This window comes from Bacillus sp. DJP31 (assembly GCF_049310945.1).
Lineage (GTDB): Bacteria > Bacillota > Bacilli > Bacillales > SA4 > Bacillus_BS.
The window spans coordinates 1-57,671 of record NZ_JBMERO010000011.1; the positions used below are offsets into that span (position 1 = coordinate 1).

Below are 57,671 nucleotides of genomic sequence, written 5' to 3' on the forward strand. Positions count from 1 at the left end.
GTTATATTTTTCTAGTGCGAAACTAGATTCTTCTAACATTTGATAAAGGATGAGACTTTTCTCCATTGAGCAAGTATGCTCCAATCTTAAACGATTAACTATTATTATTGTATCTCATCAAGTTTCATTCGAAGTATGTTTATAAATATTTCAGTGTCGCTATCGTTAGTAAATAGCAATAGTGTACTGTAAAAAGAAATTGCCCCATTAATTAGTGCTTGAAGAAATTCAATTTTTGGTAAAATGTATTCTTTTATAGTTCCTATTTTTAACAAAACACTAGAATTATCAACAGGGAGAATCTGTATTTCTAACTCATAGTCGGGAAATTCAGCAGCACTCTCTCCATTAATTATATAGTCTACTACTAGACCATAATACATCGACCAAAGATTTTCGAGACTACCGTATTCATTATATCCTAAAATACTAGAACCATTGAACAAAACATTAACAAAACCATACATTCTACTATCGTTATTAATTATTTTTTTTATATAAACTTCACTTTTTTCTGAATCAAAAGGGAAAAATTGTTCTTTAAAGTAATTTTCCCTAAACCACTTACCATCCTTACTCACATAAGATAGAACTTCAAACATAAAATATCCTCCCTTTCACTATTAAGGTATCCAAGGAGCATAGTAAGTAGTTTTAGGATAGAGTTGTGTAATATTTTTAGTCGATAAATCAACTCCTACTCTATATACTACCCCACCATATGAATGATCTAAGGTTAACCAGCTGCTTCTTTTACCTTGTAGGAATAGAGTTCTAGCATTACTAATCATTGCAAGTTTACTTGGTTTTTGAGATATCAGACGAAATAAATTTATGTCGTCCGATATCTATAGTGTTGTTTAACACAATTCTCACCATTTACTAAAAAAATGATTTAAAATAATACCTTGCTAGATGGTTTCTACTTGCAATCTAGTATTATAAAGTTTTAAAAGAAACTCAATTGTTAATTCGTTAAATCTTTCAGGCTGATCAACATTGCAGACATGACCACTGTCTTCAATCACCATTAAGGTGGCGTGCTTTGTTTTCTTTACGACATCTTCTACTGGAAGAAGAAACATGTAATCCTCTCTACCCATTACATATAGTGTTGGAATGTCAATCGTATTTTCTTCAAAATGAACCAATAATGGAGCTACATTTGTCGTTAACTTGAACCATTTAATAAACTCTTTTTGACATAACTTTTTGGCTTGATTTACAAATAGTAAGCGAGATTCTTCGTGTCTTTTCTTTGGCATCAAACACCAGGCGAAGAATTTGTAAAGCCACATATAAGGTATTAGTTTTTTACCTAGATTCCCCAGTATCATTAAGGTTTTAACACGGGTGTTTAAACGTATTACCGCACCCCCTAGGACCATCGATTTAATTCTGGCAGGTTCCATTTCAGCGATGTTCCGAATCAATATTGTCCCGAGAGAAATTCCTATAAAATGAGCGGACCTGATTCTCAAATAATTTAATACTTCTATAATATCCAAGCTGACTTCATGAAATGAATATTTTTTCTTCAATACCTTTTCATTCTTTGACTTTCCATGCCCTCTTAGATCAATAAGCAATATATTAAAATGTTTCTTGTATTCTCGTATTTGTTTATACCAAATAGACGAGCTGCCCCCTGCTCCGTGGATAAATACGGTCCAGTCGTGACTGGGATCTAAGATGTATGTTTTAAAATGTAACATTTTTACCTCCCGAATAACGTACTCAACTATTCATTTACAATCTCAAAACGCCTTAAATTGTAAGGACGGACTGCACTACCAGCAACCTTACTTATAGGTTCTTCGTTATTTTCTTCTACAGTTACAAATGAGTGCCAGGTCTACTCACTGAATGTCCCTGATCAATTTTAAGAGTAGATGTTTTATGATTAGGCAAAAATCCTTCTAAATATAGCAGTGTTGCTAATACCCCATTTGCTGAAGCCGTATCAGGACCTAAGGAATACCCATGTAAGGTGCGAAATCTCTAGTATTTAAATCATACTCATCGTTTTACTTTTAATACTTCATAAGCAGGTTCTTTATTATGTTTTCCTAAATCAATTAACTATGGAACTTCTAAATCTATTACTTTTTACAGATACAAGTAAATGCCAATTCCGTATATTAGACACTTTATAAGAAAATGTGGAATCTATTTGATTATAAGAAGCACCAATTAATCTACTTATATTGAGTATATCAATATCTATTTCTTTTGTCTTTGGTGCTAATTGGGCCATTTCTACAAACTTAATGAAGTTTCCTTCTCTATTCTATTCTACATGAACTAGACCAATATTGGTTCAAATAAAATAGATTCTTATTGGATGCTTAATCGTACTCCATAGCCAATAGCCATGGTAAGACAAAACTGTTGCGTGTTTTTCAATATCCAATAAGTAAAAGTTAAGAATTCGCAAGGTGTTTTTATAAGAACAAACTTGTGGTATTGAAATGAATTCTTTTGTAGTAAAAAGCTAGGTTTTTTGAACCGCATTTTGCAGCAAATCAAAATGAATCTCAGGATTTAACTATTTAAAGTAGTAGTGTATAATGGAAGAATAAAGGAAGTGATTCAAAATGGCTAAATCTAAAGCCAAAAAACTTCGTGAAAAGTTAGAGCGTGAAGGCAATCGTAACCCAGAAAACGGTAGAAGTCCATTTGCAGAACTAAATCTGTACACAAGGAAAACTAAAACCAAAAAAGACATCTTATATCGTTGCAAAAATAAGAACCACTCTTTCCAAGAAGGAAATGATGGTTCTTTTATTTTTGCTATGGTTTAAGTATAACTTTGATACATTCGTCCTCATGTTTATTAAAAATCTTATATGCATGACTTGCTTCATCAAGATTATAGGTGTGTGAAATAATATCTTTAGGATCAAACTCTTTAGTGACAATTTTGTCAAAGAGCTCAGGCATAAAGTGAATTACTGGGGCTTGTCCCATTTTTAGAGTGATGTTTCTCTCGAAAAATGGACCTAATGGGAAGTTATTGTAGTTGCTCCCATACATACCAGTAATTTGAACCGTTCCAAACTTTCGAACAGCCTTTGTGGCGATTTGTATAGGTCCGAGTGTTCCTCCTTGGAGTTTTAGCTTTTGTTCAATGAATTCAAGTGGTGACTTCTTTCCATCCATACCCACGCAGTCAATCACAACGTCAGCTCCACCATGGGTAATTTCCTTTAGATTCTCACCCATATCTGGATACTGTGTAAAATCGAACACCTCAACGTTGTTCATTTTCTTGGCATGATTCAATCGGTAGTCTGTATAATCAATAGCAATTACTCGTTTTGCACCCTTCATCCATGCAAATTTCTGTGCCATTAAACCAACAGGCCCACAACCTAATACGATAACAGTGTCCCCTTCTTTTACACCACCATTGATAACACTCCAGTAAGCGGTTGGCAATACATCACTTAAAAATAATAACGATTCGTCTTCCAATTCACATGACTCTGGTACTAAAAAGGGAGTAAAATTACCAAAAGGAACTCGTAAGTACTCAGCCTGTCCACCTGGATAATCCCCGTATTTCTCTGAAAACCCAAAATATCCTCCTGAATCAAAGTGAGGATTTGAATTATCACATTGGCTTTCCATTTCATGCTGACAATAATGGCATTGACCACATGCTATGTTGAAAGGAACGACAACACGATCTCCTTTTTTAACCTTTGTCACGTCCGGCCCAACCTCTTCTACAATCCCCATCGGTTCATGACCAATAACATATCCATGCGGTAATGGTACATTTCCTTGGTAAAGATGTAAGTCTGACCCGCAAATTGCCGTAGATGTAATTTTAACAATAACATCATCATTCTTTTGTAGCTTTGCATCCACAACCTGGCTTACTTCTACTTGATTCGGTCCGCGGTAAGTTACAGCTCTCATGTTCAAACACTCCTATCATCCTTTTATAAGAATTAGTTTCTTCATTTGTCATTCATTTACTCTTTAATTAATTCATACAAAAAATGGATATCTGAAAACAAATTGACGTCCATTTCTTCCTTTCTTATACTTGTTAGAGTTGAAAATAAAAACAAGGTGTGTATGAGATGGATTTTGAAATTAAGTTTTTATCTTTTTATTTAGTTACAGTTGAGGGAAAAGGTGAACAATCTCAAAAAAACTATAAGCATTTTCAAACACTAGATGAGACAAAATATGAGCAAAGTGCTTTAAAGGAATTTTTAGATGGGGAACTCACGAAGATCGTAAAGCGTAAGGTTTAACGTCATCCCAAGACAGATCAGGCTCCCACAAAGCTAGGCTACTTTGTGACAGCAGAAGGTCATGAATTAGGATCCAATCCAAACTATAATCTCTTTACAAGAGTAAGATTTGCCGATACTTTGGAGAAATTTAAAGACGAAAACGAGAAATTCGTTCGTGCTTATATTGAAACAAGTGCTGTTCGTGAAGGAGTTTTTATTGTTGCAACCGCAAAATTAAGTAAGTACTTTGATGATCCATTTGTGTTTATTATGAAATGTGATTTTGAGCCAAAGGTTTCCTCCATTTCAGACGAGTCAACAATGATACGAAATGTAGAAATGGCGATCACGACAAAGAATATGAAATCCATTCAATACCCTTACATGCCTGAAGAAGGAATGATTGAAGAACGTGAAGTGAAATTGCATCAGTCCTCACATGCGCGCTACTTTGAGGATTTTTTGAAATACGTAGAATATGGCGAGTCTATGCCTGAAATAGTGAAATCCCAAGTACTTGAGATGGTCCAACAGCACATTGAAGAAACCTATACACCAGAAAGTGAATACCGAGAAAAGTTTGAAACAGCCATGGAGGCTTGGGCAACGAGCCCAAAAAGAGAATTGCAGGAACGACTTACAACTAATCAAGTGATGGAAGCTGCTTCTCAAATAAGTGAACACTCTCCTGAGGTGGAATTAAGCTTTAAGATTGATCACCTACATATAAAAGGTATGCTTGCCGATTTTGGGGAATCCATTCACATAGCCAAAATTAACGGAAGATATGTCGTTCTTCTCGAGGGGGATTTTATCTCTTTTGAAAAAGGCCACAGTCCATTAGAGCTACTAAAGCCCGATGATATGCATGAAGTGATTCAAAAAATGGAAGCAAAGCATAAAAAGAATGTATAAGAAAAACACTTGGATCAACTTCCGAGTCTGCTGAAAAAGTCCTTTTTTTAAAAAAATGTGCTAAAATACCTGTTGATTGTAACGAGAGGATGCACCATTCCCCGGGGTGGGCGGTGAGCCTCCTCGGCGTAAACGCCATGCATGAGTCTCACCTGTCCCACGCATCCCAGCAGGTGCCCGAGCACATCCGTTCCAATCAACATATACTCCCTAAAATAGCTCATTTTTCGATAGTAACTACTATTTCAGTGGCCTCCAACTTCCAAGTGTTTTTTTAGGTTTTATATTTTATGTTATTTAAAAAAGTCGTCCACAAGATTTTGATATGTATGAAAATAAGCTGGGATTCTCTCCTCCTCTGTGTTTTCAAATAGTGCAGAGGCCACTCCTTTAAAATACCACCGCTGCTCTTGCTTTCCTCTTTTAAATTGAGCCCAAATATCACGATTGTTATCCACTTTGGCTTCTGAGACAAAGCTTCTCAAATTATCAAGCTTGTCTGCGACAACAAGACACTTAACTTCAAAACTCGCAGCTTTCAATTCTTCGATTGTATGAGACTTACGCTCCTCCCACGATTTGGTCTTATCTTCGGTATTTCCACCTACAATTTCTGCCACCTTTTCTCCGAACAGCTCGTGTATATCCTGTATTGTTGCAGATGTGTCCTCAACGGTATCATGTAAATACCCGGCTGCAATTAATTCACGAGATAGTCCTGCCTCTCTCAAAATAGTTGCTACACCTTCTGCATGTACAAAATACGGCTCGTCGGAAAGCTTTCTTGTTTGACCTTGATGGGCAGCTTTAGCGAATTCTTTAGCTTTTTCAATTAAGTGCACATTAAAGCCCCTCACTTTCTATAGTGTAAAGTATGCTAAATTCCCTTATAGTAATGCGTCATTAATTCACTAGCCCACTTCGGCTGTTTGACCACTCCAATTGGGCCAAACTCGTTCATATAGGGTTTAATATCTAGGATAGGTGTTCCAACAATTGCATCCAATGCTATTACAGTAATTTTATAGCCTTCGACTTTTACAATCTGACAACGCGACAAGCCTAATTGATTTGGTCTTGCTTTTGGTCGTTGTGCAAAAATTCCTACCTTTGGCCATTCAATATTGTTTATCGGATGACGAGCATTTGTTTCAATTTTACTCGGGTCAACTTTATGCATATAGAAAATAACCTCTAAATGAGAAAAATCACTTAAACCCATCAAAACCTAAGCTGAGTATAATCTTGAATCGATCTCTATTACCGCTTCTTGATTTCCCCAAAAGTCATCCTGAAGCGTTTCACGTCCTGATATAATCTGCCCTATTGGTGTGATCGTAATTGATTCCATCATAAACACCTTCCTAATATAACTTTTGGGTGTAGCTTTCTATTAAAGACTCATCAATCTCTTCTAATGCTGTATCAAGTGAAGCGTGGACCTTTAATACTTCTGCCATAGTGGGAAGCTTTTCTCTTTGTGGCCAGGTAGCCTGATCCCATAATCCTGAACGGATAAAGGCTTTTGCACAATGTATAAAGATTTCTTCTACTTCTACAACAATTCCGACTAAAGGAAGCCTATCATTGACAGCCATCTTTTCTAGCCATTCTTGATCTCGAATGATGAATGCTTTTCCATTGATTCTTAATGTCTCTTGCATCCCAGGAATAAAGAACAATAAGCCTACATGAGGATTAGCCATCACATTTCGTAAAGAATCAATTCGTTTGTTTCCAGGTCTTTCAGGAATAAGAATATGCTTTTCATCAATTATATGAACAAATCCAGGAGCATCTCCCCTTGGAGATGCATCACATGTTCCGTTCAGATTTGATGTTGAAAGCACTAAAAATGGAGAATGCTTAATCATAGTCTCACAAAGGGTATCTATTTTTGTAATGAGCTTATCTTGTGCCCTTTTGCTTGGCTCTCCTAGTAAACTACGAAGCTCTTCTTCTGATGAAAGTATATTCTTAAAAACATGATTCATGTGGGCTCATCCCTTTGCCATTTTAATTCTATCTTACCATATATTCCTAATTCGATAGAAGTGAAAAGAAAAAGAATACTTCACCAAAAATAGGTAAGAAGTATTCATGTAACGGTCTTTTATCTCCTTATTCTATACTTTAAACCTTGAAATCATTTCCTGTAGGTTATCAGCTAAAGATGCTAATGAATTTGCGCTAGCTGTAACCTCCTCCATTGTTGCAAGTTGTTCTTCAGTTGCAGTTGTACTCTCTTGATTCGCAGCCATAATCTTCTCTGATATTTCCGTAACACGTTCAATGGAACGAACAATTTCTGAACTTACTTCTCTCATTTGTCCAATGGCTGTCGTCACAGTTTCTACTATACTAGAAACATCACTTGAAGAATCTTCAATATCTGAAAATGCTCGTTTCACTTCATTAGAAATTTGAATTCCACTCATAACTTTGTTACTTCCAATTTCCATTGAAAGAATAGTAGTTTGCACTTCTTCTTGTATGGCATGAACAATTTCACCAATACTACCTGAGGCCTTTTTGGATTCTTCGGCTAGTTTTCTTCAACTGTGTTCATTCAGCGGAACAAGAATTGTAGGTTAATCCTTTACCTGTTTCTTTGTATACATCATTAAATTGTGCTAGAAACTGATTAAAAATGAAGCGACTGAATCCGATCGTCTTAGCAATCAGAGTCTCTTGTTCTTTAGTTGGGTAGAAACGAAACTTATACGCTTTTTTAACTATTATTCATTTCATCTCAATCTCCAGAAGGAACATTTGTTCTCACTATAACATAGTGAGTGCAATTTTGGCTAACGCCAACCGACACTCATCTCACCAGCTACTCATTGGGCTTTGCCCTTCACATTCCTTGAGGTGGGAATCTTCTGTCGGAAAATGATAAATGAATCGACAGATTAAGGTGTGACATAATGAATATTAAAAGAGTACTTCTATATATTAGCCTTCTAACCGATGTTGTGTTATCGATATTTCTCGCAACAATGATCGAAGATTTTTGTATTTCTATATTTTTATTAGCTATAGTCTTACTGTTTGGTGGTACATTGGTGCTTTACTTTATTTTATCTAGGATTCAAAAAAGGTAATTTACTTTCCATTAATCATTTAGAAATTGCTTTCCTCTATGGGTAGACCAATTCCATTCAGACCAATACTCAATTCCATTATTCACAATATCTTTTCGAGATGCAAAATATTCTTATGTTTGTAATGATTCTTCTCTCTCAAGCTCCAGAATGTAGGGAATGACATCATCCGAAAGCATTTCCATATAAACCAAGTCCAGCTTACCTGTCTTTTCGAAACGATCAATATTTTGCTCCTTAATGATGACATCTATATTCTGGCCATTAACTTAACAGAGTGGGGCCTATTGTAGTTACCATCTAATAACAAAAAGAAAGATGTCTCAAAATATAACTTTTGAGACACCTTCATTTATTAATTTGATGTTTGTTTTTTCTTAACAACACTTGGTAGCACAATTAGGGCTGGTACAAGCATTGGTAACAGGATAAAGCAAAGTACGATTAGGCCAGTGATGACGGCAACAGCCAACTCGATCAGAAGTACAAGTCCTGAAGGAATTAAGGTTGCGAATGTTCCGCCCAGAATAATCATCGCTGAAATAATGACGCCTCCGATATGCTTTGATGATTCAACCAGTGCTTTGGCAGGGTCAATATCGTTATATTCCTTGTACCTCATCATGAAGAAGATGCTGTAATCGACTCCAACGGCTACAATAATAATGAACGAGAAGAACGGTACAAAGGATGATACCCCGTCTGCTCCAAGAATTTGATAGGTTACAAGGTTCGTTGCTGCCATTGCAACAAAATAGGCTGCTATTAGTGAAATTATAATATAGACAGCTGGCAAAAATGAACGAATAACAAACAACAGGACAAGAAATACACCTATTATGACAATAATTGCTGTACCGGTAAAGGACTCCAATTGAACTTTGTTTGTGTCATAGGTAGTAGAGCTAGGTCCAGCTGCACCATAAGTGGCATCCTCTAACAGTGTTCCTTGTAATCCATTTTCCAACACTTTATTTATGTTTTCAATGGTCTCCATAGCATCCATTGAATAAGGATCATCACTGAGTATCACGATAAATTTAATGATTTTACGATCTTCTGACATAAAGCTGTCAAGGACTTGACTGAAATCAGCACTTTCTAAGGCTTCCCTTGGAATAAAAAAGGTCTTAGCTGATTTGAACTGCCCTAGGAAATCACTTGTTTTACCTAAACCATCTGATATATCCTGTAATCCATTTCCACTCCTATTGAGCCCGTCCTTTAAAGCGCCCAGTCCGGTTGAAAATTGAGAAAGTCCATCATTTAACTGCTGCTGTCCATTTTTAACCTCAGAAAGAGCATTATTCAGTTTTCTCATATTCGCTGTGATTTCATCTGAACCCGCAGCTCCATTTTGTAAGCCGCTAGTTAATTGTTCAGCTCCGGCCTCTAGTTCCTGTAATCCACTTATGATAACAGCTTGTGCCTCATTTATTTGATCTAAACCCATATTAGTATTGTTAAAGGCTGTGTTAAGGGAATCAAAGTTTTGATTCATCCCCTGTATTCCGCCTGAAAATTGTGAAATTCCTGATTGTAGTTCGGAACCTTGTTTCTTTAAGGCAAGATAGGTTTCATCTTCCTTCAATTCAATATGTGATTCGCCAAGCTGTGTGATGAGACCATTCAGGTTCACCATACCTGTTTGAATTGTCGGCAATTGTTGTTGCTCTAATCCCAGATAACCTTGAGACAAGCTAGTATATTGTACTTGGAGTTCACTTAGACCTTCTGCTATATTTTTTGTGTTGGTTGCTATGCCTATTAGACCTGTCCGTATATCATTGATACCTGAAGTAAGTCCGTTTGCTCCCTCGGCACTCTGGCTATAACCTGATCCGAGCTGTCCGACTGCATTAGTCAACTGCTGATATCCAGATTGGATTTCGCCTGTTCCGGTAACGAGCTGCTTCGCCTCGGAGAAGTCTGGCTGTTCCAATTTTGACTCCATTTCAGTTAAACCACCGAGTATTTGTTCTACTCCTTCCTTTGAAGCATCTATTCCTTCCGTGATAAGTGCTGTTTGATTATCGATATAAAAGTCAGTAATTTGTTGGGATTGCGGCTGTGTTACTGATGCTACCTGTTTGACTCCATCAAGATCTTTTAAGTCTTCTGTGATTTGGTCGATCACAATTAGTGCTTCGTTATTATCCATTGCCTTGTCACTTTCAATCACCACATTGGTCGGGAGAGCCTGACCACGACTAAAGTGCTCTGCCACAATGCTAAATCCTTTTGTTGAGGGATAGTCATCCCCAAGCTCCCCTAATTGATCAAAAGATAGTGTTTGTTTACTGAAAAACAAGATGGGTATCATTATGATAATAATAAGAATAGTAGTAATAACCGGATATTTTACTGATACTGACGTTAGCTTTGTCCAGAATTTACTTTCTTTATGGCCTGTATTATGTTTTGAAGGCCAGAAAAGCTTTCCACCAATTGTCTTCATGAAAAATGGTGTGAGAGTAAATATTTGCAGAATCAGTATGATTGCCCCGATGGCTACTACGTTAGCAGATTTATAGATTCCAAAGTTGGAAAAACTTAAAGCCGCAAAGGCAATGAATACAGTTAATGTACTATAAAATATCGTTTTTCCTGCTGTTTTATAAGTAGTAAAAATCGATTGGTTAATTGTAGCACCGTTTGAAAGTTCTTCTTTAAAACGATGAAACAACAGAATATTATAATCAGTCCCGATCCCAAAAAGAATTAATACAAGTAGCATTTGAGTAACACTTGTTACAGGGAAATTGAGCTTATCAATAATCTGAGCAGCGATCCCCATTGAAACGAGATAGGTAATACCTACTGTTAATAATGAAATGAATGGAATAACGATTGAACGGAACATGATAATGAGAACAATTAAGATGAATCCGACTGTCAATAAGGCACTTTTTTCTACACCTGATGTTGAAGCTTCCAAATAATCATTTTGAATAAAGTCTTCCCCGCTCAAATAATAGTCGGTGTCGACTCCTTTTAATTCTTCTTCCAATTCACTCTTGATTTCATTAACTTCTCTGTCTTGTTTGTCTAAAGTAAAGCTGACCATTAAGGTTGTATTGTCTTCAGAAATTAACGAGTCCTTCGCGTCAGGAATTGCAAAGGGGTCGATCATCTCATTAATTCCTAGCTTAGATTGATGTTCCCGGATGTTTTCAACAGCTTGTTGAATCTGGGACATATCTGTTTCTGTAAGTGAATCCTCATTATGAAAGACGATTATATTACTCGTACCTACCTGTCCACTCATTTTTGTTAGAATTTCACCGGCTACTTTAGAAGGACTTTCACTTGTAAGTGGATCTTGCCCTCTGTCATGAAGAATTGCGTTTACATCTGGTTGGAAAATAGTTAATAATGTTGCAGCTAATAACCATCCACCTAATATAACCCAGCGCCATTTAACTATATTTTGCATAATGTTACTCACCTTACCTTTTCTTATGATCATTTCTAGTGGTGAAAATATGAATAAACGCATGTTCATTTTATAGACAAAAAAATAGCAGAACTACTTCCTCAATTTTTCAGCAATCCCAACCGAGTAAACAAAAATCAATTCATCGACAAGGAATTTAATTGTATGTCCGTCTTTATGATCACGTAGAATTAAGCAAATTCCTTCGATGATCATAGTGGCGTACATTTGTATTGTCAACAAATCAGAGGATGGCAAGGTAATACAATCCTTACTCGTTTGAAAAACCTTTTCAAGAATTTGCTTTATAATCGCAACTAAATCTAGTCTCAATCCTTCGTAGCTTGAATCATCACTAAGAACCAACAATATTTTGACTTCCGTGCTAGAGTCCTTTAACAACTCTACAACGGTTTCATCAACCATGCGGATATATTGAAAAACCTCTGTAGCATCTCTAGTGTAAGTTTTTTCAATCTCTTCTTTGATATTCAATGTATATTCCACAAACTTCTCGTATGTTGGGTGAAGGAGTTCTCTAAATAGGTCGTCTTTGTTTCTGAAATATCGATAAATATTACCTGTCGTAATACCGGCTGAACTCGCAATTCTTCTCATCGATGAATTCGAATAGCCGAACTCACCAAACTCAGTAAGCGCGGCAATAAGTATTCTATTTCTTATATCGTCTTTTAAGGTTTGCATTAATAAACACCCGTTCACTTTTAGGTAACATTAGTATTATAAAACGTATTCAAAAGAAATGCAATCACATTTCCTCGGATTTTATCTTTATGACTTCTTTTCCTTTTCTGACAATAATTGATCCATTTTGTTTTCTAATCTATTTAATTTCTCTTTAAGAGTCTGTTCAAGAAGAGTCTTCCTCAATAAATAAAAAACAAGAATCCAACTATGTGAAATCCCATAATTGGTAATAAGAAGATTTCGCTTTAATTTTTAGCAAATGAAACACCCTTGTATATTGAAAGGTACAAAAAAAACTCCCTAAGTTCTAGAGAGGTGGTAAGCATTCCAAATAAACATATATCCAAATACGCGTTTGAGCAATCAGACATGTCTAATTCATAAATCACTAAATTGGATGTATGGGAAAATGGTCAGACTAATCCTGTTCTCTAGGTTTGTTTCATTTCGATATGAACAATAAACCGTAAAAAATAGAATTAGTTCCATATTGTCCCAAAATCATCCTTTCTTCCATTAATCTGCTTACTAGCATATTTACTCTTACCATGTTTTGTCAAACCTTTTTTGGTAAGTATCCGTTCACTTGCCTTAATTCTTTATATATCTTTAGCCGTTCCCGTTCACAAAGAATATCTTTTTGATTTACGAGATATTCCATTGGTTTTAGGAACTCTTTATTGGCGGACCTCTGTGGGGGTTGGTTTATATACGGTTACTGTTAGCTACCGATCCCGAAATCCGGAACCCCTTAACCTCAATAAAAGGGTTTATAGAGCTACTCCTAGAAAAAGAGCGGGACCATAAGAAAGTAAACTATCTGCAAATTTCTTTAAGTGAAGTTAAGAAAGTGGAAACTATCATCAATGATTACTTCACTTTTTCAAAACCCTTATAGTATTATTGAATCAATGAGTGGGAAAGTAACAGCAAAAAGCAAGCCCCTCGAAGGAACTTGCTTTGAAATCAGCTTACCAATCATAAATAATCAAAAGTATTTAGATGAGGAACATATGTCTAAGTCCATTTGAATGAGCAATGAACAAAATACACATTCTAGGAGCATTCTTACTGGGGGTTCCTCCAACATTTTAACGTAAATATACGCTAAGGTATTTGTTCATGAATAAAAGCCGAAATATCCTACTCTAAGGAAAGTTCAGCTTTTAACAATCAATACTTTTTATTAAGTGGTCGTAATGAATTTAACGTTGTTAATTTGTTCATATCAAATTTATACTCACCTAAAAAGTTGATGTGTTCCCACCCTAGTGGAGATATATGTTTTAACAAATCATCATTTAATAACCCGAGATTCTTTCTATATTCAATTACTTTGGTTAGGTAGACTGTATTCCATACACTAATTGCATTTATTATAATATTTAAGGCACTAGCTCTCTGCAATTGATCTTGTAGTGCCTTTTCCCTTAATTCTCCCCGTTTACCAAAGAATATCCCTCTAGCTAAAGCATTCATAGATTCTCCTTTATTTAAACCACGATGAATCTTACGTCGAAGGGTTTCACTAGAAATATAGTCAAGGATGAATATTGTTTTTTCAATTCTCCCCATCTCTCTAAGTGCAGTGGACAAACGATTCTGCCTTGCATAGGAACCAATCTTCCCCATAATTAATGATGCTGATACGGTACCTTCTCTTATAGAGTGAGTAAGGCGAAGTACATCATCATAGTTTTCTTGAATTAGTTTTGTGTTTATTTGACCACGTAATAATTTTTCCAGTTTTGGGAATTCATTTGGTTTTACCATACTATATAATTTCGAATCTCCTAAATCTCGAAGTCTAGGTGCAAACCGAAATCCTAATAAATGACTGAGGATACAAATTGGGGTGTCCTCTATCCATGCAGATGCTAATCCACGCTATGGAACTGGAAAAGGAGCAACCATATATCGATTTGTAAGTGATCAGTTCTCTAGCTTTTACACAAAGATTATTAATACAAATGCAAGAGATGCGGTACATGTAATTGATGGTTTACTTCATCATGAAACAGATCTTATGATAGAAGAACATTATACAGATACGGCTGGTTACACTGACCAAGTGTTTGGTTTAAGTATTTAACAAAATTCAAAGGCCGGTCAAAGATAGCACCCCAAGTACCATTTCTTTTTCTAAGTTAAATTTCAAATAAAAGAAGGAGCGTTACCATAATTACATTGTGAATATAAAAGAACTGCTTTTATTATAATAAGAAAAATTGGAGGAAGAATAAAGTGAAAAAAATGTTATATAGAGCCTCAGTTTTTATTTCTTTTTTTCTAATTCTTGTCCCATTGGAATCGAAAGCGGTTGTTAATCAATTATATAAATTGAGTTCGCTCCAGAAACAAGATTTAGTTAAAATAGTTGGAAGTGTACCAGATGCGAATATCAGTCTCTACGCTAGCGAAAAAGAAGGCAATTTAGGAGAGTTCAAATTACATGCAAATGGAGATAGCCAATTTTTCCCTAGTTGGAAAAATGTATCCAATCCAACGTATAGACCTAATTTATTTTATTCGGACATAAATCAAGATGGTAAGAATGAATTAATAATTGTATTAACAACAGGCTATGGAACAGGGATAATATTACAAGAGGTGCATGTGCTGCAAAAAATTAAAACCAATATGGGGGAAATATTTAAAGAAGTTCTAGTAGATAATCCAATGGCCATAATCTTAAAAAACGTTCAAACAAAGTTAACAAAATCTGAAGCCATTATTAATACTTTAAATAAAAAGACAATAATTAAACTTGACAAGTTGGGTATTAAACCCGACCAACTTTTTTCCGACATATCCATGAAAAATTTAATTGAATACGATATAGTGAATAATAAGTTGACTGCTATTATTGGAGCACAAATTTCTCCAGTTGGTGGCTATATTGGTAGCTTTCACATAACTTATACATTTAAAGATAAGATGTATCAGGTAAAAAAGATTGAGTTCATTCAATAGCAAATACAAAAAAAGCATCCCACCTCTATAAATAAATGATGGGATGCTTACAACAATTAGATCTCACTTCTAGTATCCAGATACACGGAAAAATACATGCTGTCCCTTTTGATATTTTTCAATAACTTTAGAAAATTTTTCACCATCAAATGAGTATGCGTCATATTTTATATTACCCCAGCATAGGTGTTACCTCCAAATGTAGATAAATTCTTATCTTTTCTATTTTTAACAACATGTGCAACACCTCGCTTACCTTCCAAGGTTTCACCTTGTGCTCCTGCATAGATTACACGTGCTAGTAAGTCTACACTATCAAGACCTAGAAATTCTTGTAAATCAGTTTTATCAATTACACATTCGCCAGGATATGCTGCCATTGATACAATTGATTCTGAAGACTCTGCTGAAACTGATGTTCCTATATTAATAGACAACAGAATTACTAAGCATGTAAATCCTAAAAAATACTTTCTCCACACTTAAATCAACTCCCTATTTTTATTTGAACATATCTATAATTCTAGGAAAAATTGTAAAAACCCCCATTAATCGTAGGAAAATTTAAATTTTGAAAAAAATATGAAATAAAATTTATTTTATGTCTATGAACACTCTAAAAATGAGCAATTATGAAGAACTATTTTTACAATTTTTTTGAGGTGAAAACGGATGAATGAAAATTTAAATCCTTGCTAGTAAGAACTCTACTTGTATTTAACATCTAAAATTAATATAAAAGAAGCCAAGTTTTCATTATTTGGAAAACTTGGCTTCTTTTAATTAGTAATTTGCTTAGAGTATAAATCCGTTAAAATGTTGGTTGCACCCCTACTGCTTCTCTTTTTTCAAAAATTGAATAGCATTATACGTAGAGAGATTCCACTCGGGCCAATGCTCGAACCCCTTTGAGAGTTCCTGTCTTTTAATGGCTAGATATTCAGAGTGATGCCCATCCTTTTCCTCTAACCTCACTAAATAAGGGATCACATCATCCGATAACCATTCCATATATACTAAATCAATTTTTCCCGATTCCTCATAGCGATTTATATTTTGTTCAGCAATGAGAACATCAATATTCATATAATTCATGCCAACATAATAGCTTACACATAGCACGACATATGCTTTCAACAACGGTAGTTTAACCATCCAAATCCGCACAAAAGCAATCACTAACATAATAAAAAGTAGGATCATAAAGGAATGGGCAAGCAAGCGTGAATACGTAAAGCCGTATGCTGCCTCATAAAGGGATAATCGGTAAAAGGCTGAAAACAAAATCAAGCTTGAAAAACCAACTAGTAGGCTTAACAACCCTTTTACGAGAAATTTCGAAACTGTGTTTTTCAAGGCTGTGTAGTGCAAAACAGATAGTAGGATTGAGAAATTAATAAGGGATACGACCGTTAATTCAGCAAAACCTTTTCTAGCATACGTGGCAAACGAATATAGATCATTTGTCGCAGGATTCATCTCAAAAAAGTAGGAAAATTGACTGATTACATACAAGGTATAGACAAAATTGATAAGGATTAACAGGGTTCCAACGATAATCAAATCAAATGGCTGCTTTGTTAATGCGTCCTCTTCTTCCTGAAGATTCGTTTCCAGCCTTAGAGAAAGTAGATAACTAAACAAAGCTAGTGTGACAAAAAGAACCAAACCTACCTGAAAAATGATTGGTCCCAGTGATAAATCCATAAAGTAGTAAGGAATACGTAACATCATCTTCGTGAAATTGTCATCTGATGACATAAGCAAGAAGGTTACAAAGAATAGGATGGGTGTAGAAATAAACAACCCCATTACTACACGTTTTCCTATTTGATACTTTTGTTCGTCCATTCCTCTTTTCATTAAGACTCCTATAACTGAAAATGAGCCAAAAAAGATTTTGAACATGTCTGATATAGCTGAACCTAGACGAGCAATCATGACTGGTTTCGCCCATTCTCCTCGAACGACTCTTTTTAACAGGAAGGTATGATAAAGAAATAGAAATGGAATGGTTACCACATTGAAAAATCGGAACATTTCATTACTAAAGATAAAAAAGGTTGCTGCTAATAAGAGGATCGCTAGCATAAAAAACCAGCCAAGCTTTCTCTGTGCTTTTAGTAGCCCTGGAAATTGGGTGAAGTAGAGCACATAGAGCAAAACAGTATATAGGAAGACAGAAATTCCTACTGTCTTTCCGAAGAAACAGTAATGAAAGCACAAACCACTAAGGGTGCAAAAAATAAGTAAGAAAAATGTACGCTTTTGTAAATATAAATTTTCAATCATGTTCTTATCTCCTTTGTACATAGAATAACTAGGTATTGTAATAAAAAAAGGGACTTATCCCCTACAATAATGACCTGGAGAGTCCCGCTTTGAAAGCTAGGCGACTAATTGGGTACACCAAGAACGTAAAAAGAATGCAAAAGAAAACAAAAATTGGAGTTAAGAGTGGTGAAAAAGTTTCAGCTGGTATCCAATTAAATAGAGTTAACAGCATCAGCAGGATATTAGGTAGTATGGTTAATAAAACAGTTTTTGTTAGTAGCCCGTACCCCTTCACACCATAGGTTCTTCCAATTTCATAGCCTAAGTAGACCCAAAATAGTAGATATCCACCCATAATTACAGGTGCTACCGTAACAAGTGAATGCCAAATCGTTTGTGCGAGTGGATGATCGGTCATTTTGTAAGCAATTGTAATAAGTGAACCCAAAATGAAAAATAAGCTATTACAGCCAATATAAAACGGGGCAATCCAGTTTTTATGGATCGGTATGCTTTCGCGGTAGGCCGCAGCGATTTCAACTGGTTTCCCAAGTCTTCCTATAACCGTCTCAATGGAGTACTCCTCCATCGCATCATCAAAGTGTATATCCCACTCTTGTAGGACTTCTTTTTTATTAATCGTGCTTGGAAGCATTCGTTCAAGCTGGGTTAAATACTCTTCCTTTGTCTTAGGAGTCATTTTATCCTCTCCCTATAAAGCCTTGCATCATATGGACAAACGAGTTCCATTCTTTTGTTTTGTGCTGAAGAATTTCTTTACCACCCTCTGTAATTCGGTAGTACTTCCTAGCTGGCCCTTTCTCTTGCTCCATCCAATACGCTTCAACATAGCCTCTTTCCTCAAGCTTATGAAGAGCCGGATAAAGGGTCCCTTCCTTCACTTGAAGGGAATGACCACTCTTCTCATCCATATCCTTCACAAGCTGATAGCCATACATATCCCGCTTCTCTAGCAGCTGCAATAGAATGAGCGAAGTACTTCCCTTCACAAGTTCACGATCAAACATCCAATCACCTACCTAGAATAATGAGGTACTAATAAAATCTATATTAGCACCAAATATTAAAATTGCAACAAAAATCTAAAACGCTTCAACATTTTTCGATTCTTCTTTGTCAAAGTAAAAAGCATGAGGATCTTCGCAAGGCTTTACTTTGGGCAATGCTTATAGCAGTTTTCCGATTAAAAAGGTGATTACCATACTTTGAATTGCAGACACAAGTATAGTACCCCAACTTAACTTAAAGCCCTTTTTCTTCTTGAGGTAAGTTTGAGATACATAATTCGTAATAAATACTAGAACGAAAACAATGATAAAAGTAAACCATAAAGTTGAACTAAAAGGTAACATCTATTATACAATCCTCCATTTTATCGACTACCTCTTATTATTTTATCATAAATCCCACAATAAACTTTTTTAGAATAATTATTTGAAATACTTCCCCTACTAATTAGTAAACAGTTCACAGTAACAGCTGGAGCATCAGGAGAAAAGTGTCCAATACGAACCTTAGCTGTTCCATCTGTTGTAGATAAATCATGCCAAAGACAGGGGCTGGTGGTTTCACGGGTTTACTAATGACTTCACTTCCTATCTTGGTTCTTGCTGCTGGAGCTGCCTTCTTTCTTTTCAAAAGAAAAAATCAGTTTCAATCTTAAGATTTTACTCCTACTCTTCTTAGTTGGCTGTCAGTCTATAGAGCCTGAACAAGAGACAGAACAAGCAGAATCGAATCAAGTTGTAGAAGTGGATCAAGAAGTGAAAGTTCAACAGTCTATAACTTCTAGAGTTGTGTCCATAAGTTCAGGAATTGAGCCTTCCACTCTCTCCATTCCTGCTTTGGACCTTGGTGCAAGTGTTGAGTCAGTTGGCCTACAATGCGATGGACAGATGGAAGTACCGAAGGATTTCACTAAAGTAGGTTGGTATTCACTCGGAGCCAAGGCAGGGCAAGCGGGTACTGTGGTATTAGCGGGACATGTAGATAGCTATACAGGTCCTGCTATATTTTCAAGCTTAGATAGGATTTCAATTAACGATGAGATTTCCATTTCTAACGGCGAGGAAATTATTGTCTACACAGTCACCAAGAAGGAGTCATATCCCTATAGCGATGGCCCACTTCAGGAGATTTTTGGTTTTACAGCAGAAAAGCGGTTACATCTCATCACATGTACAGGGACCTTTAATCCGTTTAAAGGGACACATGAAGAAAGACTAGTTGGTACAGCCATAGCTAAATAGTACTAATAAAAGCAGGTGATCCCAATGAAGTGGATCACCTGCTTTTCTAGTTTTATAATTTGGGCTTCTCGTCAAAACTAGCTATCTGTGTTCGTTGGTTTCTCTGCTTTTGCAAGGGCATATTTAATGGTGGCGACAGTACCTATACCATATAAGGCATACCGGATTCCCTCTATCATAATTTCGAAATTAAAAGATCCCTTTTCAAAAATGGCAAACGCAATACCTAAAATAACGGCTGTAATCGGGATAAATCGATTGTGTACACCTGTTGCTTGACGAATCGCATACAGCACAACGGCTAACGCTACATATGCAGTGAAATCCATACTTAGTATTTGTGTCATCTAAATCCCCCCTTTATGTAAGTTATGAATGCTTGAAGGACAAGATGACCAACAAATTAGGAATGGCCTAATTTTATTTGAATAGTGGCTATATAATAAATTTAGAACAAAGTGTGTGTAATGGCAGAAGTTTTTTTCTTATTTTTTTATTATCAGGATGTAACACAGAAGTAACGTTTTCCGAAATCAGTATTCAAAATGCAAATGGTGACCTTCAAGATTTCCTAAACGATGTTAAGGAGGAAGGAAACTACCTTTATGATAATGGGGAAAATGGTATGCTTGTCTAGATAAATGGAACCAACGTTGAACAAAGTAGTAAAGCTGTTCATTTTAGTGATTTCCAAGTCAATGATCTGGAAATACACTGACTATTACTTATGAGGAGAAGTACACGAAAAATTATTCAAGTGAGATACTTAAGTATCAAATGCTATACAAAATAAATACAAATAAGGAATTTGGTGTGTTGAAATTTTTAAAGATGGTAAAGAGGTTCCTTTCACTTCTATATCAGTTCGCCAATGATTTACAAAGAAAAGACCACTATGTGAGGTCTTTTCTTTAGTATAAATCAACAAATACATGTCTTTTTCTTTATTCCCAGCTTCCCCCTTTCTTCAACCTTCTTTATGTATTCTGCCGCTAGTGGAACTTTACAAGCCGAGTTTCCAACATCCACATGAACCTTCCCGATTTTCTCAGCTATCCTCATGGCTTCATCATATAAAGATGTAACTGAAGCTCCAACACCTATAACAAATCCATTCATTACATACCTTACTCTGTTTTGTTCCCCATGGACGTTTTCTTCAATTTCATGTAACAGCTCACGAATTTCAGATAGATCTAATTGATCATCTGGTGTAATGGAAATATATCCACTATATGTACTCCACCCACAAACAGCAATCATTTCATTGGGGGATTGCATCCATTCTTTTGCCAGCTCAATGGCAAAATTACTTTCAGCCGCTACCCATGCAACTGTATATTCGGCTAGCATATACCAATAGGCTTTTCTTACCCATTCTTGTAAAGTTTCTTTGTCAATCAGACTAGGGTTAATGGAAAGTCCAGCTAAATACATGGCATCATGATTACCTGTGTTATAAAGTACCAATGCTAAATCTTGATCCTTTTTAACATATTTGACTAATTTTTTTAAATCTCCAACTTTTACACCAAAACAAGGCTCCTTTATTCCGTGTCGAAAAAATGTATTTTTGGTTTGCTCAGAACCGAGCTCTTCTAGTTTTTTCATTATTTCTTCTAAATTCAACATTACACCCTCTTGAAGTGATTTTTATTGTATCCTAGTCATATACAAGGATGGATGGATCAACTATTAATCCTTATTTTCCTTTTCATGTAGTAACTGGTCCACTTTGTTTTCTAAATGAGCAAGTTTTCCTTTTACAATGCGCGCTTCGCTTCTATTAGAAATGGCTCCTCGAATCAGGATGAAAATGACGCTAATTATGGCAATTACTAATCCAAACGTAATGAGTTGGAAAATCATATCCCCTAAACTGAAGCCAGCCTGTTGTTCCATTCGTATTCCTCCCTTTTAACTAGTTTTCTAGTTTCATTCTCTTCAGGTATTATGGCTTTTTATGAGTAATATGATCATTTTTAGAAAGTAAAAGTCGACTAACACCCATGATCAATCCACAGGTAATCCCAATTATTGTCCCAAAAGCCACTGAAAAAGTAGACAGCCATATCCCAACCATAAATAAAACATTTCCAACAGTAACCACTAACCAATATTTTTTTATGATAAGTATCTATCTGATAAATCAATGCCTTGTGATAAATTTGTTTCTTTGAATGCCTCCAATACAACCTGGACATTATACCCAACCGTAAAATTAAAAAGAGCGGCTTCATGGCCTTTTAAAGCAAGAATCATGTGGTCAAGTAAACTTTGGATTTGCATGTCTTCAGTTGAAATCAGTTCAAACCTCCCTCCTACTTTCCCTACTTTTAAGGTACCCCAATTTTCAAGCATAAGCGTACCTGTAGTACCATGTAAGACGAGTTCTACCCGTTCTTGTCCTTCAAATTGACTGACTCCATCTATATGCACGTTCAAACCGTTACTTAATTTCATCTTTGCAGTAACACTTGTTTCACATAAATTTTCGTCATCTGGATACCCCACTTTACCTTGTATATGATCAATTTGCCCAAAGTTTTTTTGAATAAATTGAATCCAATGTGCACCAACTTCTAAAATATAGCCACCTTGCTCTCGATTTCCGACCCAGCTATTTTTTTGCCAAGACCGTGGCCATTCTGGGAAGTGTAGAACCAAGTCAATTCTCTCAATGTTTCCTATGTAACCAGCTTCTATTAAGCTCATCATTTTGTACATTTGAGGCTGATAGTTTAAAGGGAAGTTCATCATGTGAATGATTGAGGTGTCTTTAACTGCTTCTACCATTGATCGTGCCTCTTTTAGTGAGTTGGCCAACGGCTTTTCACATAGAATATGTTTTCCGGCAGCAATCGTGTCCAGAGCTACCTGTTCGTGGTATTTCGGCGGTACAGCAATATAGATAAGGTCAACATCAGACTCATGTAAAAGCTTTGTGTGATTTGTGAAATAGTGTTTAACAGAGAATTCTTTGGCTACTGCTTGAACTAATGCGACATTTGCATCACAAACAGCAGCCACCTTAATCTCGCCCTTGTATAGCTCTTCAATTCCTTTCAACATCCTAGTTCCAATTGCACCTAGTCCGATAATCCCTATTTTATATGGATTCATAATAACCCTCCTCTTTAGCTACAATTCTATCCTAGAATTTAACATGGGTGTTACAAAAAATTGGTTTATCTCATCCCTCTTTATAAAAATTATAAAAAAAGGGCTAATGTCCCTTCCACGTTTAACTTATAAACATAGTCTAAATTGTAGTCCAATATTGTGTTGAATACCTATATTTATAACATAAGGAGTTGTTTAATAAGATGAAAAACCAAAGAAATAACCCGTTTGGATATGGATTTAATGGTTCAGGTTACCCAGGTGGTGGATTTGGATCAAATTATGGATCAGGTTATGGTAATTTTGGTCCAGGATACGGTAACTATGGACCTGGATACAATAACTATAATAACTATAATAACTATGGTTCAGGATACGGATCTGGTTATGGGAATTACGGACCTGGCTACGGAAACTATGGCCAAGGGTATGGAGGTTATGGACCAGGATATGGTGGCGGATATGGCCAGGGCAACTTCGGGAATTTCGGCGGACCCGTTGGTGCCGGGTTATTAGGACTTGGTTTAGGCTATTTAGGAAACGAAATAGTAGACGGACCAAATCGTGGCAATAGGTACTAAATAGAACAACCCCCTCTTGTGCATGCTGTTTTATCACAGGAGGGGACTTCCCTATTAGAGCCTGTTCAAAAAGGAGGACAAAAAGAGCAAAGAAGTTCAAGGAAGCGAAGTCTTGAGCTTCCTGCGCGTATGTTTTGTATACGTGAGGAGCGGAAAGACGAGCTGACGAAGAAATTCGAAGCTATTTTTGCCGGACTTTTTGAACATCCTCTATTAGTCAATAAAATAGAATCAATGCTATAATCAACCTATTAAGCAACCATTATATAGGGGGATCTTTCTCATGAAAAAAACAAAAATTGAAGAAACCATTCAACTCATTCAAGAACTAGTTTCTATTCCAAGCCCATCTGGTAATACAAATGAAGTGATTACATACGTAGAAAAGTATTTAGCTGAACTGAATGTGGAAACGAAACGAAATCGAAAAGGAGGACTAATTGCCACACTGCCTGGAAAAGACCACACTCAACATCGTATGCTAACTGCTCATGTTGATACTTTAGGTGCCATGGTAAAAGAAATCAAACCAAGCGGGAGAATTAAAATAGATTTAATTGGCGGGTTTCGATACAACTCTATCGAGGGAGAGTATTGCCAAATTCAAACTACTTCTGGAAAGATTATGACAGGTACAATCCTCATGCACCAAACATCTGTTCATGTTTATAAAGATGCCGGAAAGGCTGAACGTAATCAAGACAATATGGAAATTCGTTTAGATGAAAAAGTACACAATGCAGATGAAGTCCGTCATTTAGGGATTGCGGTTGGTGATTTTGTTTCCTTTGATCCTCGTGTTCAAGTCCTTCCGAACGGATTTATCAAATCTAGACATCTCGATGACAAAGCAAGTGTTGCGATTTTACTTCAGCTCATACAACAGATAAAATCAGAAAAGATCGAGCTACCATTCACCACTCACTTTTTGATTTCTAATAATGAGGAAATAGGGTACGGAGGAAATTCAAATATCACGCCTGAAACTGTTGAATACTTGGCTGTTGATATGGGAGCAATGGGTGATGGCCAATCTACAGATGAATACACCGTTTCGATTTGTGTGAAGGATGCAAGTGGTCCCTATCATTATGAACTAAGAAAACGCCTCACCCAGCTTGCCGAAGAAAACGATATTGGTTATAAACTAGACATCTACCCTTTTTATGGGTCCGATGCATCCGCTGCTATTCGTTCAGGACATGATATTGTTCACGGTCTAATTGGTCCTGGAATTGATTCATCACACGCCTTCGAACGGACACACAAGGATTCAATTGAAAACACAGCCAAATTGCTGTACCATTACGTTCAATCAAGCATGGTATTATAAAACCTCATCGACAAATCCCTACAACAGCAAGGAATTTGTCGATTTTTTTATTTGGTCCGCAGTTTTTCGACAAGTGTTCATTATACGTAGGTATTTGTCGGATTTCCCTGATTTCCTTTTGTTCACAATACATCAATTTTCAAGTAATATATAGATTGATTAATCAATCATTAATTGGAGGTCATTATTCTGCTAACAGAAGATCAAGTGTCAAAAATGGAATTAAAACGAAACAAAATAGTAGAACAAGCGATTATCTTATTTTCTGACCAAGGATATAATGATACGACCATTGCCAAGGTTGCTAAAGCAGCTGGAGTAAGCTTCGGCAGTGTATTTACTTACTTCCCTTCTAAAGAGGTTTTGTTCCATCACGCTGTCGTTGAACCTCTTTTGGAATATTCTAGTGTATTATTAGATTTCAACCCAGATGCAGATAATCCTAGTTTAGAGATTGAAAAGATGATTACAAATCACATTTGCCTTTTTTCTAGATTGAGCACGTATCTAAGGCTTCTCGTACAAGTAATTGGTCAGAGGAACCGTTTCGAGAGTCAATTTAAGGAAATAAATATATTACATGATAAGTTAGTAGAGAAAATTACTTCCCTTGTATTAAAAGGTCAACAGATGAACCATTTAAGAATTCAAGATCCTATGATTGTTGCCACTTCTTATATGAGTTTGCTAATGGGACTTCGATTAAATCTATCAGACGAACCTAATCTTGATTTCTGGTTTAAATTTGTTCCATATGCCAAACAGTTATTTGGGCCGAAGATATAACTTTTTTCGGTTCTTTTTACATCTAGAAAACGATTGATCAGTCAATCATAATAATGCATTAATGATTGACTGATCAATCGGTAATGAAACGATCCTAAGGGGAGAGCCTTTTCATGATACGTAAGAATTTTAGTACTACAATATAAATCCGATTATGTCTGAAATTTGTATCAACTATGTCAACAATGTCTGTTGCCCCCTTTCTAGTCATCTACCCTTCAACCATTCTAGGCACATTCACGACAGGCTTTATCTTATTTGGTGTTATGTTTGCGAGTGTAGTCGGTTCACTGTTCGGTGGTTCTTTATCAGATTCGAATAGGTAGAAAAAAGTGATCGTTTTCGCAGAAACTATTCTAAGTTGTGGTTTTCTGTTTGCTACCCTTGCTATTTCACAATGGGCATCTCTTCCCTATCACACATATGTAATCTTTGTGCAGTGGGACAGGTGAGACTCATCGCCCGCCCCAGAGGAAAGCAAGCAACACTCGTTGCAATCAACCACTCATCTTTTGGTTAAATAGCAGCAATGTTTATGAAAACACCCTAAGAAATAGAGTAGTAACAAGTACTACTCTACTTTTTATCTTGGTTTCTTAATAAGGAATACATGATTCAATCAAAATAAGCGCCTCTAGTAAATTGATAATCACGAAGTATTCCTTCTTCATTAAAACCTACTTTCTTCAATAATTGTTGGGAAGCAATGTTTTCAGGTCTCACGGTTGCACCTATCCTGTTTATTTGAACAACATCCAACATAAAGTCAATGGCTACCTGTAATGTCTCTGTCGCATATCCTTTGTTCCACTCTTTTCTAGTAATCTCATAACCTATTTCAACTCTTGTGTTCACCGAACTAATAGTATGAAATCCAATCGAACCAATTAATTCATTTGTATCTCTTAGTGCAATTCCCCAACGACTGTTTCTAATGTCGGAAAAGAATCAAACAGTTTTTCCATAGTTACCTCCATTAATAGTGTTTAGTAAATTTTAACAAATTTTCATCTTTCTAGATAGGATAAATTTTAGTAAGAGAGAATACCTTCTTATTAGAATCAGTTTTTTGTATTCGTCTAAGCCAAACAAAAGGAGAACTACTATGGGCAAAAAAGTATTATTCTTTAGTGATGTAGGCATTGATGACAAGATTGCCCTTGGTTACGGGTATTTAAATGACCAGATTGAAATCATCGGAGTTGTCGCTGATTACGGAAATGCCTCTCGGGATCAAACGGTAAAAAACGTTCAATATTTGTTTAGACTATTTAACTATCCAAAAGATGTTCTGATTATTGGTGGAGCCGTAAGACCCATGTCTGGTGAAGATCCCGACTACTTCCCCGATATTCACGGGCCTGTTGGGCTGGGCCCCATTATTCCAGATGGGCCAGATGTAGTGGAAATCGAAAATTTTTATGAAGTGATAAACTTAATTAAGAAGAATAAGAAAGAACTGATTATTGTAACAACTGGCAGACTTTCCTCCCTAGCCACATTATTTATACTATATCCTTCCCTCATGAAAGAAATAAAGGAATTCTATATTATGGGAGGGGCTTTTTGGGTTCCCGGAAATATTACAGCAGTAGCTGAAGCAAATTTTTATGCAGACCCACGAGCAGTTGAAATCGTGTTAAAATATGCTGAAAATGTAACGATAATACCCTTAAATGTTACAAATCGAGCAATTGTTACACCAGAAATGGTTGACTATATCTATAATGCAGGTCAATTTTCGATCATCAAACCACTACTAGACTATTATTTTCAGTTTTATAAAAAGCGGGATCCAAGCATAAAAGGCAGTCCAGTTCATGATGCTATTACGTTAATGGCTGTGCTTCATTCTGATATGTTTACATTCAGAAAGTTTCCTGTTGAAATGGTTCAAAAAGATGGGATCTCAAAAGGACAGAGTATTGTAGATATTAGAAGGTTTGGTGAAATAGTCGGCAAAAAACAACATAGAATTGCATTTGACTTTAATTATTCCTATTTTTTTAACGACTTTCTTGCAACAATGACGGGGCAATACAAAATGAAAAAATAAAGAATAAAGCCATTCCAATGAAAGTTTAGAATGGCTTTCCTTCTGTCTAAGGTAGGGACAGAGGGACAGGTTTTCTGTCCCGCGATCCATCACTTAACGATCAACTTTTCCCTCGTCCCGTTGTTTAAGAAAGTTTTTTTTATGACGAACTGTATGCTGAAAATAAGTTCTCGTTAATCTCGGAACATGTAACCAAAGAAAAACAGAACGACCTAGACTAAATATTACAAACGCCACCCATATCCCTTGGTTCTGATATATGGGTACAAGCCACCAAATGGCTGCTAAAAAGAGTAGCAAAGCCATGAAGATGGAATCCCTAACAGGTCTAGCCTCGGTTGCTCCAGAAAAGATCCCTTCTAGCAATAAGCCCCAGAATCCAACGATTGGAAAAATAACCATCCAAACTAGCAAACTTTTTGAAGCTTCTTTTACTGTAGTGGTCGTTGTAAAAAATGAAATAAGCTCATTGCCAAAGACAACCATTACAAAAGCCAATATCACGACTGTTAGTAAGCCCCATTGAGCCGAAAGAATATATGCCCTTTTATATAAAGCTTCATTTTTCCCGCCAATTGCCCTCCCCACAAAAATGCTAGAGGCATTGGCAAAACCACCTAATAAATAAGCCATAATATAATGAATCTGGAGTAGAATAGCATTTGCTGCTAGCGTTTTTTCTCCCATACTCGCACCTTTCGCGGTAAAAATCACTGTCATGGTTAGCAAACAAACGGTCCGTAAACACAAATCACGATTCACTTTCACCATTTTCACGAGAGCTTCAGCTTCTAGTAGCATTGATAGTTTTAATTGGCGAAGCAAAGGGACGGATCTTTTGCTTCTTTTGTTTAGCGAAACTAAAGAAGCGTAGGGTCCGTCCCCATGCTTCACTCGTGATACAGCTTCATCTGCGGGTCTATCTAGTATTGAAATCCAAGGAGCTACCTCGATATTCGCAGTGAACTTAAAACGTATTCTCCACCTTCTAAGCGAAAAAGAATAAGAAAAAGACTAGAAAAAAGGCAACTTTCCGTCCAAAATCAAACGGAAAGTTGCCTTTTTAATATCAGCACCCAATAATAAAATAAAAAACGAAAGTTTTTCAGTGGCCTCGTTCAATACGTCGCTTTTCATTTTTCATTAAAAAAAGTTGGACTTTTTCAGCTGTCTCGGACAGTCCCCTGGTTTTCACGGCCCTATTTCTTTATCTAGGAAGACAAGTAGACAAGAACTGAACTGCACCCCAATTATTAGAAGAAATGACAAATTCCCTATCCCTTATGTCCGCTTTAAAACTCTTCTCCCTCAATCGGATGAATCGCCTCATAAACCAACTGCTTTAGCTCTTCTTTATACTCTTTCTCCTGCTCGTCAGACCAGTTAAATTCTTTTTTCATAAATGTGATAACAGTATTCATATGCTTACGAACCCAGTCAATAGCAAAGAATAAAGCCCCTGTTCGTCTAATGAAAAAGTCAACTGGTTTATAAGCAGCCTCATAATCAATCGCATACCTTAACATGGCATATACAAGAGGATCCAAATTTTCTATTTCAGCCTTTTCTTTTTCACTGTTGAAGATGTTAAAGACCGTTTCTACATTTGAACCGTAACGGTAGATGAGTTGCTTCGCTATTTCTTCTGTTAAGCCGAGTTCAATTCCTACTTTCGTTTTTTCACGTAGGAACGATTTAAACCCTTCTGAACCACCCACATCTCCACCAGACATAGGTAAGTGCTTCGTTTGTGACCGAGGGTACTGTTTTCCTTCTTCTTCATGAAGCTGCTTGGTAACGATATCGATGACGCTCTCTGCCATTTTACGATAACCCGTTAACTTACCACCAGCAATGGAAATTAACCCTGAATTTGATACAAATATTTCATCCTTTCGAGATATTTCAGATGGTGATTTCCCGTCTTCATGGATCAACGGTCTAAGTCCAGCCCAGCTTGACTCGACATCTGCTGCTGTAATCTTGACTTTAGGGAACATGAAATCGATTGATCTTAGGACATAGTCACGATCAGCCACTGTAATTTTAGGATGGGCAATGTCGCCCTTGTATACGGTATCTGTCGTTCCTACATAGGTTTTACCTTCTCTTGGAATTGCAAAAATCATACGTTTATCAGATGTATCAAAATAAACAGCCTGTCTTAATGGGAACCGTTTGCCGTCAAAGACTAAGTGGATCCCTTTTGTTAGTTGCAGGGTTTTCCCTTTTTTAGATTGATCGATTTCCCTTAATGTATCCACCCATGGGCCGGCAGCATTGACGATTTTTTTAGCTCTCATTTCTTGTGTGGATCCATCGGTGAGATCTTTTACCTTCATGCCCACTACCTTGCCATTTTCATATACTAAATCAGAAACCTTCATATAATTCAGCGCGTATGCACCCTTTTCAACAGCCTTTTTCATCACTTCAAGGGTAAGGCGAGCATCATCGGTTTTATATTCCACATAATAGCCTGCTCCCTTTAATCCATCCCGTTTTAATAACGGCTCACTCTTCATTGCCACGTCAGGCTTAAACATTTTTCTTCTTTCACTCTTTATAACTCCAGCAAGAAAGTCATATACCTGTAAACCGATATTGGTTGAAAACGGTCCAAACGTACCACCCTTGTAGAACGGAAGCAACATCCACTCTGGTGTTGTCACATGAGGTCCATTTTCGTACACAATTGCGCGTTCCTTACCGACTTCCGCTACAACTCCAATTTCAAATTGCTTAAGATAGCGTAATCCACCATGTACAAGTTTGGTTGATCGGCTTGACGTACCTGCAGCAAAGTCATTCATTTCAATAACAGCTACCTTCAATCCTCTTGTAATAGCATCTAACGCAATTCCAGAACCTGTAATTCCACCACCAATAACAAGAAGGTCCAAATCTTCCTTTTGAATGTTGTTCTTTATTTCTGATCTTTTTAGGTTTGTAAATTTCATGCACATCAATCCCTTTCAAAAATCTATATTGTTTGATGAATTAACCTAGGAAAAAAATTTTTAGAGGACAAAAAAAGAGACCACAATACAGCTCTCTTTTCATTTTGCCCGAAAAAAGAGTGATTATGGTCTCTCGAAGTCTCTACCCAATATATTAACTTATCTTTACTATATCATAGTTCGAGTATTATTTAAAGCATTCTACTTCCATTCGTAATGTGCTCACAATGGCAACATCTTTTTACTTAAATGCACGTGTTGCGGCAACTGCCTTTTTCCATCTACTGTATAAAGCTTCACGTTTTTCATCTTCTAGTTGTGTGGTAAAGGTTTGATTGATTTGCCATTGCTTTCTGATTTCCTCTTTTCCAGACCAGTAACCAACTGCCAAGCCAGCTAGGAAGGCTGCACCTAAAGCGGTTGTTTCATTGATCATGGGACGATCAACAGACACCCCCAAAATATCACTTTGGAATTGCATTAAGAAGTTGTTCTTCACGGCTCCACCATCCACACGAAGTGATTTCAACTGTATCCCTGAATCCAAAGCCATGGCATCTAATACATCACGAGTTTGATAAGCTAAAGACTCAAGAGCTGCACGGATGAAGTGTTCCTTTGTTGTCCCACGTGTTAGGCCAAACACAGCACCTCTGGCATCACTGTCCCAATATGGTGTTCCTAACCCGACAAATGCGGGAACAAAATATACACCGTCGCTTGAATCAACATTCGTTGCAAAGACTTCGCTTTCTGGTGCGTGATCAATCATCTGTAACCCGTCACGTAACCATTGAATGGCAGAACCCGCTACAAAAATACTTCCTTCTAACGCGTATTCAACTTTCCCATCTACTCCCCATGCCAAAGTGGTTAAGAGACCGTGTTTAGATTTAACGCCTTCTTCCCCTGTATTCATGAGCATAAAGCAACCCGTTCCATACGTGTTTTTCGCCATTCCTTTATCAAAACAAGCCTGACCAAATAGCGCTGCTTGCTGATCACCGGCAATACCGGCAATGGGAATATTGTGACCAAAGAAATGGTAATCCACTGTATGTGCATAAACTTCTGAGGATTGGCGCACTTCAGGTAACATACTCTTAGGTATGGTTAAAATATCTAGCAACTCGTCATCCCATTTCAAATCATAAATATTGAACATTAATGTACGAGAAGCGTTTGAATAATCAGTGACATGGGCTTTCCCACCAGATAACTTATAGACTAACCACGAATCAATGGTCCCGAATAGCAAGTCACCTTTTTCAGCTTTTTCTCTTGCACCTTCTACATGATCAAGTATCCATTTTACTTTAGTGCCAGAGAAATACGGGTCGATCAGAAGGCCTGTTTTTTTATTAAATAGCTCATTATAGTCTTGTTCTCTAAGTTCCTGGCAAATCTGTTCCGATTGACGTGATTGCCACACAATGGCTTTATAAATTGGTTTTCCATTGTTTTTATCCCATACGACCGCTGTTTCCCTCTGGTTCGTTATGCCAATGGCTGCAATGTCAACGGGATCCGCATCTGCCTTACGTAGCACATCAGCGATACATGCAAGAATCGACGTCCATATCTCATTCGCATCATGTTCGACCCACCCAGGCTTTGGAAAGAATTGCTCAAATTCTCTCTGTGCTGTTTCAACTATCTCTCCATTCTTATTGAATAGAATAGCCCTGGAGCTTGTTGTCCCTTGGTCAAGAGCTAATATATACGTTCCCATCCTGATTCCCCCTTATTATGAGAGGATTGTTAGTAGAGTATTTCTCTCTATCCTCTTCAACAATATCGTATAAAAAAGAGCAAAGGACCTAAGTCCTTGCTCTTTTTATCAATGATTCTATTCTAAACGATTAAAAAATTGTATAAAGCGTTGTATTTGCTACTGTAATTAATGTCATTAACAATGTATTGAGAAAAGCTGCTACATACACATTGCCTGTCTTTTTGAAGAAATAACGATTAAAGATAGCAGCCACCAATAGTGCCGGTACAATACCGATTACTATAATAGAAGATAGTGCTTCTGCAGGATATCCAGATGTACCTGTCATAAATAGTAACCCATAGTGGTAGCCAAGGTAAAGCAATAGACCACCAATGAAGTGTGCAATCGATATCAAATACCCTCTGTATCCATCGTACTTCGCGGTAGCCGTATTGATGTTAACTGATAGACCCACGATAAAGTAGTATATGAAGAATAGTGGTGCATATTTCAATAATGCAATGACATGCTGACCTTCAAACGTTTTGACTGCGAATGTCCAGAGACGGAAGTCTACCTTGAATAACGCATCAACCAAGTAAAGCACTCCATAACCGATTATTAGAGCTATAACTGCTGTTACAAGAGAAGCAAGAATCGACTTAGGACTCGCTTTTAATCCATAATTAGCAAGGGTCGCACCCTCTGATTTTCTCCAAGTATAGTGTAATGTAACAATAATAATCAATGTGAGAATCGCAACATTAATCGCCCAATACATAATTGGATTTACGGTAGGTGCGCCAAAATACTCAGTTGTCGCAGTTATTTTAGCTTGATTTCTTAAAACAATATACTGAATCACACTTAAAACAAGTACGATGAAAGAACCCTTTTTAATGTGACTTCCTAATCCTTTCACAAGTGCATAGATCAGGATAATAACAGATAAAGCAATAAAGATCATACTACCCTGTCTGAATATGGTCATTCCTGCGACATTTCCACTGTATAAGGCAGGGAAGAATATAGCAGGGAACAACCCACTAAATACTGCAATGACTAATCCAACAAGTCTTCCACCATCCGTTTTTGACTCAGGAAGTGGTGCCGGTTTTGTCGTGTAAATACTGTTCAAGAATGGTAATTTAGATAACAGTATAATGACCGGAACAAATAACAAAAAGAATCCGATTAGAGCGACAAATGAAAACCACTCTTTATACATCCATGTTTGACCATCTTCACCAATTGTTACTAGATTGCTATAATCTGCAAACGCCGTATCATAGAAATCGATGGCATACCCTGTAGACGTCGCTGAAAAGTGATTCCAAGGGTGTGTTTCATTTGGTTGATACACGATTCGTTGTCCACCGTTTACATCATAAAACTTATCTGCTTCAGGATTTTCTGGATTGCCTAAGAATCCTGCACCTTCTGGAGTTCCTACATAGTTTTTCTTAATAACAGTTGCACCAGTAGCTTGTGACTCTGCATCAAAGAAGAATTCATCATATTGCGCAGCAATTTTACCTGAAGTTCTTGGACCATAGGCATTATTAATATCTTCAGCCGTTAGTTCCAGGAAGTATACCCAACGATAATCTGAACCCACTGTTAAATCAGCGAATATTTTTCTAATACCAGATTCTTGGAAGTCTTTTTCATCAAGAATCACCGCATTGGTTGAAGAGAATCCTCCCATTGAGTGACCCGTTACACCAATAATACCATTTCCTTGTTCATCCTTAAGAACATAGTCCTGTTCATACATATACTGAACCGCGTCGTAGATCGCAGTTGGCCAGAATGAGAAGAACGGAACTGGTTTTTCCATTTTTCCAGTTGAATGTCCATGATCATATTGATCAAGTGCCAATACAATATAGCCTCTTTTTGACATTTCGATAGCCTGAGCATCTTGCATTTCGCCAGAGTTCAGGTAACCATGTGTGGCGATAATGGTTGGTCTTGCTTGATCATCCGCTCCATCTGGTTTGTATAATAGACCAGAAAGCTCCCCACTTGGTGTATCAAAGTATATACGTGATACCTCTACATCTCCACTAGAGCTATTGAAATTTGAAGCTACTAAACTTCCAATTAAAACGAGCACTAATGAAACCACTAATAAGATCAACCGTTTTTTCTTCATAATATCCCCCTTTAAGTAATTAAAAATTTTGTTAGGAAAAAGAATAATAGATTAAGACCCTTCATAACTAGATGCTAAAAACTAGCTCATCCCCCCAACCGTAATGATTAGCTTCAAGTTTATGTATAGAGGACAAAAAGAAGACACATTTAATAAATCCTTGAATCGTTATCCAAAGAATATAAATGTGTCTCCGTAGTCTCTTCACATAATATTAACTTAATATTTAGTATATAATATCTTGAAAACGGTGTCAAACTGATTTGCACGAATTTTAATTAAGAATTTTACCCTTACCAAAGAGCCCTATTGGAGGTGGTGACCGCAAAAGCACCACCATTTAATGCTTGTTGAACATCCTCTTCTGTACGGATTAGTCCCCCTGCAATAACAGGTATTTTGGTTTCCTCATGAATTTCTCTTAACACTCTTGGAATGATACCAGGCAGAACTTCGATATAATCCGGTTGAACTTTTTTACTCATTTTTAAATTCCGTTCCAGTGCATGGCTGTCCAATGCAAACAAACGTTGAATGCTGATCACTTTATGTTTTTTGGCAAATTCAATCACGTTGACTCTTGTTGAAACTAACCCATCTACCTTTACATTATGAATTAAATATTCAAGTCCATAATCATCCGGTTTTAATCCTTGAATCATATCCGCATGCATCAACACTTTTTTATTATGCTGCTTCGCATATCTAACGATCACCTCAACTTGTGAAAGACGCGTTTCTAAATAAATAATTTGCTCATGATCTGTCTTAAGTACTTTTTCAAAATCCTTCATACTACGAATAGCCGGTATCACTCTCATAACAATCAATCACCCTTCATCTCTTTAGTCTTTCAATCATAGCAACCTCTTTGGACCATGTAAAGTGACCGTTTTATGATCTACTTACCAGAAAGTGAACCACAGGGACAGGTTCAATGACCCAGTTTTATGATTCTTCCTTCCTCTGAAGAAGTACGCGCTAATTCGATAATCCGTGTCACTTTAAGTGCTTCTTTCAAAGAAACAACCGGCTCCCTTTTCACTAAGCCATCTGCAAGCAATGAAAAGAAATGGTCATATCCTCCAGACTCTATCGTTACCTCTTTCGTATCTTCTCTATAGATTGTTCCAACCTCTTTTGCTTTTTCTTGATAGAAGGTACCCTCTATTAGTTGAAGTTCTTGTTTATCTAGTCCATATTTCACAAAACTTCCTTTTAACCCATGCATTTCAAAACGAGGGTAGTTCGAATTAATAAAGGAATTTGAGCGTAAATAGACTCGTTTTTCCCCGTAATGGAGCACGATGAAAAAGCCATCATCCGTTTGACCGTTCTCACGTTGTGTCATGACTTCTGCATAGATTGCATCTGGCTCATCGAATAAAACAAGTGCTTGGTCGATTAAGTGGGATCCTAAATCGTATAAGATACCCGACCCTTGCCCTGGTTGTTCTCTCCAACGATTACGAGTAACTGGTCGGAATCGATCAAACCGTGATTCAAGGACTTTCCAGTCTCCTAACGTGTTTTCATGTAGCAGTTGTTGTATCGTTAAAAAGTCTCCGTCCCAGCGACGATTTTGGTGTACGGACACGACAGACTCGCCCTGTTGGGTAAGCTGCATTAATTCTTTCCCTTCTTCAACTGTTAAAAACGCTGGCTTTTCGACAAGCACATCTTTCCCTGCAAGAATACATTGTTTTAGCATGTCATAATGCATATCAGATGGCGTTGTTATGATATACAACGTTGCATCACTCTGTGAAAACGCCTCTTCTAACGTTGCATACACCGGTACTTGACTTATATCACTATGTTCCCTTGATGCTCCTGATCTTGAAATAACTCCAACTACTTCATATTTATCAGAATGCACTAAGTGTGGTAAGTGAAACACCTTTGCAGCAAAACCAAACCCAACTAGTACCGTTTTTATCACGAAAAAACCTCCCCTAATCTATTTAATCCATTATCCAAGTATTATCTAACTATTTAAAACTATCAGTATACCCACTAATTACCTATCATTCTCCTTTATTTCTATATACCTGATCTCGTAAATGAAACCCATCTGCAATAATGGTTTCATCCATATTATTTTTATCCACCGCTATTGGAGGAAGCAGGAGGGATGGTATTTCTAGTTTACCGTTGTAAATTTTTCTATCCGTTGAGATGGTTTCTCCTTTCGCCATTTTGATGGCTGCTCTTGCTGCTTCGTACGCTAATATTTTAATAGGTTTGTATATGGTCATTGTTTGTGTACCATCCACAATTCGCTGAGCTGCAGCTAAATCTGCATCTTGGCCAGCAACTGGAATTTTTCCCGCAAGCCCTTGTGCTGCGAGTGCTTCAATGACTCCTCCAGCTGTTGCGTCATTTGCAGCGATAACTGCATCTATGTCATTATTATTTATTTTCAAGGATGCTTCCATGTAGGCACGTGCATTCTCGGGAGACCAATTTTCAGTCCATTGATCATATACGATCTGTATGTCCCCACTATCTATAAACGGCTGGAGGACATTAAACACTCCTTTTTTAAGTAAATGGGCATTGTTATCTGTATGTGCCCCACCGATATATACATACTTTCCTTTTGGTACTAACTTTGTAATCGCCTGTGCTTGTAGTTCCCCTACTAACTCATTATCAAAAGAAACGTATAAATCAACAGATGAGTTTTTCACTAAGCGGTCGTAAGATATTACTTTAACGCCAGCAGAATGGGCTTTGTTGACGATGGTTGCTACAGCCTCTGCGTTATGTGGAACGATAACAAGTAAGTCAATACCTTCGCTTATTAACGTTTCGGCCTGAACAATTTGTAGGGCATCATCACCCTTTGCTTCCCGTATAACGACTTCCGCTCCTAATGCCTCCACAGCTTCTTTAAATAGATCTCTATCCTTTGGCCAGCGTTCCTCTTCTAATGTGTCCATCGAAAATCCGATTTTAATCTTTTCTTCTATATGTGTAATCATTTCTTTCTCGGGTTGTTTAGTCTCTATTGGTTTTTGAGAAACAGTTCCTTCACAAGCTACCAAAAACAGTAGAAGGAAGATAAAATTTAACAGAGCTAAATTCCTTAGCTTTCTTACCATCGTTTTCCCTCCCTTCGTCTACTGAACTTCTATTTAACTTTGACTCTTTTTAAAGATCGTTGTTTGTTTTCTTTAATTAAAACGCTAAGTAGATTGGAGCGGAAGATAATTGACTCCTGCGGGAAATAGAGGAAAGGTCGAGACCCCGCAGACGGAACGGCGAGGAGGCTCGACTTCCTCCCCGCGGAAAGCAAATGCCTGCAGCGAAAAGTAACGGTCAAGGTTCTAAGTTAACACTCCTTACAGAAAATATTCACAATAAATTGAAAATTTCTATAAGAAAAATCCTAATCTTTTATCCCAAGTAGTGTTTTGCGATATTCTCTTGGCGTTACATTACACATTTTTTTAAATACTTTACTAAAATAATTTGGTTCATGATAGCCAACTTCTAATGTGATTTCCTTAATACTCTTCTCTGGATCTGCTAACATTTTCTTCGCCTTTTCAATACGGCACTCAGTTAAAAAGTCAATGTAATTAATGCCTAGCTTTTCTTTAAACATTTTACTGATATAGATTGGACTTAACCCTACCTTATTACTAAGCGTTTCTAGCGAAATATTCTGCTCTGAGTTTTCCATTATATATTGTTTAATTTGATGGATTGTATCCGCTTCCAAGTTTTCATAATGTTTATCAAAAGAGCATTTTATATCCAGCAGTAGATTGGCAGTTTCAGCACGTAATTGACGGTAGTTTGATGCTTGATAATTGTAGATTGGAGCTGCTGTCTCAATCCCCATATCACTCATGATCGACCAGATTGACCATAACGCTTCTAATACGAATTGTTGTGCTTGTTGCAATTCAACGCCTTCGATCTCATATGCTTGGATAAGATGGCCAATGCTTGATTTTAATTTGTCCCACTGTCCAAGCCGCACCTGGTCAGAAAAATCTTTCTTTAAATACTTCGCCTGTCTCCGACTTTCTGTTTCATTCAAAATAGGAACATCATGATAAAATCGATATTTTATAGGAAGTGTAGGATTGCTAGAAGCAATGATAGCTTCCTGATATGAACGGCGGATTTCCTCTAATGATTTACACTCATTACCTATACCAATGAACCAACCAGCTTTCTGATTAGTGTTTCCTACTGATAATATGTCTCTTGCTAGTGAAATCGCTTGAGTGCGATAAAATTGGTCTTTGTCTCGGAATATAATTATAAGAAGCTGTCTATCGTAAAGGGCACCCATCCATCCACTTCTCGTTTTCCTAACTTTTTCTTTAATCCTAGAGTAAAGATGTTCCATTCCATCTGGTACAATCACTTTCATGACAAATACCTCACTTGTTGATCGAATATCGAGCATCTCCATTAGCATATTTAAGTGAACTTCATGTACATGGTCAAATAGTAATTGCGTTACAACATCTGTTTCAACGAGAGCTAAGGTTCTCTGAAGCATTTCTCGTTGCATGTTACTTTCTACTCGCAACTCCCTTTCTTCTTCTATTTCCTTCAAAACCTTACCAATTGTTGTTCTAATTTCACTGACCTTACTTGGTTTTAAAATATAATCTTTTGCCCCAAGTTTTAAGGCTGACTGCACATAATTAAACGTATCAAATGCTGTTACCATAATGAATTTAATATGAGGAAAGTCTACAATAATTTGCTCGACCGCTTCCAAGCCATTCATTCCAGGCATTTGTATATCCATTAATACTAAATCTGGTCTAAAGCTTGCTGCTAATTCTACAGCCTTATTCCCGTTATTAGTTTGTTCAATCATTATATCCGGAAATGCTCTATCTAAAATGGCTTTCATCGCGTCCCGTTCTATTTGCTCGTCATCCACAATTAAGAGTTTAATCACGTTTCTCGCCTCTTTGTTTTGGAATTTTTAATAGGACGGTCGTTCCGCTACCTATTGTACTTTCAATAGCAATAACGTCATCCCTCTCATAAAAAAGACGCAAACGTTTTACAACATTACTAAAACCTATTCCGGTTGAATGTCCATCTATTTGGACTTGACGATCCATTAAAATCTGAGTAATAATCTCCTCAGACATCCCGATTCCGTCATCTTCAATCTGAACCATCACATAGTCATTCTTATCTATCACACGTATAGAAATGATACCCCCATCTATATTAGGCTCTACTCCATGAATGACAGCATTCTCAATAAGTGGCTGTAGGGTGAGCGCAGGAATAGCGACGTCTATACATGAGTCATCAATTTCTAAATGTAGTTGCAGTCTATCAGTGAAACGTGCCTTTTGAATCTCCATATATTTATTGACAATAATCAATTCATTCCGTAATGTAACTTGCCTGTCTATTTGCTTTAAATTGTAACGTAAAAGGTCTGCGACACTAACGAGTAAATCACTAATTTCTTCCGACCCTTCTAAATATGCTTTTTTCGAAAGTGTATTTAATGTATTAAACAAGAAATGCGGATTAATTTGACTTTGGAGGCTACGAAAATGACTTTCCTGTAGCAAAATTTTATTCTGCTGCAGCTCGTTCTCTAGCTTTGCCTTTTCCTTTGTTTGTTGAAATAAGTGATTAATATTTGTACGCATATGATCAAACGTTTTAGCAAGAAAGGCAATTTCATCGTTCGTTTTAACCGTTATTTCTTTATCGAACCTTCCTTTTGATAATTCACTAGCAGCCTCTGTTAATTGCTGGACTGGCCTTGTGATACTTAATGAGAACCAATAAGTAGCTAATAATAGTAATAAAGAAGTTAATAGAATCATCCATATAGCGAGCTTCACTAATTCAACCGATTGCTCCATAATGCCACGATAGAATGGATCTTGCGTTTTAAGCTCCATATCGATTAACGTAAGCGTCATATCGGAAATATAGTTACCAATACGAGTTGTTTCCGTAAGGTCTTGTACCGCTGCCTCAGATTCTCGTTCAAGTCCTATTAATCGGTCTGTTGTTTCGATTAAACTATCCATTAAATTAATGTAATTTGTTAATGTAAAATTATTTCCTTCATTTCTTATAGTAAAGACTTCATAGCTAGCCGATTCCATCACCTTTTTACTACTATCTAATTTCTGTAAGTTTTCTGGTGTAGGCTGGATTATATAGTTATTTAAGTCTGTGATTACTTGATTACTAGACCTTGAAACGTCATTTACTATTAAGTAACGATTTAAAATATCATTGTATTTTACTTGAGATTTATAATTGTAAAAGGTTAGCGTAATCCAAATAATGGACATAATGACGATGACAACGGTTGTTAGCGTTAATATCTTTCTTTGAATACTATTCATTTCTGTTCGTCCTTCAATACATTAATATTTGTGAAGTAACCGTTAATATCAAGCGGCACCGTCTCGCCGTTTAGCCATTTAATAAGTTGGTGTACACTAACTTCACCCATTTTTTCTGGATCTTGCTCGATCACACCGTCAATTTCCCCTTCTTTTAAAAGAGGTAACGATTCTGCTCCATCATCAAAGGAGTAAATAAAATAAGGCTCAACCTGGGACCGCTTCCCTATTTCCTGAACCATCGGACCAACCATATTCGCGTTTACAGCAATAAAGGCATTCACATCCGGCATTTGATTTAACATGTCTCGCATTGTAGAGATGACTAGATCTCTTGACTCTGATGTTTCAGCATGAATCGTCTTAATATCTGGGTACCTGTTTAACGTAGCATTGATGCCCTCTACTCTCTCTCTCTGGTAATACTCTTGCTGACTGTTATAAAGGAGCACAACATTCCCTTTATTTCCCATATCATCCAACAGCTGCCTTGCAATTAATTCTCCAGCACGAAATTGATTGGAACCGACATATGTTCTTCTTAAACTTTCCTTCATTGGTACATCATTTGCTACTGTAATAATCGGGATTCCATTAAACGAAGCCTTTACTTTTGTGAGCTCTTTAAACTCATCTGTATCGAGTCCTTGTATAATAATTCCATCCACTTTTGAATGGATTGCTAGTTCTAATTTTTTTAGAAACTCTTCTGAATTATTACTATAGCTACCCCAAATTTCAAGGCTAGCTCCTTCTTTCACTGCCTGTCTCGCTGCTCCCCTACCAACCTTATTCCAAAACGTAGTGTCCATGTCTCTCGTAATCAAAACTAACCGATAGTGAGAGTCTGTTTGCTTTTTTGCTTTAGGTAAGGCTAAGTCGTTGCTAAAAACAATGTTGGCTGAGACAAAAATAAGATAGCAAAGGGAGACCGATACAATTCCTAGTACGACATACATATATATTTTCATGTAGGCTTTCTCCCCCTTTCTCTCTTTAACAACTTTGAATGTCCATTTAATTTGATTCTATCAGCCTAGTAACTAAACTGCATTATAATAATAAAGGAATTATGCAAAAAAGCTTCCCCAATTTTCTTGGTGAAAGCCCGCTTGCTTCTCTACTTAAGGATATAAGAGATAGTTAAATTCCTTTTCTTCTTGTCATAACGTCGAAGATTACGGCTAAGGCTAGTACGCCACCTTTAATCATATATTGATAGGAAATTCCTACACCTAGTAAGTTCATCCCGCTCGTTAAGGATGCCATTACGATGGCTCCGATGATGGCTCCTGTTACTTTACCTACCCCACCTGCTGCAGATACACCGCCAACGTACGCAGCTGCGATTGCATCAAGCTCGAATAGTGTACCAGCAGTTGTCGTTGCTGCTTGAAGGCGAGAGGTAAATAGAATACCTGATAAAGCAGATAGTAGTCCCATAGAACCGAAAACAATATACGTAATTTTCTTAACGTTAATCCCACTTAAATGTGCAGCTTCTGGATTACTACCGACTGCATAAATGTGTCTTCCAAGTACTGTCTTTGTTGTAAAGAAATGATAGACAAGCACAACTAATAGTATAATAATAACTGTCCAAGAGAAACCGTTATAACCAGCTAAAATCCATGTAATTGCGGCCATGATAGCCGAAACGAATACAAGTTGTAAAATAAAAACCTGCTTTGAAACTACTTCAAAATTATACTTCTTTTTGTTCCAACGATTAGATATTGCGCTATAATTGTAAAGGATTATTCCAAGTAGACCAATTAATAAAGATAGTAAATGCAATCCATTTATTTGCATGATGGAGGGAATGAATCCATTTCCAATTGCATTAAAAGCATCATTTTGAACGACGATTGTACCAGACTTTTCAGTTACTTGTAAAATCGCACCACGATAAATTAACCAACCAGCTAGTGTTGCTACAAAGGAAGGAATTCCTACTTTTGCAACAAGAATGCCTGTAAACAAACCAGCAATCATTCCAAGTAGTAAAATTATAGGTATAACGATATAGACAGGGAAACCATACTGCATTAAAAGAATAGCGGCAATCGCCCCAAGGAATCCTGCTAAAAACCCGATGGATAAGTCAATATGTCGAATGACAATGACCAGCATAACACCGACAGCAAGAACCGCAATATAACCTGCAGAATCTAGTAAGTTACTTATATTACGAGAAGAAATAAATAAGCCATCTGTTAAAATAGTAAAAATCAGAAAGATGACAAATAAGGCAATGTACATTCCGTAATCACGTATATTTTTACTAATTAACGTTAGCACGTCATTTATTAAAGTCATTGGTTTAGCCTCCTATTGTGTTGCAAGTTGCATTATTTTTTCTTGGTCGGCTTTTTCTATTGGTAATTCGCCTTTAATTTCTCCTTCGGCCATGACATATACTCTGTCACTCATTCCCAATATTTCACCAAGCTCAGAAGAAATCATAATAATACTCAATCCCTCTTCAATCAGCTTGTTCATCACCGTATAAATTTCAAATTTTGCACCCACGTCAATTCCACGAGTAGGTTCATCTAATATTAGGAGTTTAGGGCCAACAAACAGCCACTTACCTAACGAAACTTTTTGCTGGTTACCACCGCTTAATTTTCCAACAAGCTGTTCTAAAGATGCAGCTTTGATGTGTAATGAAGTTTTATATCCATCTGCTACTTTAATCTCTTCGTTGTCGTTGATTACTCCATTGGTAGCAATTCCATGTAAATTAGCGGCAGAAATATTGCTTTTAATATCTTGCAATAAAAACAATCCATCCCCCTTACGATCTTCAGTAACGTACGCAATACCAGCTTTAATTGCATCACTTGTATGTTTCAATACTTTTGGAATTCCATCCAACAGTAAGTCACCTTGCAATTTATAAGATTTCGCATTACCAAAGATACTAAGAGCAAGTTCCGTTCGGCCAGAGCCCATTAAGCCTGCCAAACCAATAATTTCACCTTTTTTAACGTTCAGATTTGCATTTTTCACAACATGTCTACCAAGTTTTTGATCGTATGCAGACCAATTCTTTAACTCTAGCACCTTTTCTTCGGATGATTTCTTAGCACGTTTCGGATAAATATCTTGAATTTCGCGTCCTACCATATTTTTTATAATAGTATTTTCTGTTATTTCGCCTTTGGAGGCATCTAGTGTTCCGATTGTTTGCCCATCACGAATAACGGTTGCACTATCAGATATCTTAATAACTTCCTTCAATTTATGAGAAATCATAATACAGGTAATCCCTTGTTTTCTGAGACCATCAAGTAAGTTTAATAAATTTTCACTGTCGTCCTCATTTAAAGCTGCAGTCGGTTCATCAAGAATGAGAAGCTTTACGTCTTTACTTAACGCTTTGGCAATTTCAATTAACTGACGTTTCCCTACTCCTAAGTCTTTAACTAGTGTCTCCGGGTTAACATCGAGGTTTACTTTTTTTAGTAGTTTTTTTGCTTCAATAATCGTTTCGTTCCAGTCAATTAAAGCTCCTTGCTTAATTTCATTGCCAGCAAATATATTTTCATAGACTGTGAGATCAGGAAACAAAGCTAACTCCTGGTAAATGATAACGATACCCGCATTCACACTATCGTTAATTTTATTAAATTGTTCTACCTTCCCTTCGTAAACAATATCCCCTTCATAAGTTCCATAAGGATAAACACCGCTAAGTACTTTCATTAGAGTCGATTTTCCAGCCCCGTTCTCTCCAACTAAGCAGTGAACTTCACCCTTCTTCACCCTGAAATTGACATTGTCGAGCGCCTTAACTCCTGTAAAGTCCTTTGAAATCTGATTCATCTCTAGAATATATTCGCTCATCCTAAATTCCCTCCAAACAAAACAGCTATAATAATTACGTGATAGTAATCCTAGATTGATTACTATCACGTAAGCATTTATTTGTTAATTTTATAGTCCAGTAAACTCGCTAGCTTCGTAGTATCCTGAATCAATTAGTTCTTTCTTCACGTTCTCTTGATCTACGACAATTACGTCTGTTTGTTTTGCTTTTACATCAACTTCTCCATTGTTGTAAGAACCCGTTGTAGAAGGTGTTTTACCATCTAAAACGTCGATTGCCAAACCAATTGCGTCTGCAACTAGAGTTCGAACATCTTTAAATACTGTCATAGCTTGCTTGCCATCAATGATGTATTGAATAGAAGCTTTCTCTGCATCTTGACCTGATACAACGAAACTAGAAATGTCAGAGTCTGTACCAAAAACATCTGCAATAGAACGAGCGGTTCCATCGTTTGGAGCTAAAATCGCTATATCACCTTTTAGGTTAGCACCTGCTGCTGTTAAGTGTGTTTGCGCTTTGTTTTTCGCTTCGTTTGGATCCCAGTTTGTTGTAACCTGACCTAGAATTTTTCCTAATTCATCACGAGTAAGTTCTTGCTTGTCTTTTAATGCCTCTGCTTCACTAGAGTTAGCAATTACGAAAGTGCCGTCTGCAATTTTTGGTTGAAGAACTTTCCAAGCACCTTCAAAGAATAAAAATGCGTTGTTATCAGAAGAAGCACCTGCATATAGGTATAGTGGTACGTTTGTACCTTCAGCATTATCAATTAAATATTGAGCTTGAGCAGCACCTACTGCCACGCTATCAAACGTTACATAATAATCAACTGCATCTGTTTCAGTAATTAAACGGTCATAAGAAATAACCGTTACTCCTTCTTTTTTCGCTGCTTCTACTGCAGAACCAGCTGCTGCACCATCGTGAGGAGCAATAATTAATACTTTAATCCCTTTGTTAAGTAAAGTTTCTACGTTTTCTTTTTCCTTCGCAGAAGAGCCTTGGCTGAATAAAATTTCAGTCGTGTAATCAGAATTACCTATTGCATCTTTAAAGCGTTTCTCATCTTGTACCCATCTTGGCTCATCTTTTGTTGGGAGAACAATACCTACACTCACTTTACTACTTCCACCAGTTGTACTACTACATGCTGCTAACATACCAGTTAACAGTGCAGCTACGATTAAAACGGAAAATAATCTCCATACCTTCTTCACTAAAAATTCCCCCTTCGAATGTAAAACTAATTTGCTACATTTCCATCATAAAACACTTTATTTACTTTGAAAGCGTTAACATATAGTAATAATTTAGTATCTTCTATACTTTTTTTGCTTTTCTGGTAAAAAAGGGCACATTCGCCTTTTAAAAACTATTTACTAAGATTGAAATTTTCATTTGAATCTTGACCGTTCCTGTTCTAAAAGAACAAAATTGGCATGTGGACTCCTGGGACGATTCTTGCTACCCCCGGTAAGTTAACGCTTTAGATCTGTGGGGGACAGGCCCACTAGCCAAGTAATTTTTTCATCCAGCTACTTAAAAACCGACTTTTCCGTGATACTCACCTATCCTCACCAGCTGTAGTATCCAATTTAAATTCATTTGGCCTAGCCACTGTACCCACCTGTTCTGTTTTAACAGTTTTCCTGTCCTCTGTACTCCACTTCTTATTCTCGTTATATCGATTCATTTCTTCTAGAGACAAGGGGGCAGGTCCGGTGTCACATCATTTTGCCACAAGGTACCCGTCCCCTTGTTCTTGCTTCTTTCAATATATTTAAATATATACAGCAATTCAATAAACCCAACAAAACCCACAAAAAAACAAATGGTCTATTCCTGATGATATAATTGGATAAAACACCCCAATAAATTACCATAAAAGTAGAATCCCCACTAATAATTATGTATAATTACCATATATTAAAAAAGGATCAGATGAAATTATCATGTGATCCGTTGTAACAACATGCCGCAAAGTGAGCGGCTAACCGAGTAATAAAAGGTAACACTGAAAGGAATTGAAAGGTCATCTTCTCAAATTGTTCCTGGTAAAAGTAATGGTTCAATTGCTTCTCTATCCCCTAGTGACATTGCAAGTAAAAATTTTCGAGCAATTTCTTCAGTAATTCTCCTTACTTCTTCTCTCTCTTCAATTGATGATAATTGGTTTTGTAACTTTTCATTTTCTACGACGATACTACTATCTTCCCCAGAGTTATCATTTGTTGGGGTTGTAGGCTCATTATTATTTACAATTGAAAAAAAAGAAAAGTGTAGCAATAGAAATAAATACAATCGACACAGCTATGTTAGATAAGGGGACAGGTCCCTAGTCGCATTATTTTGGAACAAGGTACCCGTCCCCTCGTTCCTCTCAAAAAACAAATTGTATAAACTTAAAGATAAATACCTTTTATATCAATAAAAACAAAGTTTTGCTTTGTACAAATGATATTCGCTTTTGGTGTCGTTTTGGTCTTAATTCACTATAAAACGATAGATTAGAAAAGCAGGACCCTCCTCGGTTCCTGCTGTTTTTAATTATGTTCCTCAAAGTTTATTAACTTATAAGGATTGATAATATGTCCAAACTCATTTCTTATCTGTTGTTGAAGGATTAATAATAATGTTATTAATCTCACCTCTTAATACGTCCCTAAATACTTCGGCTGCAACAGCATTAAAGTGTCTAAAAAGGTCAGATAAATCATCGTTGAAAAATTGGATAACACTTTTTTTAAATACTGGAAACACTGACACATCTCCCAAAAAAACTTCTTGTGCTACCACAGATTTAAAAAATCGATTTGTTTCGAATGCAGTTGTATACAATTTCACGATGTCTTCAGGTGTTAGATTACTCCCAATTGGACTGACCAATTGTCCTTGGGAGAGGACGGCTACAAATATAGTAAGATTACCTAAATCTTTTTGAAGAGTTAGAATCGTCGCTAAAGCTTCAGCTATTTCCTGATCTTCAACTAAAATAGGGATTAAATATCCTGCCTCTTTAGGTAGTTCAATAAGATTTAATACAGTAACACAAGGATCGGCTCCTATTGAATTTTTCAATTCATTCCAATACGTAAATTCTGGGGGGCTTAGCCCTTACTCGAAGAAATTAGCCACTTAACTGTCAAAAAAGCCTTAACTGGTTTTAGTCAAAGTGAGATTGGTACCCTTATAGAGACGCTAATACGAATGAATGCAAACTTGAAGGAAGGAGAGGAAAAACATGAGTAAAATCCTTGTTACCGGCTCAACTGGAAATATTGGACGATATGTCGTCGATGAATTAGTGAAACGAGGTCAGCAAGTAAAAGGAGCTACCTACTCAATTAATCAACACAATAATTCTAATGTTGAAGTGGTTCCATTTGATTTCTTAAATCCCGCTACCTTTGATCATGCTCTAAAGGATGTTGACAAAGTATTTTTAGTTCGTCCTCCAAAACTTGCTAAGCCTAAAAAGGATATGAAGCCGTTTTTAGATGCTTTATTAAAGAAGAAAATAAAACAAGTCGTTTTCATTTCACTAATGGGTGTGGAAAAAAATCCGATTGCTCCTCACAAAAAAATCGAAGATATGATGATTTCTTCCGGATTACCTTACACCTTCTTAAGACCAAGCTTTTTTATGCAAAATCTAAACACTACACATCAGGATGATATTCGGTTAAGAGATGAGCTCTATCTTCCAGTAGGCAACGCCAAAACAAGCTTTATTGATACTCGTGACATCGCAGAAGTTGCTGCCGTTTGTTTAACGGAACAAGGGCATATTGGGAAAGCATACACATTAACAGGTGCTAAAGCCCTTGATTATCATCAAGTTGCTACAATACTTTCAAAGGTTCTAGGTAGGGAAATCGTCTATAAGAATCCAGGTATTATAAAGTTTCGAAATACCTCCATTAAAAGGGGGATTAAGAAAGAGTATGCAAATGTAATGACTATGCTCTATTTCTTAACTAAAATGGGTGCTGCTACTACTATAACTTCCAATCTAAAAGTGTTATTAAATAAAATGCCAATCTCTTTCGAGCAGTATGCTGAAGATCATAAAGCTTTTTGGTTGGAATAAGATATATAAAAAGGGAGGAAAAAAATATGTATAAAACATCTTTTTCATCTTATATTCTTTCAGGTTTACTTTCAGGTGCTGTCATTGCCCTTGTATCAGTCCTAATATTTTTCTCATTAAGTCTACTCTTTAACTTTGAAGTACAAGTGATTGGAGAAAATAGAAATCAGCTTTATGTTGCTTTTGTCGGATTTGCAAGCTTTTTCTCACCTTTACTAGGCGCAATTCTATTCTACTTCTTAAAAACTACTAGCCGCCCAGTGCTTTTCTTTTCTATTTTTACTGCACTTGTTTTTATTGGTAATACAGTTATGGCAGAAACACAGCTTCAGAGTCAATATGTAGGACCTGCTCATATCTTGCATGTAATAGTCGCTATTTTGGCAATCTATCTAATTCCACACTTAGTCAAACGGAAGAACGCTACACTGAGCAACACTAAATCGGTATAGATCGCACTGGAATCTCATATAGGTTCAAGGGGACAGGGACTTTGTTTAATATTAAATTGGACAGCGTCTTGTCTCACTTTTTTTCTACAATGCTTAATTCCAGTACTCTACACATGCTTAAATAATTTGCTAGTAAAATCAGCTAAAGCTATAAAACACTCTTTCATTTTTTGGTAATTTTGGTATGATAAAAGGTAGATTCCATATCTTTGTTTAGGAGAGTATTCAAACACGAAAGGAGAGTGTTACGTGCTTGGGGAGGGAACAAATACTGAACATAACTAAAAGGAAAACGTTTATTCTATCTTGTATTATAATTGTCACAGCATTTATCACCCTACTATTTTTTCTTCTTGTATTAGATATATTGATTACGAATCAAATTCTTTATTTAGTTATCATTCCTTACTTTTTTATCTCGTCTATTTTTAGTTACATCCTACACATGATTTTGGAAAACAAAAGCATTCAAAAGCAGCAGGAAAGCGATGAAAGATACAAGACATTAGTAGAAAATCATCCTGATGGTATTATTATCCATGATCAAGGTACGATATTGTACGCAAACCCAGCTATTTATCAATTACTAGGGTATGAACTTGGATCTGCAATTGGACTATCAATCTTGGACTTCACCAACCCTACTAAACATGAAATGATTCGGAGCCGGCAAAAAGAGGCTTATGCCCAAAAATCAGACATCTTATTTGAAATGATCGAAATTGAACTCATACACAAAGATGGAACGCCTATTTTTGTAGAATCAAAAGCCATTATTTGTCAGTACAACCACAGGCGATGTGTCCAATTGGTTATTAGAGATATTTCAGAAAGAAAGAATTCAGAGGAGTTATTAAGAGTTTCCGATAAGCTAGCAGTTGTTGGTCAGCTTGCAGCAGGAATTGCTCACGAAATCCGAAATCCGTTAACTAGTATTAAAGGTTTTGTTCAGGTAATGCGAGAATCAAAATCCAGCTCAACTCAATATTATGATGTCATTCTTACTGAAATAGACCGAATCAACCAAGTGACGAGCGATTTTTTAATCTTAGCCAAGCCACAAGCAAAGAATCTTAAACAATCAAATCTACTCAATATCCTAACAGATATTACGAATTTGCTTCATCCTGAAGCTCTTTTACATAATGTTCAGCTTCAATTACATGATGAAAACAGAGAAATTCTTCTTTTATGTGATACGAATGAATTAAAACAAGCTTTTATTAATATAATAAAAAATTCAATGGAAGCCATGCCATTGGGTGGAAAAGTTGACATCAGTACATTTAAAACCGATTCAGAAATTAGATTAACCATTCAAGACACCGGTTCTGGTATTCCGAAAGAACTGTTACCTAACATTGGTCAACCCTTTTATACTCTAAAGGAAAGAGGAACTGGCCTAGGGTTAGTAACCACAATAAGAATTATTGAGAGTCATGGTGGTACTTTAAACATACATAGTGAGGAAGGAATTGGTACTACCGTTACTATCCTATTTCCTCAGCGATAAGAAAAAGGAATCACCTGATTTTTTTAAAAGGTGGTTCCCTTTTTTGTTTTGGTTGTTTTCGTAAACTTCATTGCTATTTACCCGAATGGATGTGTGGTTGGTTCTAATGAGAGGAGGCTCCCTTTCCACGAGTCGGGAGGTAAGCCTGTGTGTGAGGGCTCACCTGTTCCGCTGCTCTAAGTAGGAGTCTCGCATATCCGTTCCAATCAACATCTTGGGATATGACCGAGATACATGTAAAAAAGGGTCATAGAGTGGAAAAAGACACCATTACATGACTCTTTTTACTCCGTTCTATTTTAAAAGCTTACTAGAATAAGGATGCTAAAGGAAACCCGGTTACAACGACAATTATATTTGAACAATCTTATATACAATATCACCTGATTCCTGATCAGTATTTTTTGTGACTGTTATAGTATATTCTTAAGGGTGTACCACCGACATTTGTATGTTGGTAGTACACCTTAAGGTAAAAACATATCTCCTATATTCATCATTTATAAAAAGAACCTTGAGTTAATGAAACTCAAAGTTCTTTAGATTACAAACAAAAATCTTTTAATTTAGCTTAGAAATCATATCGGTCAGACCATTCAAAATTATCCTCGGTTAATTCTTCTCTCTCGTTTATCATTTCTAAAAAACATTTAAGGGTATCTTCCAAAGCCTCGTCAATAGTTTGTCCCATTCCTGAAACCCATTCAGGTGAACCATCTTCTTTATTTTTTAATTCTATATTTGGGTAACCAGTAAACGTTCCCTGAAGATTTTCAATAATTTTTACTTTAAATTTACCATAAGGGGTTTTATCTAACTCCCACACAATGAATTCTCCAACAACTTTTTCTATTCTTGCAATTCCTTGAATATTAATATCTTTCCAATTGCCCATTTTCCATCTCCTCTATCTATTGTTTTCCAAAAGAGACAATTGTACCATTTGGTGCTATATCAACATATTTACCATTCTTGATCCAGAAGAACAAGAAAAGCGAATTAAATATAATGATTTAGTTGCCAACGCAGTAATATTCCAAAATGTATGTGACCTAACACTTATTTTGTGGGAACTTTCTAAAGAAGGCTATGTATTTTCAAAAGAAGATATTGTCATGCTTAGCCCATATTTGACTAGGCATATAAAACGTTTCGGAGACTATATGATCGATTTAGAAAATGTCCCACAACCAATCGAGGGCGATATTCCTGTATAGTATTAAACGAAAAAAAGCTAAAAGGGTTATAGATGGAAATTTACCCCACGCTATGACCCCTTTTTACACGTATCTCGGTCGTACCCCATCTTGATCAACGGTCGCTTAAAGCAACAATCTATTAGAAAAGAGCCATTGCTTTAGAGTACATTGTAATTCATCCATTGTATTGGAAGCATTGATTGATAATCAGGTGTTAAGTAACGATCATCAATTAAGGTGATTTTGCCCTTGTCGTATTCGGATCGAATTAACATCCCACCTGCTTGCAATACCTTGTTCATTCCTGGATACATATAGGCATAGTTGTAACCATTCTTACCGATTGAATGAAAATAATCTTTCATGATGCTTCTTTCAAGGCATAGTTGCGGAAGACCTACCCCAATAACAATCACACTATTTAGTCGATCTCCTTTTAAATCTATACCTTCTGAAAAGCTTCCCCCTAGTACGGCAAATCCAACTAATGTTTGGGGAGGATTCGGTTGGAATTCCGATAAGAATCCCTCTCTCATTTTCTCAGACATTTCAGAATCCTGAAATATCATCTTTGCCTTCATATCAAGTTGCTCTAATTCATCTACTAGTAACTGCATATAGTGATAGGAAGGAAAGAAGACTAGATGGTTACCTGGTGTTCTCTCTACTACCTCAACTATACATTTTGCTATTTCATGCTTCGTTTCTTCTCGATGTTGAAATTTTGTAGAGAGTGACTTTATGAATATCTCAGCCTGTTTAGGTGAGAATGGTGAAGGGATTGACACGGAATAAATCATAGCTTGCTTTATTGTTAGTTTTAAAAAATTCATACTAGAAAACACCCTTCTCTTGATTTCTCTTTTGACATAGGGTTCTACTCTCTTTTTCGCTAAATAGTATGATTCACGCTGTTTTTGAAGGAATCCCACTCTTCTCTAAGAATTCCCATCCTAATCGAGTCATAATAAGTACCCTCGTAATACCTGCATTTCCGCATCCTACCTTCAAGACGCATTCCGACTTTTTCAGCACAACGGATCATTCTTGGATTACCCGACCATGTTGTAAGTCCAACTCTTTCAATTTCTAAATTTTCAAACAGAAAATCAATCCACAAGGCTAGGGCTTCTTGCCCAAAACCACCACTCCAGTGATTTGGGGAGTAAATAGATATGCCAACCTCAAGCCACCTAGTCCGCTCATATTCCCAATAATAATTAAGTCTTCCAATTATATGTCCATCATACTCAATGACCATTTCAGTGACCATCTCATGTGAGCTTGATCTCTGTTCATGGTTGTTCAAAAATTCCTCAAATGATAGATGTTTTAGAGTAAAGTAAGGTGCATCAAATTTTTTTCATGCGGGTTCTTTTTCGCCATATATTAGTTCATAAAGAAAGGGAAGATCTGATGATTCTATCGTTCTAAGTGTTACTTTTTTTCCATAAAGAATTTTTTTCAATGAAATCGCACATCCTTGGGTATTGTTATGTAAATAATAATATTTCCACACAAGATGAGAAAATCCTTCAAAACTTCCTGAAAAAGTAAATTAAATTATTAACTGAATGAATAATCAATTGTTTTTCTAGTACTTTTAGCTTATTATATATATTGTTGGAAGAAAATAGGTGATTAAAATGCTACGAGATATGTTCATAAATTTTACAATTTTAATTTCATTTCTTTTTATATACATGCATCTTTTTAGAAATTTCCCCCTCACCATAGATTCCAAACTCCCTTTGAAGGCTTTTACTGGATTAAGTAGCGGTTTATTAAGTGTTGTTTTAATGTTTTTTGCGATTCATATAGATACGACACTTATCGACTTGCGACATATTCCTCTTATGATTGTGACTCTATTTGGGGGTTTTGTTCCAGCTCTTATTGGTACAGTAGTCATAATAATAGGAAGGTTTATCCTCGGGGGTTATAATGTATCCTCCATTAGCGCTTTATTTCTAATGCTTCTTTTGTTTATAGGGTTTATAGCGATCGGAAGATTAAAAGTAAATCTATGGATAAAAGCATCGTTACAAATGACTTACACGAATATCGTTTTTAGTATTTTTTTATTTTTTCTTGTGAACGATAAATCAATATTAACAACATTGTACCCGATTTATTGGACACTTACCTATGCTAGTGGGTTTCTTAGCATATACCTAGTTACATTTCAGAGAAGTATGTTTACTTCTTATAAGATCTACCAAGAACAATCCTCAGTTGACTATTTAACTGGGTTGAATAACTATCGTAAGTTTGATGAAATCTACAACCATTCATTAGAAAACTACCATACTCGAAGTGAAGAACTTACGTTGTTTTACTTAGATATTGATCATTTCAAAAAAGTTAATGACACGTTCGGTCACCAAAATGGGGATTTAGTTTTAAAGCAGTTAGGAGAAATACTTCAGCAGAATGTGCGATCATTTGATACTGTTTCAAGAAATGGTGGAGAAGAGTTTTCGATTATCCTACCAGACTGTTCCCTATCAAAAGGTGTGAGCATAGCTGAAAAAATCAGAATACAAATAGAAAATCATCCATTTGTTTTAGCAAGCTTTGAAGAAATTTCTATTACCGTTTCAATCGGTGTAGCAAATATTCCAAGTACTAGCCTACCGGAGAACCTATTAGAGGATGCAGATCATGCACTTTATGAAGCTAAAAATAGTGGCCGAAACAAGGTAATGTCAGCAAACTAAGACACGCAAAAACGCAGCACTTGGAAGAAATCCAATTGTTGCGTTTTTTGTTGATTAAATGGCTTTCATACCTGACGCAAACACCTCAAAGCCAAGCTTTTCATAATAAGGAATCATTTCATCGGTGCAAGATAACTGTAAATGAAGATTACACTCTCTTTTTTTACTCTTTAGTTGCTTCATGATTTCAATCCCTATACCTTGACCTTGATAAATCGGATCCATCACTACACCGCAAATATAAGCATTTGTCACTCCGTCTGAAATGGCACGTCCAGTTCCTATCAATTTCTCCCCATCATATGCATTGATCACATACCAGCTTTGAACGATCGCTTGATGTAACTGTTCTTCCGAAAGCTTTAAGAAATCATTCCAATTAAGAGAATTACAATTAAGAGAATCGTATAGTTCGTAAAGAGATTCAGCACTTGGAATTTCGTTTGTATAAATGACCTTTATTTTATTTCTACTTCTATCCTATTTAACTTAATAGAGCCTTAATTCCTTCAAATCCAAAATAAACACCAAAACCAATGAGTGACAAGCCTGAAAATATTGAAATGAAGATAATCGTTTTTAAGTTTAAATATCTGCGGAAACCACTGGTTAGGCTTGCCACAAAGAGATCCCAGACTGCAAGTCCAACAAATATCATTGAACTATAGAGTAATAGCTCAGCAGTACCATATGTAGCTGCTGTTTTAGCTAACACGGATCCATATATACCTAGCCAAAATAAGATAGATAATGGACTTGAAATCGACATAATAAAACCGGTTAAAAAACACTTTACTAACGAATCCTTACTCCGTATCTGATGAAGGTTAATTTTATTCGCATTGAGTATACTCTCTACTCCGGAATATATTAATACAAATCCTCCAAAAAGCCAAAGGAAAATTTGAATGGGCGGTGAGTCTAAGAAATGAACAATCCCAAAATATACAAGGGCCATGAATATGGCATCCGCTAGCATCGAACCAACTCCCACAACCCATGCATGCCAAAAACCATTTTTAAGTCCTTTATCTAAACGGACTGAATTCACTGGACCAATTGGTGCCGCTAATGTAATTCCTAAGAAAATGTAGCTGAGTACTATGCTAAAACTCAAACGAATCCCTCCGAATCCTTTTTGACTAACTTGTACATTTTATGTCCAAGCTTCTTAAAAAAGGACTAGAAAAGGAGGATCATTGAAAGAAAGCGCAAGAACTGCATCTAGCCATAGGCTTAGCAAATACCTGAAAAAAATATATGGCTGGTCTCCCCTTTTAACCCGCCTCGCGGAAAGCTAGAATCCGGTAGAGGAAATCATCCACCTCTTTTGGTTAAATAGCAACAAAGTATACGAAAATAGCCAAAAAATAGACTACCTTAAAATAAGATAGTCTATCACTTCTATTATTTTTTTAGTTTTAGCTTAGCCAATGCATCGGCTAATGCTGTATTGATTGGTTCGTCATCTTGCTTCTTCATATATTTGTTGACTTCTTGCTTTGAGACTTTACTGTTTTGGTTTTGCTTTCTCCGCTCTTGGAAGGTTGACATTTTTTCGCGATGTCCACATTTACAGGTGAACATTTGTCCTTCGCCTTGCCCACGGAGCTCAAGTTTTTTATGACAATTTGGACAACGGGCGTTTGTCACCATCATAATATTCTTACGATGTCCACAATCACGGTCCTGACAAACAAGCATTTTACCCTTCTTTCCATTCACCTCAAGCATAAGCTTTCCACAATCTGGACATTTCGTACCCGTCATATTATCATGTTTAAACCTTGTCGTACTATTCTTAATTTCATTCACTGCTGTTTTTGTGTACTCTCTTATTTCGTGAATAAACGTTTCCTTTTTGAGGGCTCCTTTTGAAATGAGCTCAAGCTTCTGTTCCCATTCTGCTGTTAAAGCAGGAGTTCTCAAATCCTCGGGTACTAATTCTAACAACTGTTTCCCTTTATTCGTTATAAAAATCTCTTTTCCCTTTTGCTCGAGAAGAAAGCTATTGAAAAGTTTTTCGATAATGTCCGCTCTAGTGGCTACGGTTCCAAGGCCACCTGTTTTCCCAATTGTTTGTATGAGTTCTTTGCTTTCTCCTGCCATAAATTTTGATGGATTCTCCATCGCAGTAAGAAGAGTTCCTTCATTAAATCGACTTGGTGGCTTTGTTTCACCTGTTGTTTGAGAGATGCTTACCACCTTCAGTCTTTCCCCTTTTTGAACAGATGGAAGGAGTTGCTCAGTCGTATCATCCTTTTCCTCATCATCTATATAGGTTCCATACACTTCTTTCCAACCAGCAGATATAACTACTTTTCCCTTTGCGATAAACGTTTCTGTTCCAATTTTAGCAGTAACAGTTGTTTGCTCATACTCAAATGGTGGAAACAGCATAGCCAAGAATCTCTTTACAATTAGATCGTATATCTTTCGTTCTTTTTCACTTAGGGAACGAATATCTGGACTCTTTTCAGTTGGAATGATTGCATGATGATCTGTTACTTTACTATCATCAATAAAAGATTTGCTAGGTTTCATTGTCCTCAATGCTTTTTTGGCAAGAGGTGCATAGCCAGGAACCATCACTGCCTCTATACGATCCTTCAATGTATCCACCATATCAGAAGAAAGGAACCTGGAATCCGTTCTTGGATAGGTCACAATTTTATGCTGTTCATACAGCTTTTGCATGATGGATAGTGTTTCTTTGGCTGAAAATCCAAAAAGCTTATGACCATCTCTTTGTAGCTCGGTCAAATCATAAAGCTGTGGAGAAAAGGTCTTTTTGGCTTGCTTTGTAACATCCACTAACCCAGCATCTTTTTGTTGTAAGGACTTGAA

General features: G+C 36.5%; 55 protein-coding genes and 6 pseudogenes (1 of these 61 running past the window's edge). 18 read left to right on the forward strand and 43 right to left on the reverse strand.

Going from position 1 to position 57,671, the window contains the following annotated elements; all coding sequences use genetic code 11:
• Positions 1-104 precede the first annotated feature (104 nt).
• Together ACOI1C_RS11630 and ACOI1C_RS11635 are read right to left on the reverse strand one after the other, a co-directional pair.
• Complete coding sequence (locus tag ACOI1C_RS11630; RefSeq protein WP_422510702.1) at positions 105-602, reverse strand: hypothetical protein; 498 nt, start codon at positions 600-602, stop codon at positions 105-107.
• A gap of 309 nt (positions 603-911) precedes the next feature.
• Positions 912-1,715 carry an alpha/beta fold hydrolase gene (locus ACOI1C_RS11635; RefSeq protein ID WP_422510703.1) on the reverse strand — a complete coding sequence of 268 codons (804 nt, stop codon included), beginning with the start codon at positions 1,713-1,715 and terminating at the stop codon, positions 912-914.
• Between the two features lie 882 nt (positions 1,716-2,597).
• Here ACOI1C_RS11635 and ACOI1C_RS11640 point away from each other — a divergent pair.
• Positions 2,598-2,804: a hypothetical protein gene (locus ACOI1C_RS11640; RefSeq protein ID WP_422510704.1), complete on the forward strand. Its 207-nt coding sequence runs from the start codon at positions 2,598-2,600 to the stop codon at positions 2,802-2,804.
• On the opposite strand, the gene ACOI1C_RS11645 is transcribed toward ACOI1C_RS11640, so the two are convergent.
• A complete protein-coding gene (locus tag ACOI1C_RS11645; RefSeq protein WP_422510705.1) occupies positions 2,794-3,927 on the reverse strand; it encodes a zinc-dependent alcohol dehydrogenase in 1,134 nt (377 codons plus the stop codon). The genes ACOI1C_RS11640 and ACOI1C_RS11645 overlap by 11 nt on opposite strands.
• A 167-nt stretch (positions 3,928-4,094) precedes the next feature.
• Between ACOI1C_RS11645 and ACOI1C_RS11650 the strand changes: the two are divergent.
• Positions 4,095-5,168 (forward strand): annotated as a pseudogene (locus ACOI1C_RS11650) (DUF3900 domain-containing protein).
• A gap of 293 nt (positions 5,169-5,461) precedes the next feature.
• On the opposite strand, the gene ACOI1C_RS11655 reads toward ACOI1C_RS11650, so the two are convergent.
• The 9 genes and pseudogenes from ACOI1C_RS11655 to ACOI1C_RS11695 all read right to left on the reverse strand — a co-directional run bounded on the left by ACOI1C_RS11655 (position 5,462) and on the right by ACOI1C_RS11695 (position 12,413).
• Positions 5,462-6,010 (reverse strand): HD domain-containing protein, encoded by a 549-nt coding sequence (locus ACOI1C_RS11655; RefSeq protein ID WP_422510706.1) that lies wholly within the window; start codon positions 6,008-6,010, stop codon positions 5,462-5,464.
• A gap of 35 nt (positions 6,011-6,045) precedes the next feature.
• Positions 6,046-6,390 (reverse strand): TrmO family methyltransferase domain-containing protein, encoded by a 345-nt coding sequence (locus tag ACOI1C_RS11660; protein WP_422510707.1) that lies wholly within the window; start codon positions 6,388-6,390, stop codon positions 6,046-6,048.
• A gap of 6 nt (positions 6,391-6,396) precedes the next feature.
• Positions 6,397-6,522, reverse strand: a complete 126-nt coding sequence (locus tag ACOI1C_RS11665; RefSeq protein ID WP_422510708.1) for a hypothetical protein — start codon at positions 6,520-6,522, stop codon at positions 6,397-6,399.
• A gap of 10 nt (positions 6,523-6,532) precedes the next feature.
• Positions 6,533-7,162 carry a pyridoxamine 5'-phosphate oxidase family protein gene (locus tag ACOI1C_RS11670; protein WP_422510709.1) on the reverse strand — a complete coding sequence of 210 codons (630 nt, stop codon included), beginning with the start codon at positions 7,160-7,162 and terminating at the stop codon, positions 6,533-6,535.
• 132 nt (positions 7,163-7,294) lie between these two features.
• Positions 7,295-7,606: a hypothetical protein gene (locus ACOI1C_RS11675; RefSeq protein WP_422510710.1), complete on the reverse strand. Its 312-nt coding sequence runs from the start codon at positions 7,604-7,606 to the stop codon at positions 7,295-7,297.
• A gap of 130 nt (positions 7,607-7,736) precedes the next feature.
• Positions 7,737-7,910: pseudogene (locus tag ACOI1C_RS11680) on the reverse strand (helix-turn-helix domain-containing protein); the annotation flags it as partial.
• Positions 7,911-8,385: 475 nt separating this feature from the next.
• Positions 8,386-8,526 carry a hypothetical protein gene (locus tag ACOI1C_RS11685; RefSeq protein ID WP_422510830.1) on the reverse strand — a complete coding sequence of 47 codons (141 nt, stop codon included), beginning with the start codon at positions 8,524-8,526 and terminating at the stop codon, positions 8,386-8,388.
• A gap of 101 nt (positions 8,527-8,627) precedes the next feature.
• Positions 8,628-11,708, reverse strand: coding sequence for an MMPL family transporter (locus ACOI1C_RS11690; protein ID WP_422510711.1), 3,081 nt, complete (start codon positions 11,706-11,708; stop codon positions 8,628-8,630).
• A 93-nt stretch (positions 11,709-11,801) separates the two neighbouring features.
• Positions 11,802-12,413, reverse strand: coding sequence for a TetR/AcrR family transcriptional regulator (locus ACOI1C_RS11695; RefSeq protein WP_422510712.1), 612 nt, complete (start codon positions 12,411-12,413; stop codon positions 11,802-11,804).
• A 703-nt stretch (positions 12,414-13,116) separates the two neighbouring features.
• On the opposite strand from ACOI1C_RS11695, the gene ACOI1C_RS11700 reads away from it, so the two are divergent.
• Together ACOI1C_RS11700 and ACOI1C_RS11705 are read left to right on the forward strand one after the other, a co-directional pair.
• Positions 13,117-13,314: a histidine kinase dimerization/phospho-acceptor domain-containing protein gene (locus ACOI1C_RS11700; protein ID WP_422510713.1), complete on the forward strand. Its 198-nt coding sequence runs from the start codon at positions 13,117-13,119 to the stop codon at positions 13,312-13,314.
• Complete coding sequence (locus tag ACOI1C_RS11705; protein ID WP_422510840.1) at positions 13,283-13,447, forward strand: hypothetical protein; 165 nt, start codon at positions 13,283-13,285, stop codon at positions 13,445-13,447. The genes ACOI1C_RS11700 and ACOI1C_RS11705 overlap by 32 nt, the downstream gene beginning before the upstream one ends.
• A 142-nt stretch (positions 13,448-13,589) precedes the next feature.
• On the opposite strand, the pseudogene ACOI1C_RS11710 reads toward ACOI1C_RS11705, so the two are convergent.
• Positions 13,590-14,258: pseudogene (locus ACOI1C_RS11710) on the reverse strand (Tn3 family transposase); the annotation flags it as partial.
• Here ACOI1C_RS11710 and ACOI1C_RS11715 point away from each other — a divergent pair.
• Positions 14,254-14,502: pseudogene (locus tag ACOI1C_RS11715) on the forward strand (Tn3 family transposase); the annotation flags it as partial. The pseudogenes ACOI1C_RS11710 and ACOI1C_RS11715 overlap by 5 nt on opposite strands.
• Before the next feature lie 158 nt (positions 14,503-14,660).
• Positions 14,661-15,389 carry a hypothetical protein gene (locus tag ACOI1C_RS11720; protein ID WP_422510714.1) on the forward strand — a complete coding sequence of 243 codons (729 nt, stop codon included), beginning with the start codon at positions 14,661-14,663 and terminating at the stop codon, positions 15,387-15,389.
• Positions 15,390-15,556: 167 nt separating this feature from the next.
• On the opposite strand, the gene ACOI1C_RS11725 is transcribed toward ACOI1C_RS11720, so the two are convergent.
• From ACOI1C_RS11725 to ACOI1C_RS11740, 4 genes are all read right to left on the reverse strand, one after another.
• Positions 15,557-15,871, reverse strand: coding sequence for a hypothetical protein (locus ACOI1C_RS11725; protein ID WP_422510715.1), 315 nt, complete (start codon positions 15,869-15,871; stop codon positions 15,557-15,559).
• Positions 15,872-16,220: 349 nt separating this feature from the next.
• Entirely contained in the window at positions 16,221-17,681 is a 1,461-nt protein-coding gene (locus ACOI1C_RS11730) for a DUF4153 domain-containing protein (protein WP_422510716.1), read from the reverse strand.
• A 61-nt stretch (positions 17,682-17,742) separates the two neighbouring features.
• Positions 17,743-18,363, reverse strand: coding sequence for an HAAS signaling domain-containing protein (locus ACOI1C_RS11735; protein ID WP_422510717.1), 621 nt, complete (start codon positions 18,361-18,363; stop codon positions 17,743-17,745).
• Position 18,364: 1 nt separating this feature from the next.
• A complete protein-coding gene (locus tag ACOI1C_RS11740; protein WP_422510718.1) occupies positions 18,365-18,691 on the reverse strand; it encodes a PadR family transcriptional regulator in 327 nt (108 codons plus the stop codon).
• A gap of 536 nt (positions 18,692-19,227) precedes the next feature.
• Between ACOI1C_RS11740 and ACOI1C_RS11745 the strand changes: the two genes are divergently transcribed.
• Both ACOI1C_RS11745 and ACOI1C_RS11750 read left to right on the forward strand, forming a co-directional pair.
• Positions 19,228-19,347, forward strand: coding sequence for an LPXTG cell wall anchor domain-containing protein (locus tag ACOI1C_RS11745; RefSeq protein WP_422510719.1), 120 nt, complete (start codon positions 19,228-19,230; stop codon positions 19,345-19,347).
• Positions 19,292-19,933 carry a class F sortase gene (locus ACOI1C_RS11750; protein WP_422510720.1) on the forward strand — a complete coding sequence of 214 codons (642 nt, stop codon included), beginning with the start codon at positions 19,292-19,294 and terminating at the stop codon, positions 19,931-19,933. The genes ACOI1C_RS11745 and ACOI1C_RS11750 overlap by 56 nt, the downstream gene beginning before the upstream one ends.
• 77 nt (positions 19,934-20,010) lie before the next feature.
• On the opposite strand, the gene ACOI1C_RS11755 is transcribed toward ACOI1C_RS11750, so the two are convergent.
• The 4 genes from ACOI1C_RS11755 to ACOI1C_RS11770 form a co-directional block, all read right to left on the reverse strand.
• Positions 20,011-20,280, reverse strand: coding sequence for a hypothetical protein (locus ACOI1C_RS11755; RefSeq protein ID WP_422510721.1), 270 nt, complete (start codon positions 20,278-20,280; stop codon positions 20,011-20,013).
• Positions 20,281-20,854: 574 nt separating this feature from the next.
• Entirely contained in the window at positions 20,855-21,562 is a 708-nt protein-coding gene (locus tag ACOI1C_RS11760) for a DNA alkylation repair protein (protein WP_422510831.1), read from the reverse strand.
• 66 nt (positions 21,563-21,628) lie between these two features.
• Complete coding sequence (locus ACOI1C_RS11765; RefSeq protein WP_422510722.1) at positions 21,629-21,835, reverse strand: DUF4083 family protein; 207 nt, start codon at positions 21,833-21,835, stop codon at positions 21,629-21,631.
• 222 nt (positions 21,836-22,057) lie between these two features.
• Positions 22,058-23,056: a Gfo/Idh/MocA family protein gene (locus ACOI1C_RS11770; RefSeq protein WP_422510723.1), complete on the reverse strand. Its 999-nt coding sequence runs from the start codon at positions 23,054-23,056 to the stop codon at positions 22,058-22,060.
• A 203-nt stretch (positions 23,057-23,259) separates the two neighbouring features.
• On the opposite strand from ACOI1C_RS11770, the gene ACOI1C_RS11775 reads away from it, so the two are divergent.
• From ACOI1C_RS11775 to ACOI1C_RS11790, 4 genes are all read left to right on the forward strand, one after another.
• A complete protein-coding gene (locus tag ACOI1C_RS11775; protein WP_422510724.1) occupies positions 23,260-23,637 on the forward strand; it encodes a hypothetical protein in 378 nt (125 codons plus the stop codon).
• Positions 23,638-23,655: 18 nt separating this feature from the next.
• Entirely contained in the window at positions 23,656-23,880 is a 225-nt protein-coding gene (locus tag ACOI1C_RS11780; RefSeq protein WP_422510725.1) for a hypothetical protein, read from the forward strand.
• Between the two features lie 40 nt (positions 23,881-23,920).
• Complete coding sequence (locus tag ACOI1C_RS11785; protein WP_422510726.1) at positions 23,921-24,970, forward strand: M42 family metallopeptidase; 1,050 nt, start codon at positions 23,921-23,923, stop codon at positions 24,968-24,970.
• Between the two features lie 216 nt (positions 24,971-25,186).
• A complete protein-coding gene (locus ACOI1C_RS11790; protein WP_422510727.1) occupies positions 25,187-25,756 on the forward strand; it encodes a TetR/AcrR family transcriptional regulator in 570 nt (189 codons plus the stop codon).
• A 615-nt stretch (positions 25,757-26,371) separates the two neighbouring features.
• Here the strand turns inward: ACOI1C_RS11790 and ACOI1C_RS11795 are convergent.
• Positions 26,372-26,692: a GNAT family N-acetyltransferase gene (locus ACOI1C_RS11795; RefSeq protein WP_422510832.1), complete on the reverse strand. Its 321-nt coding sequence runs from the start codon at positions 26,690-26,692 to the stop codon at positions 26,372-26,374.
• Between the two features lie 169 nt (positions 26,693-26,861).
• On the opposite strand from ACOI1C_RS11795, the gene ACOI1C_RS11800 reads away from it, so the two are divergent.
• Positions 26,862-27,812, forward strand: coding sequence for a nucleoside hydrolase (locus ACOI1C_RS11800; protein ID WP_422510728.1), 951 nt, complete (start codon positions 26,862-26,864; stop codon positions 27,810-27,812).
• Positions 27,813-27,905: 93 nt separating this feature from the next.
• Here the strand turns inward: ACOI1C_RS11800 and ACOI1C_RS11805 are convergent, their stop codons facing one another.
• The 15 genes from ACOI1C_RS11805 to ACOI1C_RS11875 all read right to left on the reverse strand — a co-directional run bounded on the left by ACOI1C_RS11805 (position 27,906) and on the right by ACOI1C_RS11875 (position 47,928).
• Positions 27,906-28,637, reverse strand: coding sequence for an MATE family efflux transporter (locus ACOI1C_RS11805; protein WP_422510729.1), 732 nt, complete (start codon positions 28,635-28,637; stop codon positions 27,906-27,908).
• A 467-nt stretch (positions 28,638-29,104) separates the two neighbouring features.
• Positions 29,105-30,772, reverse strand: coding sequence for a glycerol-3-phosphate dehydrogenase/oxidase (locus ACOI1C_RS11810; RefSeq protein WP_422510730.1), 1,668 nt, complete (start codon positions 30,770-30,772; stop codon positions 29,105-29,107).
• Between the two features lie 241 nt (positions 30,773-31,013).
• The gene (gene glpK, locus ACOI1C_RS11815) at positions 31,014-32,504 is read right to left on the reverse strand and encodes a glycerol kinase GlpK (RefSeq protein WP_422510731.1); all 1,491 of its coding nucleotides are present in this window, start codon (positions 32,502-32,504) and stop codon (positions 31,014-31,016) included.
• Between the two features lie 130 nt (positions 32,505-32,634).
• Positions 32,635-34,647, reverse strand: a complete 2,013-nt coding sequence (locus ACOI1C_RS11820; protein WP_422510732.1) for an alpha/beta fold hydrolase — start codon at positions 34,645-34,647, stop codon at positions 32,635-32,637.
• 293 nt (positions 34,648-34,940) lie between these two features.
• On the reverse strand, positions 34,941-35,468 hold the full coding sequence (locus ACOI1C_RS11825; RefSeq protein ID WP_422510733.1) for a glycerol-3-phosphate responsive antiterminator: 528 nt from the start codon (positions 35,466-35,468) through the stop codon (positions 34,941-34,943).
• A 113-nt stretch (positions 35,469-35,581) separates the two neighbouring features.
• On the reverse strand, positions 35,582-36,589 hold the full coding sequence (locus ACOI1C_RS11830; protein ID WP_422510734.1) for a Gfo/Idh/MocA family oxidoreductase: 1,008 nt from the start codon (positions 36,587-36,589) through the stop codon (positions 35,582-35,584).
• Between the two features lie 85 nt (positions 36,590-36,674).
• Entirely contained in the window at positions 36,675-37,754 is a 1,080-nt protein-coding gene (gene xylF / locus ACOI1C_RS11835; RefSeq protein ID WP_422510735.1) for a D-xylose ABC transporter substrate-binding protein, read from the reverse strand.
• Between the two features lie 287 nt (positions 37,755-38,041).
• The gene (locus ACOI1C_RS11840) at positions 38,042-39,583 is read right to left on the reverse strand and encodes a response regulator (protein ID WP_422510736.1); all 1,542 of its coding nucleotides are present in this window, start codon (positions 39,581-39,583) and stop codon (positions 38,042-38,044) included.
• Positions 39,576-41,015, reverse strand: coding sequence for a sensor histidine kinase (locus ACOI1C_RS11845; protein WP_422510737.1), 1,440 nt, complete (start codon positions 41,013-41,015; stop codon positions 39,576-39,578). The genes ACOI1C_RS11840 and ACOI1C_RS11845 overlap by 8 nt, the downstream gene beginning before the upstream one ends.
• Complete coding sequence (locus tag ACOI1C_RS11850) at positions 41,012-41,986, reverse strand: sugar ABC transporter substrate-binding protein (RefSeq protein WP_422510738.1); 975 nt, start codon at positions 41,984-41,986, stop codon at positions 41,012-41,014. Before ACOI1C_RS11850 ends, ACOI1C_RS11845 begins: the two co-directional genes overlap by 4 nt.
• Positions 41,987-42,158: 172 nt before the next feature.
• Complete coding sequence (locus ACOI1C_RS11855) at positions 42,159-43,334, reverse strand: sugar ABC transporter permease (protein ID WP_422510739.1); 1,176 nt, start codon at positions 43,332-43,334, stop codon at positions 42,159-42,161.
• A gap of 12 nt (positions 43,335-43,346) precedes the next feature.
• Positions 43,347-44,867: an ATP-binding cassette domain-containing protein gene (locus ACOI1C_RS11860; protein WP_422510740.1), complete on the reverse strand. Its 1,521-nt coding sequence runs from the start codon at positions 44,865-44,867 to the stop codon at positions 43,347-43,349.
• A 90-nt stretch (positions 44,868-44,957) separates the two neighbouring features.
• Positions 44,958-46,010 (reverse strand): sugar ABC transporter substrate-binding protein, encoded by a 1,053-nt coding sequence (locus ACOI1C_RS11865; protein ID WP_422510833.1) that lies wholly within the window; start codon positions 46,008-46,010, stop codon positions 44,958-44,960.
• An 880-nt stretch (positions 46,011-46,890) separates the two neighbouring features.
• Positions 46,891-47,151 (reverse strand): hypothetical protein, encoded by a 261-nt coding sequence (locus ACOI1C_RS11870; RefSeq protein ID WP_422510741.1) that lies wholly within the window; start codon positions 47,149-47,151, stop codon positions 46,891-46,893.
• A gap of 297 nt (positions 47,152-47,448) precedes the next feature.
• Positions 47,449-47,928 (reverse strand): hypothetical protein, encoded by a 480-nt coding sequence (locus ACOI1C_RS11875; protein ID WP_422510742.1) that lies wholly within the window; start codon positions 47,926-47,928, stop codon positions 47,449-47,451.
• 163 nt (positions 47,929-48,091) lie between these two features.
• Here ACOI1C_RS11875 and ACOI1C_RS11880 point away from each other — a divergent pair, with 163 nt between their 5' ends.
• The 3 genes from ACOI1C_RS11880 to ACOI1C_RS11890 all read left to right on the forward strand — a co-directional run bounded on the left by ACOI1C_RS11880 (position 48,092) and on the right by ACOI1C_RS11890 (position 50,905).
• The gene (locus ACOI1C_RS11880) at positions 48,092-48,940 is read left to right on the forward strand and encodes an SDR family oxidoreductase (RefSeq protein ID WP_422510743.1); all 849 of its coding nucleotides are present in this window, start codon (positions 48,092-48,094) and stop codon (positions 48,938-48,940) included.
• A gap of 26 nt (positions 48,941-48,966) precedes the next feature.
• The gene (locus ACOI1C_RS11885) at positions 48,967-49,392 is read left to right on the forward strand and encodes a hypothetical protein (protein ID WP_422510744.1); all 426 of its coding nucleotides are present in this window, start codon (positions 48,967-48,969) and stop codon (positions 49,390-49,392) included.
• Between the two features lie 253 nt (positions 49,393-49,645).
• Positions 49,646-50,905, forward strand: coding sequence for an ATP-binding protein (locus tag ACOI1C_RS11890; RefSeq protein WP_422510745.1), 1,260 nt, complete (start codon positions 49,646-49,648; stop codon positions 50,903-50,905).
• A 571-nt stretch (positions 50,906-51,476) separates the two neighbouring features.
• Here the strand turns inward: ACOI1C_RS11890 and ACOI1C_RS11895 are convergent.
• The gene (locus ACOI1C_RS11895; RefSeq protein ID WP_422510746.1) at positions 51,477-51,800 is read right to left on the reverse strand and encodes a hypothetical protein; all 324 of its coding nucleotides are present in this window, start codon (positions 51,798-51,800) and stop codon (positions 51,477-51,479) included.
• A gap of 64 nt (positions 51,801-51,864) precedes the next feature.
• Between ACOI1C_RS11895 and ACOI1C_RS11900 the strand changes: the two are divergent.
• Positions 51,865-52,122, forward strand: a pseudogene (locus tag ACOI1C_RS11900) (Tn3 family transposase); the annotation flags it as partial.
• A 140-nt stretch (positions 52,123-52,262) separates the two neighbouring features.
• Here the strand turns inward: ACOI1C_RS11900 and ACOI1C_RS11905 are convergent.
• Both ACOI1C_RS11905 and ACOI1C_RS11910 read right to left on the reverse strand, forming a co-directional pair.
• Positions 52,263-52,937 (reverse strand): helicase C-terminal domain-containing protein, encoded by a 675-nt coding sequence (locus tag ACOI1C_RS11905; RefSeq protein WP_422510747.1) that lies wholly within the window; start codon positions 52,935-52,937, stop codon positions 52,263-52,265.
• Between the two features lie 59 nt (positions 52,938-52,996).
• A pseudogene (locus tag ACOI1C_RS11910) lies at positions 52,997-53,572 on the reverse strand (GNAT family N-acetyltransferase).
• Between the two features lie 235 nt (positions 53,573-53,807).
• Between ACOI1C_RS11910 and ACOI1C_RS11915 the strand changes: the two are divergent.
• Positions 53,808-54,824, forward strand: coding sequence for a diguanylate cyclase (locus tag ACOI1C_RS11915; protein WP_422510834.1), 1,017 nt, complete (start codon positions 53,808-53,810; stop codon positions 54,822-54,824).
• A 54-nt stretch (positions 54,825-54,878) separates the two neighbouring features.
• Here the strand turns inward: ACOI1C_RS11915 and ACOI1C_RS11920 are convergent, their stop codons facing one another.
• From ACOI1C_RS11920 to topB, 3 genes are all read right to left on the reverse strand, one after another.
• Positions 54,879-55,286, reverse strand: coding sequence for a GNAT family N-acetyltransferase (locus tag ACOI1C_RS11920; protein WP_422510835.1), 408 nt, complete (start codon positions 55,284-55,286; stop codon positions 54,879-54,881).
• A gap of 22 nt (positions 55,287-55,308) precedes the next feature.
• Positions 55,309-55,941, reverse strand: coding sequence for a LysE family transporter (locus ACOI1C_RS11925; protein WP_422510748.1), 633 nt, complete (start codon positions 55,939-55,941; stop codon positions 55,309-55,311).
• A 290-nt stretch (positions 55,942-56,231) separates the two neighbouring features.
• A protein-coding gene (gene topB, locus ACOI1C_RS11930; RefSeq protein ID WP_422510749.1) for a DNA topoisomerase III crosses the window boundary here: on the reverse strand, positions 56,232-57,671 show its 3' portion. 741 nt of this gene lie beyond the right edge of the window; only the last 1,440 of its 2,181 coding nucleotides appear in the window; the start codon falls outside the window, past its right edge; it ends in the stop codon at positions 56,232-56,234.

Bases quoted from the DNA above. Each gene is read 5' to 3' on its own strand.
- ACOI1C_RS11630 (WP_422510702.1), bottom strand. From the start codon at position 602: ATGTTTGAAGTTCTATCTTATGTGAGTAAGGATGGTAAGTGGTTTAGG.
- ACOI1C_RS11635 (WP_422510703.1), bottom strand. From the start codon at position 1,715: ATGTTACATTTTAAAACATACATCTTAGATCCCAGTCACGACTGGACC.
- ACOI1C_RS11640 (WP_422510704.1), top strand. From the start codon at position 2,598: ATGGCTAAATCTAAAGCCAAAAAACTTCGTGAAAAGTTAGAGCGTGAA.
- ACOI1C_RS11645 (WP_422510705.1), bottom strand. From the start codon at position 3,927: ATGAGAGCTGTAACTTACCGCGGACCGAATCAAGTAGAAGTAAGCCAG.
- ACOI1C_RS11660 (WP_422510707.1), bottom strand. From the start codon at position 6,390: ATGGGTTTAAGTGATTTTTCTCATTTAGAGGTTATTTTCTATATGCAT.
- ACOI1C_RS11665 (WP_422510708.1), bottom strand. From the start codon at position 6,522: ATGATGGAATCAATTACGATCACACCAATAGGGCAGATTATATCAGGA.
- ACOI1C_RS11670 (WP_422510709.1), bottom strand. From the start codon at position 7,162: ATGAATCATGTTTTTAAGAATATACTTTCATCAGAAGAAGAGCTTCGT.
- ACOI1C_RS11675 (WP_422510710.1), bottom strand. From the start codon at position 7,606: ATGAGTGGAATTCAAATTTCTAATGAAGTGAAACGAGCATTTTCAGAT.
- ACOI1C_RS11690 (WP_422510711.1), bottom strand. From the start codon at position 11,708: ATGCAAAATATAGTTAAATGGCGCTGGGTTATATTAGGTGGATGGTTA.
- ACOI1C_RS11695 (WP_422510712.1), bottom strand. From the start codon at position 12,413: ATGCAAACCTTAAAAGACGATATAAGAAATAGAATACTTATTGCCGCG.
- ACOI1C_RS11705 (WP_422510840.1), top strand. From the start codon at position 13,283: ATGATTACTTCACTTTTTCAAAACCCTTATAGTATTATTGAATCAATG.
- ACOI1C_RS11730 (WP_422510716.1), bottom strand. From the start codon at position 17,681: ATGATTGAAAATTTATATTTACAAAAGCGTACATTTTTCTTACTTATT.
- ACOI1C_RS11735 (WP_422510717.1), bottom strand. From the start codon at position 18,363: ATGACTCCTAAGACAAAGGAAGAGTATTTAACCCAGCTTGAACGAATG.
- ACOI1C_RS11740 (WP_422510718.1), bottom strand. From the start codon at position 18,691: ATGTTTGATCGTGAACTTGTGAAGGGAAGTACTTCGCTCATTCTATTG.
- ACOI1C_RS11745 (WP_422510719.1), top strand. From the start codon at position 19,228: ATGCCAAAGACAGGGGCTGGTGGTTTCACGGGTTTACTAATGACTTCA.
- ACOI1C_RS11755 (WP_422510721.1), bottom strand. From the start codon at position 20,280: ATGACACAAATACTAAGTATGGATTTCACTGCATATGTAGCGTTAGCC.
- ACOI1C_RS11765 (WP_422510722.1), bottom strand. From the start codon at position 21,835: ATGGAACAACAGGCTGGCTTCAGTTTAGGGGATATGATTTTCCAACTC.
- ACOI1C_RS11770 (WP_422510723.1), bottom strand. From the start codon at position 23,056: ATGAATCCATATAAAATAGGGATTATCGGACTAGGTGCAATTGGAACT.
- ACOI1C_RS11775 (WP_422510724.1), top strand. From the start codon at position 23,260: ATGAAAAACCAAAGAAATAACCCGTTTGGATATGGATTTAATGGTTCA.
- ACOI1C_RS11785 (WP_422510726.1), top strand. From the start codon at position 23,921: ATGAAAAAAACAAAAATTGAAGAAACCATTCAACTCATTCAAGAACTA.
- ACOI1C_RS11790 (WP_422510727.1), top strand. From the start codon at position 25,187: ATGGAATTAAAACGAAACAAAATAGTAGAACAAGCGATTATCTTATTT.
- ACOI1C_RS11800 (WP_422510728.1), top strand. From the start codon at position 26,862: ATGGGCAAAAAAGTATTATTCTTTAGTGATGTAGGCATTGATGACAAG.
- ACOI1C_RS11810 (WP_422510730.1), bottom strand. From the start codon at position 30,772: ATGAAATTTACAAACCTAAAAAGATCAGAAATAAAGAACAACATTCAA.
- glpK (WP_422510731.1), bottom strand. From the start codon at position 32,504: ATGGGAACGTATATATTAGCTCTTGACCAAGGGACAACAAGCTCCAGG.
- ACOI1C_RS11820 (WP_422510732.1), bottom strand. From the start codon at position 34,647: ATGAAGAAAAAACGGTTGATCTTATTAGTGGTTTCATTAGTGCTCGTT.
- ACOI1C_RS11825 (WP_422510733.1), bottom strand. From the start codon at position 35,468: ATGAGAGTGATACCGGCTATTCGTAGTATGAAGGATTTTGAAAAAGTA.
- xylF (WP_422510735.1), bottom strand. From the start codon at position 37,754: ATGGTAAGAAAGCTAAGGAATTTAGCTCTGTTAAATTTTATCTTCCTT.
- ACOI1C_RS11845 (WP_422510737.1), bottom strand. From the start codon at position 41,015: ATGAATAGTATTCAAAGAAAGATATTAACGCTAACAACCGTTGTCATC.
- ACOI1C_RS11850 (WP_422510738.1), bottom strand. From the start codon at position 41,986: ATGAAAATATATATGTATGTCGTACTAGGAATTGTATCGGTCTCCCTT.
- ACOI1C_RS11855 (WP_422510739.1), bottom strand. From the start codon at position 43,334: ATGACTTTAATAAATGACGTGCTAACGTTAATTAGTAAAAATATACGT.
- ACOI1C_RS11860 (WP_422510740.1), bottom strand. From the start codon at position 44,867: ATGAGCGAATATATTCTAGAGATGAATCAGATTTCAAAGGACTTTACA.
- ACOI1C_RS11865 (WP_422510833.1), bottom strand. From the start codon at position 46,010: ATGTTAGCAGCATGTAGTAGTACAACTGGTGGAAGTAGTAAAGTGAGT.
- ACOI1C_RS11880 (WP_422510743.1), top strand. From the start codon at position 48,092: ATGAGTAAAATCCTTGTTACCGGCTCAACTGGAAATATTGGACGATAT.
- ACOI1C_RS11885 (WP_422510744.1), top strand. From the start codon at position 48,967: ATGTATAAAACATCTTTTTCATCTTATATTCTTTCAGGTTTACTTTCA.
- ACOI1C_RS11895 (WP_422510746.1), bottom strand. From the start codon at position 51,800: ATGGGCAATTGGAAAGATATTAATATTCAAGGAATTGCAAGAATAGAA.
- ACOI1C_RS11905 (WP_422510747.1), bottom strand. From the start codon at position 52,937: ATGAATTTTTTAAAACTAACAATAAAGCAAGCTATGATTTATTCCGTG.
- ACOI1C_RS11915 (WP_422510834.1), top strand. From the start codon at position 53,808: ATGCATCTTTTTAGAAATTTCCCCCTCACCATAGATTCCAAACTCCCT.